Here is a 43,195-nt window from a genome sequence, read left to right on the forward strand (position 1 = left end):
CTGATACACCGCATTCGCGAGCAAGCCCGCTCCCACATTTTTGACCGCATTTTTATCGCAGGCTCTGTTCCAGCCAGGCTTTGAGGTCCTGTACCTCGGCTTCACTCACGGTATGCGGCATGCCCATATACCCGTGGAACTCGGGCTTCAAGCCCAACCCCAGCAATACATCATTGGCCCGCGTGGCCGCGGTGTATGGCAGCGCCTGATCCAACGTGCCATGGCCGATGAAAATGGCCAGCTTGTCCAATGCCGCATCGGGTTTCAGTTCAGCCTTGAGCACCGGTAATACGCTGCCACTCAAGGCCGCGATCCCCCGCACCAACGCAGGCTTTCGCAAGCCCACTTCGTAGGACATGATCGCGCCCTGGCTGAACCCCACCAGGAACACCCGATCGCTTTGCGTGTGATATTTGGCAGTGGCCTGGGTCACGAAGTCTTCGATCAGCCTGGCGCTGCGTTGCAAGTCAGCCGTCTCGCCATCGTAATCACCGTCGCCGGGTTTCCTGGCAAACCAGCGATAGCCACTGGGGTCGACCGGCATTGGTGCGCGTACCGACAAGTAGGTCCAGGTCGATGGCAGCGCGTCCTTGATGCCGAACAGATCTTCCTCGTTACTGCCGAACCCATGCAGGAAAATCACCAACGGCTGGTTGCGCGCCTCACCCTGGGTCTGCTCCAGGTACGACAGCGGCAAATCGGTGTGCAAGGTGACGTCGGCCTGGGCAGTGCCGGCCAGCAAAGCCAATGTCAGCGCGAAGAGTTTGAACATGGGCAACCTCAAGGTTTGCGCAGCAAATAGGTATCCATGATCCAGCCGTTGGCCAGGCGCGCGGCCTTGCGCACCCGTTCGATCTCCGGCGCCACCTCGGCGACTTTACCGCTGATCAGGATCTCGTCCGGCGTGCCCAGGTAAGCGCCCCAGTAAATATCCAGGTCCTGATCGGCCACGGTGCGGTAGGAATCCTCGGCATCAAGCATGACCACCAGGGTATCGGCATCACTGGCCTGCCCCGCCGCCAAACGCCGGCCGGTGGTGATCTCGATGGAGCGGCCGATACGGTTCAGTGGCACTTTGTGCCGGGCCGCCAGGGCCTGCACGCTGGTAATGCCGGGGATCACTTCGAATTCAAACGCACAGCGGCCACTGGCAAGGATCGCCTGCAGGATACGAATGGTGCTGTCGTACAAAGCCGGGTCGCCCCACGCCAGGAACGCACCCACTTCGCCGTCAGCCATTTGCTCAGTGATCATCCGCTCGAAGGTCGCTTGCTTATCGCGGTTAAGGTCCTGCACGGCGGTGGTGTAATCGATATCGCCACGCACACGCTCGGGGCAGTCGGCCTCGACAAAACGGTAGCCCGGGTCGGTGATGTAGGTCTCGCAGATTTCACGCCGCAGGTCGATCAGCTTGTCTTTGCTTTGGCCCTTGTCCATCAGGAAAAACACATCGGTACGGTTGAGCGCCTTCACGGCCTGCATCGTGATGTAGTCGGGGTTGCCGGCGCCAATGCCGATGATCAGGATGGTTTTCATGGGGTGCTCTCAGTGCGGGATGTGGATTTTGCCATGTTGTCGGCCTGCTGGGTCAAATCACTCCAGCCGCAGGCGCCATCGCCCATTGAACCTGAGCTCAGTCGACGACAACGGCTCGACATCAATCGCCCCGAACGCAGCCGGCGCGCACTGCATCACCTGCAGCAACGCGGCGCGAATCACGAACGGATGGGTTACCGCCAGTACATGGCCGGGGGTGTGTTCGAGGTCATGCAGCCATTGGCCGACGCGTTCGCAGAGTTGCGTCACGGATTCGCCACCGTGTGGCGCGGCAGTGCTGTCACCCAGCCAGTCCTGCAAGGCTTGGGGCTCGGACTGCTGGATGGTCTCCAGGGGCTGGCCCTGCCATCGACCAAAATCATACTCACGCAGGCACGGGTCGATTTGCGGCTGCTCGGCAAACATCCGCGCCGTCTGCCGTGTACGCAACTCAGGGCCACAGACCACGCGGGGTGCCCGCTTGAAGCGACCCGCCAGGGAGAGTGCCGCCTGTTGCCAATCCATATCCACGGGCTCATCCCGTGCAAAACGCCCACGTTTCAGGGCCTGGGTGCTGGCATGGCAGATAAGTGTCAAGCGGGTGGTTCGCATCACAGCTCACTTCGGTTCGGTGCGCGGTCATCGTCGACCGGCGAGGTCCTCCCGATGTTACAACGAACTACGATCAGAAGCCCCGCCTGTCGGTCTAGGCGCCAGGATGGGCCAGGTACAAGACCTGATAGCCGCTGCCAGGATGCTCCGCCTCCAGCGCGCCGGCTGACAGCGTAAACCGCACCAGCCGCCATGCCTGGACATCCAGGGCCAGGAACACGGCAAACGTATCGGTGCGCTCAGCCAGTTGCTGATTGTGGCGTTTCTGCTCGGCCAATACCTGCGCTCGGTCCGCACCGGGGGCCAGCGGCCATTCTTCCCGGTACAGACTCACCGCGCCCGACGCGGGGCCGCGCACCACGTCCACCGGCAACCAACTCTCGATATGCGGTCGACCAAAGCTGTCGAGTACTTTCTGGAAGCGCTCGCCCAGCAAAAAGTCGACCGCCTGCAACGGGTCGGCCCACAAGTACACCGACGCATAGACATTGCCCGCCGCCTGCCCACGCTCCTGGGCAATAAACGCCTTGAACAGCAACCCCTCGGTGTGATCCCACAAGGGCCCCAATTGTGCGGCGCGCTGGTGGATCACGCGCATGTCGTAGTCGGCGGGCAAGCGGTGTGAATACTGTTTGGCAAACATGGAGAGACTCCTGAGCAAGATGAGATGCCAGCTTGCGCAGCGCGGATAATTTCAACAAGATATCAATGGATATATGTGAAATAAGTATTTGATATGACTGATACGAGCAAACCGCTGGATATCGACACCGTGCAAGCCTTCGTCCTGGTGGCGGATTTCGCCAGTTTCACGCGTGCCGCCGAGGCCCTGGACACCTCCCAGGCCGCCATCAGCCTCAAGCTCAAGCGCCTGGAAGAACGCCTGGGTTATCGGCTGCTGGAGCGCACGCCCCGGCATGTGCGGCTGTCGCCACAGGGTGAGCGGTTCATCGGCGCCGCCCGTACCCTGCTCAACGCCCATGAACGCGCCCTCGGTGACCTGGGCGGCCACGCAACGCGGCGGTTGGTGATCGGTATCAGCGACCACGTGGCCGGGCCGGATTTGCCCACTTGGCTCAGCCGCCTTGCCGCCTACGATCCGCTGGTGATTCTTGAAGTGCGCATCGCCTCATCTCGCGACCTGGTCGCCGCGTTCGAGCGCAACGAGCTGGACGCGGTCATCGTGCGTAACGAAGGTGATCGCCAAGATGGCGAAGTATTGGCGGTGGAGCGCTTTGGCTGGTTTGCCGCGCCGACGTGGCAACACAGTCCGGATGCCCCACTGCGCATCGCAACCCTGGCTGCGCCCTGCGGTGTTCGCCAGCTGGCAACCCGAGCCCTGGATGACGCACGCATCGACTGGACCGAAGTGTTTGTCGGCGGCGGTGTGCTGGCCGTGGGAGCGGCGGTCAGCGCCGGCCTGGGGGTGGCCGCACTGGCACACCGCGTGGCACCGGCCGGCGCGGTGGAGGTCGGCGAGCAATACGGTTTGCCCGCCTTGCCCGTCAGTGAGGTCAAGCTGCACAGCCGGATCAACGACGAGCGATCCCGCGACACGCTGCGGGCCTTGAGCGCGACTTTTCGTGGGGTGCTGCAGCGCTAGAGTGGGCAACGGGTAACCTGTGGCGAGGGAGCTTGCTCCCGCTGGACTGCGTAGCAGGCCCAGTCTTTTCAAAGCAAAAGCTGGGGCCGCTTCGTGACCCAGCGGGAGCAAGCTCCCTCGCCACAGTGCCCCTTAACGGACCAACCCCCTCCCGTCAGGCAAGCGCCGCATTGGCCGGCACCGGCGCAGGACTACCGTTGGCCACAAAGTCCTCCCGGCGCAACACCACCAGCGCAATCAACGACACCACGCCGGTGGCCACATAGAAATACCAGGGCGAGGTGATGTCGCCAGTCACCTTGATCAACCAGGTCGAGATCAACGGCGCACTGCCACCAAACACCGCCACCGGCACGTTGTACGCCACCGCAATCCCGGTGGAGCGGATACGCGTCGGCAACAGCTCGCTCATCAGCGCATAGGTAGACGAGGCATACAGCCCAAACAGAATCGCCACCGCCATCAGCGGTGCAAAGAACGTTGCCGGCGTGGCGATCGGGGCCGACTTGAACAGCCAGAACATCGCCAGCGTCGCCAGTGTGCCGATCACCATCAGGAATGGCTTGCGCCCGTACTTATCGGTGAACGCACCGCCGAACGGCATCACGAAGGCCGCCGAAAAACTCGCGACAAACACATAGAGCAAGGTGGTGCCGCTGTCGAACTTGAGGATCTTGGCCATGTAGGTCGAGGCGAAGGTCAGCACCAGGTAAAAAATCGAGCTGTGCAAGGTGATGATAAAGAACACCAGGGCAATCGCCCGCTTCCACTGCCAGACTTCACGCAGCGGTGCGCGCGAGGTTTGCCCGGCGCGTTGCAGGGCCAGGAACTCAGGGCTGTCTTCAAGCTTCAAGCGGATGTACATCGAGATAAAGCCCAGCGGTGCGGCGATCAGGAATGGCACGCGCCAGGCCCATTCCTGCATCACATCGGCGCCCAGCACCCAGGTCATGCCATTGGCGACCGCGCCGCCCAGCAACAGGCCGAGTACCGCAGTCACCATCAGCCAGCACGTGGCGAAGCCACGACGGCCGGGGCCGGCGTATTCGGAGATAAAACTGGTGACGGTGCCGATCTCGCCGCCTGCCGAGAAGCCCTGGACGCAACGCACCAGGATCAGCAGGATCGGCGCGGCGATGCCCAGGGTCGCGTAGCTGGGCAGCAAGCCCAGCAACACGGTGGAGCCTGTCATCATCACCAGTGCCATGATCAGGGTTTTGCGGCGGCCGATCTTGTCCGCCAAGGGGCCGAAGAACAGCCCGCCCAAGGGCCGGATGAAGAAGCTCAGGGCGAACGCGGCAAAGCTGGCCAGCAGGCTGGTGGTGGGGTCATCGGAGACGAAAAACGCCTGGCCGATGTACACGGCAAGAAAGCCGTAGACGCCGTAGTCGTACCACTCGATCAAGTGGCCGGAGGTGGCGCCGAGAAACGCGCGGCGCCGCTTGCGCAGCGTGTCTTGCGGGTGAATGCCCATCGAAGGGACTCCTTGTCGGTTGTTCTATCCATGAAAAAATGCGGGCTAGCGAGTGGCGGCGATACTCGCGTCTTTCAACCACTGCCGCAAGTCGGTCTTGAGGATTTTGCCGTAACTGTTCTTGGGCAACTCATCGCGGAACAGGTATTTCCTGGGTTTCTTGAAAGACGCCATGCGTGCCAAAAACCAGGCGGTCAGCTCAGCCTCGTCGAGCGGCTGGCCGCTGCGGGTCACCACAAACGCGACCACCGACTCGCCCCATTGCGCATCCGCCTCGCCCACCACGCACACTTCAAACACCTCGGGGTGTTGGGCCAGCACTTCCTCGACCTCACGCGGGTACACGTTGCTGCCACCACTGATGATCACATCCTTGGAACGGTCCGTGAGCGTGAGGTAACCAGCCGCATCGACAAAGCCGATATCGCCGGTCAGCAGCCAACCGTCGACCAGGGTTTGTCGGGTGGCCTCAGGGTTGCGCCAATAGCCCTGCATGACCGTGGCACCCCGCACGGCAATTTCACCGCGCTCGCCGGTCGGCACCGGCTGGTGCTGCGCGTTGAGAATCTGGATCTCGACACAGGCTTGCGCATGCCCGACCGACGCCGCCAGGCTGTCCCAATCAGGACGTTGGCGGTCGGCAATCACCGCGCGGGGCAGCACGCTGATGGTCATCGGGCTCTCGCCCTGGCCGTAGATCTGCACCAGCCGCGGGCCAAAGCTGTCGACGGCTTCACGCAGGTCGGCCAGGTACATCGGCCCGCCGCCGTAGACGATCGTCTTGATGCCTTCGCCGTGGTACCCCTGACGCCGCGCCTGCTCGACCATGCGCTTGACCATGGTCGGCGCGGCGAACAGCGACACATTGCCCAACTGCGCCGCCAGGCCGAACAGCTCGGTCGCCTCGAAGCCGTGGGACGCCGGCACCACATGCCGTGCGCCGCAGCGCACATGAATGAAATTGTAGAGCCCGGCGCCATGGGACATCGGCGCCGCATATAGTGCCGCGTCATCGGCACTGACCGGGTCGACATCCGTGGCGTAGCACAGCGACATGGCGATCAGGTTGCCATGGGACAACATCACGCCCTTGGAACGCCCGGTGGTACCGGAGGTGTAGAACAGCCAGGCGAGATCCTGGTCCTGGCGCGATACCGGCTGCGCCAGGGTCGGCCAGCCACGGGTCGGGGGCAATACGTGACCGTCGAGTTCCTTGCAGCGCGCGGGCAAATCCCGCGACGAGAATACCCGACCGCCGTCGGTAAAGATCAGGCGCGCCTCGGCATCAGCGGCGATCCACGCCGCCTCCGCCGGATGCAACTTGGCATTGATCGGCACGGCCACCGCGCCCATCCACCAGATCGCGTAGAGCAGTTCCAGATAGTCGCAGCTGTTCTTCATCAGCACCGCGACGGTATCGCCCGGCACCAGGCCGTGCTGGTCCACCAGGCAGGCGGCACGCTGGCGCACATGGGCGGCGAAGGTGGCGTAGTCGGCCACTTGCCGGGCGCCCTCGAACAGCGCCGGGCGCTGCGGATGGCGGCGTTGGGTGTCGTGTAGCCAATGGGCGATGTTCATGGTTCAGCTGCGCCGCGCGTGCAGGACCGAGGCGTAGTTGGCCACCGCCATGCCGCCCATGTTGAACACCAGGCCGAACTCGGGGTTGGGCACCGCCAGACCAATCGGCTCACCGGTCAGTTGTCGAAACGCCAAGGCATGCATGGATACGCCGGTGGCCCCCACCGGATGCCCCTTGGCCTTGAGCCCGCCGGAAAGGTTCACCGGCAGCCGCCCGCCCGCACGCACTACGCCGCTGTCGAGCACACGGTGGCCCTCGCCTTTGGGCGCCAGGCCCATGGCTTCGTAGATCAGCAGTTCAGCGATGGTGAAGCAGTCGTGCACCTCGGCAAAGCTCAGGTCGGCCAGGGTGATGTTGGCCCCGCGCAACGCCGAGTGGATCGCCCGTTGCGGGCCTTCGAAGGCGAGGATGTCGCGCCGGGCGATGGGCAGTGTGTCGTTGACCTGGGTCAGCGCACGAATCTGTACATCGCGACGAAACGCCCGCGCACGCTTGGGCGACGCCAGAATAATCGCGGCGGCGCCGTCGCTGATCAGCGAGCAATCGGTCAGGCGCAGGGACTCGGCCACGAACGGGTTGCTTTGGGACACATTGTTGCAGTGCTCGAAATCCATCACCCGATGCATCTGCGCCAACGGGTTGGCCATGGCATTGGTGTGGTTCTTGGTGGCGATGGCCGCCATCGAGCCCAGCGGGCAATGGTAGCGCTCGGCGTATTGCCGGGCGGCGCGGCCGAACAATTGCGGGAAACTCAGGCCGGCTTCGGCCGGGTCGTTCTGATAACCGGCACCGGCCAGGGCCTGGGTGACGGCGGCCGTCGAGGTGTGGGTCATTTTCTCGGCGCCCACCACCAGTACCAGCTCGGCGCTGCCGGAGAGGATCGCATTGACCCCGGCCTGGATCGCCGCCGAACCGGATGCACAGGCATTTTCACAACGGGTCGCCGGTTTGAAGCGCAGCCCCGGGTCGGCCTGCAACAGCAACGAGGCGGCAAAGCCGTCGGGCACCAGCCCTGAATTGAAGTGGCCGAGAAACAGCGCGTCAATCTCTGCCGCATCAATGGCCGCGTCCATCAGGGCTTCGCGGGTGACCTCTACGATCAGGTCCTCAAGGGTGGTGCCATCCAGGCGACCAAAACGCGAATGACCAGCGGCAACTATGGAGACGCAATCAGCAGGCATATTCAATTTCTTCTGGTGTGGGTGTAAACATTCCCTACAATGAACCACCCTGGATCGCTCGCCAATTCGTGTAACTACTTACATGGATAAGTAGTAACCGCAGCGATATACAACGAGGCAGGACGCCCAATGACTGTGTTTGAACCGCTCTTCGAAGATATCGAGCGCCTGGCGTTCCAGCTGTCGCCTGCGCCACAGATCGTTACCCGCCATCGCGTGATGGTCGACTGCAACGAAGCATTCCTGAAGCTGTTCGGCTACACCCGCGATGCCTTGGTCAACCAGTTGACCCTGCTGATTTACCCGTCCCAGGCCGATTACCACGCCATCGGCAAGCGCAGCCATGACTGGTTGCTCGACAGTGAAAACGGCTTCTACTCCGATGAACGCTTCATGCAGCACAAAAGCGGCGAAGTGTTCTGGGCCCGGTCCCATGGCTACACCCTCACCCCCAAAGACCCGTTCAAGCTGATGATCTGGCACTTCGAACGCCTGGACCGCCCCCACACCGGCACCGGCGATCTCACGCCACGGGAGCGGGAAATCGCCATGCTGATCGTCAACGGCCTCAAGTCCAAGGAAATCGCCCTGCGCCTGGGGATTTCCCACCGCACGGTGGAGGTGCACCGGGCACGGCTGATGAAAAAACTGGAGGTGAAGAACATCGTGGAGCTGGTGTCGAAGATGATTTTCGTCGGTGGCCGCAGCTGGTTATAGCCAACCATTACAAACCCCGGTCCCGCGCTGGCTACGCTGAACACTGCTCAAGAGGAGCTTCCCCACGCAGCGATGTTTAAAGGACTAATACCATGGCGCACTCTGATCGTTCTTCACCTGCCACTCTCCCGCGTAAAACCCCACCGCCCGTCGAGGGCAGCGGCTCCAACCTGCTCACCCTGGACAACGCCGGCCCCGTGCAAATGGGCTTCTGGGTGCCCAACCGCGTATGGGCGACCGCCAATTACCTGGTGCCCCTGCGCAACTACATCGCCGCGATGAAAAAAGCCGGCACCCTGGCGCCCATGCAGCCGCAGCTGGTGGCCTTCAAGCAATGGGTGACCAGCCACAGCGTGTACCGCATGTGGGTGATGTCGATGATCGAGCAGGCCAATGCCTTCGTGATGACCCTGCCCCCCCACACCCGCGACCAGATCAAGACCGAGGATGGTGACGCGGTGTGGATCGAGGGCTACGACAGTTTCTTCGAGATCCTCAACGAGATCGTCAGCACCTCGTCGTCCTTCAACGACACCGCTCAGGTGGGCACGCCCATGAATGGCTTCCTGGCGATCTCCATGGCCACCGAAGCCGGCGTTGCGCTGTTTCATGACACCACCTTCAACCAGCAGTTCAAGCAGGTGCTCGACACCTGGAACGCCTACCTCAAGAGCCCGCAGTCGCTGGACAAACTTGACATCAACAACCCCGAGAAACCGGGCTCCTGGATCTCCAAGGCCGCCTGGAAAGCCGGGGTATGGGACCAGATGGAGTGCGACCCGAAAAAACCCGGCTACGGCTTCGATTCGTGGAACGCGTTTTTCATCCGCAAGTTCGTGCCCGGCGCGCGGCCGTTCCAGGGCGATGCCAAGACCCAAGTCAATATCGGCTGCGAGACCACGCCGTGGGAGTATCAGAACGATATCGCGCTTGAAAGCGACTTCTGGATCAAGGACGTCAACTACTCGCTGCTGGACCTGTTCGCCGGCCAATCCACGTTGGCGAAGCTGTTTGAAGGTGGCCAGCTTTACCAGGGCTTCCTGTCGGCCACCCACTACCATCGCTGGAACGCACCACTGGACGGCACTCTCGTGCGCTCATGGGTGCAGCCCGGGACTTACTTCGCCCAACGCCCGGCCCAGAAGGAAGGCCCGGGCACCTGGGAAGGCACCGAGTCACAACCCTACCTGGGCCACGTGGCGGCACGCGCGATCTTTATTTTCGAGCACCCCGCCTGCGGGTACGTGGCGTTGATCTGCATCGGCATGGTGGAGGTGTCGACCTGCATCATTGAACCGGCGTTTATCGTCGACGAAGGTGCCAGGCCGGTCACGATCAAGCGCGGTACGGAAATCGGTCACTTCGAGTTCGGCGGCTCGACCCACGTGATGGTGTTCCAACGTAATCGTGTGCGCCTGGAAGAATGGGCGGTCAAGGCCGTGGAGCACCGCCAGGCGCCCAAACCAACGCCTATGGGCAGTGTGATTGCGACGGCGCTGGTCCCGCGCAAACCCAAGGGGTCGGCGCCGAGCCACTAGGGGCGAGAAACAAGGGGCAGACCACGTTGGCGTTAAATGGGGTCTGACCCCGACCCACCCGACATCAGCCCGGCATCCTGATAGTTGCTGATCAACTCATCGAACACCGCAATATCGCCCTGGCTACGCGCAATCAACTGCGCACCGGCAACGGCGGCATAAATGGCGCGAGCGCGCGTTTTACAAAGGTCCTCACTCGCCGTTCCGGCAAGGGCCAGCACCTGTGCAAGCCACTCGATATTGACCTCTGCGAATGTCTTGAGCTGCTGTTTGACTTCATCCGGCAGGTCTTCGTACTCGGCGGCCATGAAGCTGAAGAGGCAAAGCCGATTACCGTTTTCCAATGAAGTACGAAAAATCGACGGATACAGCTCCAGGCACCGCTGAGGTTCGGGGTTGGACGCTCGGATGCCTTCCAGAACCTTGGCCGTGTCTTGCCAGTAGCGTTCGGCAACTGCTGCGCCAAGATCGGCTTTGCTCGCAAAGTGATAGTAGATGCTGGCGTTCCTAATCCCCACTATCTCGCCGATGCTGCGAAAGTTGATGCCGTTATAACCATGGGTCTGTGCTGCCGCTTTCGCAGCCTCCAGAATCGCTTCTCGTGCGTTTTCGCTCATATCTGCGTCCTCTGATCGATGACGGATTGTAACCGCGCAAACCTTACCTGCCAATTGGAAGGTAGGGCTTGACAAGGTTAATTTTCGGTCGCAATCTTCTACCTACCAACTGACAGGTAGCTGAATCATCATGACCACGAACGATACCCAAAACGGCACTTTCTCCGCTCCCGCATTGAAAATCTACGACTGGTATAACGGCCCCTACCCGGCCCGTGTACGGATCGCCTTGGCAGAAAAATCACTTTTGTCGCACACCGAATTCGTCTCGGTGAATCTGTGGAAAGGTGAACACAAGAAACCGGAATTCCTGAATATCAACTACTCCGGAACACTGCCGGTACTGAAGTTACAGGACGGCACGCTGATCGCCGAATGCACCGCTATCACTCAGTACCTGGACGTACTCGACGGTAACCCGACCCTCACCGGTCGCACTCCCGTGGAGAAAGGCCTGATACACATGATGACCAAGCGCGCAGAGATCGAATTTCTCGATGCGGTGAGTACGTATTTTCACCATGCGACACCGGGGCTTGGTCCAGAAGTGGAGCTGTACCAGAACGCCGAATGGGGCATTCGCATGCGTGACAAGGCAGTGCGGGGGATGCGCTATTTCGACAACCTGTTGCAGCATCAACCCTTTATCGCTGGCGATAGTTTTTCCATGGCTGACATCGCTGTGCTGGGCGGGATGATTTTCTCGGCCCTGGTTGAGCTGCCGGTGCCGGATGAATGCACTGCCCTGCGCGACTGGCATGCCCGTATGCAGGAGCGCCCAAGCGTGCAGCAATGGCGAGCGATGGTCGAGCGCGGCGAGCCGCTTAACTGATATGGAAAAGGCGCCTTGACCGGCTAATGCTAGTCAGTTAAGAGAACCTGCCGCGACCAAACTCTGTAGTGAGCGGGCTTGCCCTAATGCCGGTCAGGTAAGCGATTTAGAGCGAACCTGTGGGAGGGGGCTTGCTCCCGATAGACTGCGTAGCAGGCCCATTTTTGAGGCCGCTGCGCGGCCTATCGGGAGCAAGCCCCCTCCCACAGTGACCGCGTAAAGTCTTAACTGACCGGCATTAGGGCTTGCCCCGCGCCTTTTTCGTCGGCAGCAAACTTCGCACCCGCGACTTTGCAGGATCGCTGATTACATCGTCACGGCCACCGCCATTTGGGTTCCGACAAATGTTGGACAAAAAAATCCGACAGTGCCTTGACCTTCACCGGGCGCGTGCGCGCTGACGGGGTCACGAAATAGAGGCCGCCACGCGACATGTGCCACTGCGGCAACAACACGACCAGGCGCCCGTCCGCCAGGTATTCACTGGCAATGAATTCGGGCAGTTCGGCGATGGCCAGGCCATCCAACAAGGTTGGCAAAAGGGCATCGCCGTTGGTTACCCGCAACGGGCCGTTGGGGACGACGTCCTCTTCTGTGCCGTCGTCATGGGTAAAGCGCCATACCGGGCTGCGCGAGCGGTACGCATAGCTCAGGCATTGGCGGGTCGCCAGCTCGCGAGGGTGAGTGGGATGCCCGTGCTGCTCCAGGTAGCCAGGCGATGCCACCAGGTATTGGGTGACTGCGCATATCCGCCGAGCCACCAGCGATGAGTCCGGTAATACCGCGATACGCAACGCCGCGTCGAACCCCTCCGCGATCAAGTCGACGGCGGCATCCGACAGGTGCAGATCTATCGACAACTCAGGGTATTGGCGAATCAATTGCGGTATCAACGGCGCGACCCAGCGCAAGCCGAAAGACATCGGTATGGCCAGGCGCACCTGGCCACGGGGCTGCACGGCTAACTCCTGGGCTTCGCTCTCGACCTCTTCGGCTTGCCGATAGATCTCGCCGGCCCTGGCGGCCATGCTCGCGCCGAACTCGGTCAACGCCAATTGCCTGGAGGTGCGGTTGAACAACCGGCCACCCAGGCGCTCTTCGAGCCGTGCGACAGCTCGCGATACGGTCGGCACGGAGACCCCCATAACCCGCGAAGCCGCCGCAAACGAGCCCTCCTCCGCCACCTTGGCGAACATCGCCAACCCTTCAAAATCTGGAATTCTGCTCATTTCATTTCTGCAACGATGTCTTTCAGGCAATTCTATTTTGAAAAGATACTGCCGTCGATAAGCTTCTCCCACACCGCAACTCACTCAACGCAACATCTCAACCAGACACTGGGAGACACATCATGACCCGCAAACTTGAAGGCAAAATCGCACTGGTCACCGGCGGCACCTCCGGCATCGGTCTGGCCACCGCCAAACGCTTCGCCGCAGAAGGCGCCTATGTCTACATCACCGGCCGTCGCAAGGCCGAACTCGATGCCGCGGTAGCCGCGATCGGTAATGCCACCGGTGTTCAAGTCGACTCAACCAAGCTCGACCAGTTGGACACGCTGTACCGCCAGATCGGCGAGGCCCACGGTCGTATCGATGTGCTGTTCGCCAACGCCGGAGGCGGCTCGATGGTGCCACTGGGTGAAATCAGCGAACAACACTACGACGAGACCTTCGACCGCAATGTCAAAGGCGTGCTGTTCACCGTACAGAAAGCCCTCCCGCTGCTGGCCCAAAAGGCTTCGGTGATCCTCACGGGCTCGACCGCCGGTAGCGGCGGCACCGCCGCGTTCAGCGTGTATGCCGCATCGAAGGCTGCCGTGCGCTCGTTTGCTCGCAACTGGATTCTGGACCTGAAGGACCGCCATGTGCGGATCAACACCATCAGCCCCGGTGCCACACGCACCCCAGGCCTGGTCGACCTGGCCGGCCCCGATGCCGCCCAACAGCAAGGGTTGCTGGACTATCTGGCGTCGCTCATTCCTATGGGCCGCGTCGGCGAAGCCGAGGAAATCGCCAGCGCCGCGCTGTTCCTGGCATCGGATGACGCCAGTTTCGTGAACGGCATCGAGTTGTTCGTCGATGGCGGGCAGCAACAGGTTTGACGCCTCACCTGGGCGGCTCACGCCGCCCTGCTCAGCCGGTTTTACACGTCAACCAAGCGCTCCAGAACAGGCTGCTGAAAAAACGCGTCGCATCCCCGAACCCCGACTCATGCAACAGCTTTTGAACCGCCGCTTCAGAATGCGGAGGGTCAGCGCCTTGAAGAATTTTCCCAAGCTTGGCTTTCACTTCATCCGGGCCGGCGCCGTGCTGCCGCCAGCGTTGCCCCCAGGCAGCCAGGAGTAACGGCTGGCTGGCATAGGCATATTGATTGCCCGCCACAATCAACGGAGCCCCCGGTTTCAGACGCGCCCGAATGGCTCGCAGGATGTGTCCCTTGGCCTCGTCCCCATCGAGATGATGGAGTACACCGATCAAGGTGGCGGCGTCGTAAGACTCATCCGGCGCCAGTGCTTCAACGTGTCCAAGCACCAGTTCGGTTCTTTCGAGCAGGTCATTGGCGACCAACTGCTGCTTCGCGGTTTCAAGCATCGATTCGGAGGGGTCGACGGCGGTGAAGCGCCAACCTGGCTCAAGCCTGGCCATTGCGATAATCTCCTGCGCCGTACCGCCCGCACCGACTGCCAGGACTTTTGCCGAGTCCCGGCTGCCAAGGCTTGCCGCGAGCATGCACGCCGCCAGATCCTGACAGGCGTCATAACCGGCCAGTGCGATGCGGCTTTGACGTCCGTACTCGTTGGCACGGGTGTTATCGAACTTTTCAACTGAGTTGGGCGATGATGAGTTCAAGGGAGTTCTCCATGTCCTTGAATCAACATAGGTCATGTGTGGCGATAATAAAAATTCATTAATTTCATGGAATGCATTCCTGCAGAGAATAAAAGCCGCCCCATCAATGCCAGAGCTCAAGATTGTTCACTCAACATCACGAGCATCCGGAAAATATAAGCTTGGGCCTGCGCTTACATCCGGTGATGTTCCAGCAAGAAGTCCACGAACAATCGCACCCGCGCCGGCATTGCCGTCCCGCCGATGAACACCGCATGAATCGGTTCCTGGTCCCCCGGATTGCAGGCTTCCAACAGCGGAACCAGTTCGCCGCGCTGCAGATCCCCTCTCACGGTGAACTCACCGATACGTGCAATACCGGCACCTACTCGCGCGAGTTGTGCCAGCGCTTCACCACTGCTGCATTCGATGTTGCCGCTGACCTTCAGGGAAAACTCTTTTCCATCGCGGATAAACGGCCAGTTAGGTTCAGCGCGCCGGAAGTTGAAGCGCAGGCAGTTGTGCTGTAGCAGGTCCTCCGGTTCCTGGGGGATACCGTGGCGTTGCAGATACTCGGGCGATGCCACCACTACCTGGCCGGTGTCGCCGATCCTGCGCGCGGTCAGCGGGCTGTCGGGCAGATGGCCAAAGCGGACCGCGACGTCGGCCTGTCCGCCGAGAATATCGACCACTTCGTCGCCGAGGGTGAGGTCGACGACAATGTTAGGGTAACGGGCGCTGAATGCTGCGACCAAAGGAACGATGGCCAGCCGTCCATGGCCAAGAGCGGCACTGACTCGCAATCGCCCCCTGGGAACGCCTTGGTCGGCGATGGCTTCTTCGACCTCGTCCATGTCGGCCAGGATGCGCCGGGCACCGCGCAGGAACGCTTCGCCCTCGGCAGTGAAGGTGATCGCTCGGGTGGTGCGTAACAGCAGGCGGGTGCCAAGACGTTGCTCGGTACGCGCGATGATCCGACTGACTGCCGAGGGTGTCAGGCCCAGAGCACGTGCGGCGGCCGACAGGCTGCCTTCCTGCGCCACGGTGGTGAACACGCTCATTTCACCTGACCTACCGTTGAAGTCCACTTGTGCCTCCTGCGCAAAGGTGATTACCAAAAATGCCAACTACCGCCTAAAAAGACTGGATCGTAGCATTAGCGGCACAGATAAGGAGCCTTCCATGCATATCAATCCACCACTTGTCGCGCTCGCCATCGGTGCCTTCGGCATCGGCGTAACAGAATTCGCCCCCATGGGCATGTTGCCGGGTATCGCTGCGGATCTGGGCGTTTCCATTCCTGCCGCCGGTTTGCTGGTCAGTGCTTATGCGTTGGGCGTATTGCTCGGCGCACCTCTGATGACCCTGACCACCGGCAAGATTCCCCGGCGCTATCTGCTGATCGGGCTCATGGCAATTTTCACGCTGGGTAATCTGATGTCAGCGCTGGCCACCGATTACTACAGCCTCATGGTCGCCAGGGTGGTGACCTCACTGAACCATGGTGCATTTTTTGGCGTTGGCTCCATCGTCGCCGCCAGCGTGGTCACCCCGGAGAAACGTGCCGGGGCGGTTGCGGCGATGTTCATGGGCCTGACCCTGGCGACCATCGGTGGTGTGCCGATGGCCACCTGGTTTGGTGAACTGTTCGGTTGGCGCACCGCTTTCTGGGGAATTACCGGCCTCGGCGTGGTGACCATGGCCGCGTTGTGGTTCGCCCTGCCTAACCTGAAGACGTCGCAAAGCGGCGGTGTAATGGCCGAAATTCGGGTACTGGGGCGTGGTCCGGTGCTGGGCGCGTTGGCCCTGACCGTAGTCGGATCCAGCGCAATGTTTACCGTCTTCACCTACATCGCGCCGATCCTCAGCAGCGAGACCCATGGCTCCACCGCCTATATCACCGCCATGCTGATGCTTTTTGGCGTGGGGTTGACGCTGGGCAATCTGTGGGGCGGCAAGGCCGCGGACCGCTCGATAGATCGCACCTTGATCGTCTCGCTCAGCGTTCTGATTCTCGTCTTGCTGGCGTTTACCCTGCTGATGCGTTGGACGGTGCCGGCGGCTCTGGCCATCCTGGTATGGGGTATCGCCAGTTTCGCTCTGGTGCCGCCGCTACAGATGCGCGTCATGGAAGCAGCGAAGGACGCGCCCAACCTGGCCTCTGCGGTGAACATTGGCGCCTTCAATTTTGGCAACGCGATTGGCGCGGCGCTGGGCGGAGCGGTAATCAACGCGGGTCTGGGTTATCCGGCGATTTCCCTGGCCGGAGCGGCGATGGCTGCTCTGGGGTTGCTGATGGTGTTGGCGTATGCCTGGCGTTCCAGAACGATGGAAGCAGCAGTGGTGTGACGAAGATGAGAGGGAGTGGTTCGTGCTTTCTCTCAGGGGCCAAAAAGCGGACGAATTAATTTTTCCGCTTCAACGTTGAGCCTTGGCTCGACGACGCCAATGCCGCACTCCCGCCGTAAGGATAACGAGTGCCAACACCCCGAGAAAGATCGGCAGGCGATACGGCTTCAAATCACCCAGCAAATGCTGTAACGCCTCGCCGGCCCAATATCCGGCGCCGACGAACAGGGTTGCCCAGATCGCCGCACTCAGCACATTGATCAGCGCGAAACGCCAGGGGGCCAGACCGCTTGCGCCTATCACCATGGGGCCTACAAGGCGCATTCCGTAGAGAAAGCGTACGGCGAATACAGACGTCATGGGGTGGCGGTGGATCAGGCCCTCGACCCGTTCGATTGCAGAGCGATGTCGCTTGAGTTTCGGCAGCAAGCGCTCACCGGAATAACGCCCGGTCCAGAACAGCAACTGATCACCCAATAGGCCGCCCAGCGTGGCCCAACCGATCACATGCAGCGTTTGCAAGGTGCCCTGATGGGCAGCCATTCCACCGAGGATCAGAACGGTTTCGCCTTCCAGCAGGCAGCCGATAAAAATGACCCAGTAGCCGTAGACGGCTATCAGCGCATTGAGGTCTAGATGTTCGAGCATGCGATCTCTCTTGCGGAATGCGAGCGCGTCCGGTTGTTCATAGATATTTAGCTACGTTAGTTCGGCGGCAATCACAGCAAGTTCCCTTACCTACAGTTGAAACGATTTCTGCATCGCGCGCGCCCCAGGGATCTGGCTGGTGGTGCGCGCCGACGCCAGTCCCCGCTCCTGAGTAGGTTCGCACGAGGTTCGATGAGACTTCAGATTTGCGACAAACCACCGTCGACCATCAACTCCACGCCGTTCACGTATCTGGCGTCGTCGGAGGCCAAAAACAGTGCCGCACTGGCGATTTCTTCAGGTTGCGCCATGTAGCCCAATGGTGTGATTTGTTCGACGTACTGCCGCAATGCAGCGATGTCGATGTCGCTCATTTTCAGTCCGTTGTCCATCAGCGGTGTACGGGTAAAGCCGGGGCTCAACACATTCGCACGGATTTTGCGGTGCTTGAGTTCATTGGCCCATGTGCGTGCAAAGGATCGCACCGCGGCCTTGGAAGCGTTGTACAGGCTCAGCCCTTCCATGCCGTTGCTGGAACAGATCGAAGCGGTCAAGACGATGGACGAAGCGTCTTTCATTAACGGAAGAAGCGTTTGAACACTGAAAAAAACGCCTTTGACGTTCACGTCGAACAGTGCGTAGTAAGCGACCTCACTGGTCTCTCCGAGCGGATTTTTCTCACAGATCCCGGCATTTGCGAACACGGCGTCCAGCCGGTCATCCCGTGTTTCAATTGTCGTCTTGAGTGCATCCAGATCCGTCTGGCGCGAGACGTCGGAAACCACCGCGACAACTTTGCCGCCGAGTCTGGCAACCGCCGCCTCCAGCGTGTCCGCTGTCCGCCCAGTGATGTAAACGCGCTTGGCGCCCTCGGCGATCAAGGCTTGCGCAATGGAAAATCCGATCCCCGTGGACCCGCCGGTCACGACGGCAACCTGCTCTCTGAATTTACCTGACATGTCTGACTCCTGCGTCATTGATAACGAAGTCGCGTGAAACGACCTTGTCCATGGTGAGGCTCATCGCAGCAGAGCGGCACTGACACGAATGAACAATGGCCGTGCAGTTTTGTAAGGCGAAAGCCCCAGAGTGATCGCCTAAATTGGCATCCATCGGCTCGGCGCGAGCGGGCGAGAAACCTGCGCGCACCGAGCCCGGCGTTTTACTCATCGTCAAACCTGAGTTTCCACACAGGATGCCTGTCATGTCCCCAATCGAAATCCAAGTGCCCGAGCCGCGGCGCTGGTTGATGTTCGCTATCTTGCTCGTCGGTGCGTTTTTGCCACCGCTGGATTTTTTTATCGTTAACGTCGCACTGCCCTCGATACAGGAGGACCTGGGTACAGGGTCTTCCGCCGAGCAACTGGTGATCTCTTCCTATGCGACGCTCTATGCCGTGACGCTGATTACCGGCGGGCGGCTCGGCGACTTGTACGGTCGCGGGCGGATGTTCTTCCTCGGCCTGCTGGGCTTCGCCGCCGCGTCGCTGATGTGCGGCCTGGCAGCTTCGCCCTGGCTCCTGATCCTTGGGCGAGCCTTGCAGGGCGTGACCGCTGCCGTGATGGCGCCTCAGGCGCTCGCATCGGTGCAGGCGATTTTCCCGGCGTCACAAAGACCCTTGGCATTGAGTCTGTATGGGGCCGTGTTCGGTCTGGCGTCGGTCATCGGTCAGGCGCTGGGCGGCGTCTTGATTGCGGTCGACCTGTGGGGCATGGGGTGGCGTGCGATATTCCTGGTCAACCTGCCGATCGCGTTGCTGGTCATTGCATTCGGCATGCCGGTGCTCAAAGAAACCCGAGCGCTGCACGCGAGCAAGCTGGACCTGGTAGGCACGGCGTTGTCGATGCTGACCCTGACCGCCCTGGTCGTGCCCTTGATTGAAGGCCGCGAAGCGGGATGGCCGTTGTGGGCCTGGCTGTCGCTCGTCGCTTGCGCAGTGCTGGCGGTGTTGTTCTGGCGATACGAGACCCGCTTGCACCTCGCTGGCGGGAACCCCATCCTCGCCCCCGCCGCACTCAAGGCGCCGGGCCTGGGCCGCGCCTTACTGGTCGCGTTGTGCTTCTACTCAATCGGTGTATTTTTCCTGATGTTTTCGATGTACCTGCAAGGCGCATTGCAAATGAGCGCACTGCATGCCGGCCTGATCTTCCTTCCGTTCGGCGCGGGCTTCCTGCTCGGCCCCCTGTCGGTGCCGCTACTCAGGCGCGTACTCGGCGACTATGTGAACCCCGTCGGCATGGGCCTGGAAGTATTCGGATTGCTATGGCTGGGCTGGCTCATGTCAGTGACGCCGACCACCCTCGCCCCGCCCTTCACGTCCCTGGCGGCCATCCTGTTCTTGATCGGCCTGGGCCAAGGGCTGGCCCTGCCGACGTTGATGCGCATGGTCACCGGCCGGGTCGCGCCGGCGTATGCCGGGATGATTGCCGGCATCACCAGTGCCACGTTGCAAATCAGTACATCGCTGAGCGTCGCCCTGATCGGCGGCATTTTTTATACCTTGCTGGGGGAACCGGCAACGGCGGCCAGCATCACCCACGCCTTCACGGTCTCGGTACTGTGCATCGCCGCCTGCCTGGCCGTGGGGGCTGCGTTGAGCCTGACGTTGGCACGCCAGCCAGCGCAGGGCACGCAGGCGTCAGCTGTTGGTTCGAGCTGAGGCGCTTCGGCGCTAGCCCGCGCCGATCATGCTGGACGCCAGGTCGGCCAGCGCGCGTAGCCGGTCCATCTGGCGCATGTCCTGGTGATACCCCATCCAGATGTCCCGCCCTGGCGGTGGCTGGTCTTCGTCCAGCAGGCGCAGCCCCGGCACCGAATCGCCGAGCACGCGGGGCAATACGGCAACGCCAAGCCCCCTGGCGCACATCTGCGCCTGAACCGTGCGGCTGCTGCTGGTGAACACGGTGTGAGCCAGCGGATAGCGTTGCTGCAGCCATTGCACGTCCGGGTAATGGGCCTGGGCGAGGTTCATAAGGATCAGGCCCAGGCCCTCGCCGTCCGGATGCGGCGCCGGGGCCTGCAAGGCGGCGTAGAGCCCGTACGGCAGGGTTGTCAGCTTGCGATGGACGATGTCGGGTTCGGTGAAGGGCACGATCCGGAAAGCAATGTCGGCATCCCGGCGGGCAAGGTCGAACAGCCGATGCCCGGCGATCACTTCGGGAACGATCAAAGGATACCGCTGCACCAGTTCGCTCAGGACCGGCGACAACACATGGCAGGCAAACCAGTCGGCGGAGGATATGCGCAACAGACCTTCCGGTTGATCGTCCTGCCCCGCCAGCCGACGCTCGATCGCCAGGGCGCTGTGCTCCATGTCCTGGGCCAGACTGAGAATCTTCTCGCCACTGTCCGTCAGCACCAGCCCTTGGGCCGTGCGCAGGAAAAGCGCTTGCCCACAGGTTTGCTCAAGCACCTGCAAGCGCCGCCCGACCGTCGGGTGACTGACCCCCAACTGCCTGGCGGCGCCACCCAGCGAGCTGCTGCGGGCAATCGCCAGGAAGATCCGCAGGTCACTCCAGTCCATGTCTCACCCCCGCACCAAAATGAACGATGAGGTTGCAACAATGGCTATCTCGCGGCAATCCCCCGAGCCTCAAACCTTGAAGCCATTAACCGCAGCAGGGGCTTGAACATGAACTTCGGTTTTTTCAATCTTATGCAGAGGACCTGCGCTAACGCTCCAGCGCAATGGCATCGGCTCCAGCAGCGATGCGCATCGGTGAGGTGGGGTCGTTCGCTGCACGCCATATCGCTTCGGTGACGTCTTGGACCTCAGTGACGACAGTGGATTGCGACCACTCGGTAAACACCCGCTGCGCCAGATCGGAGTATGCCTCTGGGATGCTTCCTTGCATTCGCGGTTGCGCATTTTTACCGAAGTCTGTCGTGGGAGCCCGCCCCGGCAGCACCAGGCTCATCCGAACATTGAACGGTTCAAGCTCCAGCGCCAGAGACTCGGTGAAGGCATTCACCGCAGCCTTGCTGGCGGTATACACGCTTAGCAGGGGTAACGACTTCATTGTGACGCTTGAGGTGACATTGACCACAACCCCGGACTTACGTTGCCGAAACTGCGGTAGCACCGCTTGAGTCATCGCCATGGTGCCAAAGGTGTTGGTTTCAAAAATGCCACGAATCGCTTGCATCGAGATGCCTTCAAGGGCCCCGAGCAAACCGATACCGGCATTGTTGACCAGCACATCGATGGGGCCGGCAGCCTCTACGACCTGTTGAATGCTGCCGGGGTCTGTGACGTCCAGGGGCAGCACGCGCAAATGCTCGGAGGCCTCCAAGAGTTTTTCGTTCGGGTTGCGCATCGTCGCGATGACCTTCCAGTCACGCTCGAGAAAATATTGCGCAGTGGCCAGACCAAAGCCGGAGGAGCAGCCGGTAATCAGCACAGTCTTCATGAAAGTTTCCATTCGTTGATTGACAGAACTGCAACGATAGGCTGTCGTGGTCGGACTTAATATCATCGCCAGTCCGCGAATTTTTCGCAGGAGTCCGAGATGTTCGACCCGCTCACCGAAGTCGTCACCCTGCTGCAACCCGGTGCCTCGCTATCCAAGGTCGTCACCGGTGCCGGCGCTTGGCGAGTTCGACGCTCGGTGTACGGGCAACCCTTTTACTGCGCGATTCTCGAAGGGGGTTGCAGGCTTTCAGTGGCCGGGAATCCGGCCCTGAGTTTGCAAGCTGGCGACTTTGTGCTGATCCCAGCCGCCTACGATTTCACGATGATGAGTGTCGAGCCGCTGGCCGCCGAAGACGCCGATAGCGTGCCTGTAGAGTTGCGGCCGCGGCACATCCTGGTGGGTACACCCGATATTGCGGCCGACGTTCAATTACTGGTAGGCCACTGCACCTTCGGCTCGCCGGACGCTGAGTTACTGATAACCCTGCTGCCCCAACTGATCCACGTTCGCGGCGAACGCCGACTGACCGTGCTGGTGGAACTGCTCACCGAGGAAGCGCGTGGGCAGCGCCCGGGGCGGGATGTCATCCTGGCACACCTGCTTGAAGTGCTGTTCATCGAAGCCCTGCGTTCTACCACCACCGAAACCGCACCCGCCGGCCTGTTGCGCGGGCTCGCGGACGAACGTCTGGCGGTGGCAATACGCCGAATTCATGAGCGCCCGAACCAGCCATGGACAGTGGTGCAACTGGCCCGAGAAGCGGCCCTCTCCCGCTCCACCTTCTTTGAGCGCTTCAAACAAGCGATGGGCATGGCCCCCATGACCTATCTGCTGAAGTGGCGAATGGCCCTGGCCAAAAACCTGCTGCGTACACGAGACGACAGCATTGCCGAAATCGCGCAACGGGTCGGCTACAGCTCCGTGAGCGCCTTCAGTGTTGCCTTTACACGCTATACGGGCATTACGCCTGGACGCTATTGGCAAGCAGTCATCGCTGAATGATCCCCGTAAACAATAGTGGTCTGGCAGCTGTTTCTCGTCACGGCCAGGACACGGGGGATCGGCTTACGCAATTTCGGACTTTCACAAAAATTTTGCTCAACTACGCTGTGTTCATCTGAATCCGTTTTTCCCATGGATGGCCTCAATATGCACCTTGATAGGCCGATAGGATTGGTATCACTCAAGAGGCGGTTTCCCATGTTCAACAACAAGTTCAAGAAGCAGCTTGAAGCGCAGGCAAGCGAGCTGTCGGAGCTGCGCCAACTGCGCGATGGTTTGAACCGTGAAATGCTGAGGCTAAGTATCGATTCCACCTTCAAAATTACGGCCTGCAACGAAAACTTTGCCAATGCGTTGGGCTATACCCCGGACCGGCTGACAGGCCGTCCCATGGCCGAGATCGTGCCGCAGTACGTTTCCAAGCTGCCATGCTTTCATAACTTTCGAGCGGCGGTAGCCGCAGGCAAGTCCATCACCGACGAGTACCGGTACCTGCATGCAAATGGCTCGTTAGTGTGGATTCATGCCCACTGGCAGCCGATCACGGATGAGAGCGGCCAGTTGAGCCACATCACGTGCTACGCCACGAACATTACCTCCCGCGTAGAAAAAGCATCGGAAAACGCCTCTTTCATTGAGGCATTGCTTCGCTCGACGGCAGTGATCGAGTTCGATCTTTCCGGGCATGTGCTCACGGCCAATGAGCGGTTTCTACAGGCGATGGGCTACAGCCTGGCACAAGCAAAAGGCAGCCATCACCGTATTTTCTGTAAACCAGAGGAAACTTCGTCCCAGGCCTACAAGGATTTCTGGTCAACGTTGAACCGGGGTGAATTTGTGGCCGGCCGGTTTGAACGTTTAGACAGTCACGGCCAAACCGTATGGTTGGAAGCCACCTACAACCCGGTTTACGACACCGAAGGCAACCTTTGCAAAGTGGTGAAATTTGCCACGGTGGTGACCGATCAGGTCGCCCGTGAAGAGGAAGTCAGCGGAGCGGCCCAGACCGCATTTGAAATATCTCAGCAAACGGATGTCAGCGCTCAAAGGGGCGCAGTCGTGGTCAACGACACGATGCACACCATGCGTAAAATCGCCGTTGATATGCAGGCTGCGTCTGGGGGAGTCGAAGCGCTTGGCAAACAGTCACTGTTGATCAGCTCGATTATCCAGACGATCAGCAGCATCGCCCAGCAAACCAATCTTCTGGCGTTGAATGCTGCGATTGAAGCGGCTCGCGCAGGTGAGCAAGGGCGAGGTTTTGCGGTGGTGGCGGATGAAGTTCGCCAACTGGCTGGACGCACCAGCACGGCCACGGAAGAAATCGCCTCGGTCGTCTTGCAAAACCAGAAGCTGGTGGATGAGACCGTCGCGGAGATGGCAAACAGCAAGAACCAGGCTGAGCAAGGTCTTGAACTGGCCACACAGGCAGGCCAGGTGATTGTTGAAATTCAGGACGGAGCCAAGCAAGTGGTCGATGCGGTGGGCCGGTTTGCGACGCAGTTGGCTTAGCGAGCGAGGTGGGCCGCAGGCGACCTCGCTCAGGCAGGGACGGCCCTTGGCCCACGAGGCCGGGTCGTTTCAGTCGAAGTTGAGCAAGTCCTTGAAAATCAGCTGGCCCCAGCTATTTCCACGCGGCCCAACATGCGAACGCCGGTGCACACCCCGCCCAAGCATTTAAATGCTCCCGACTTTACTCACCTGATCCAGGGCCGTCGGTCAAAGCGTAGACACGGTCCCCCCGTCGATACGGTACTCAGCCCCCGAGATCGAGGCGGCAAGTGGTGACGCCAGGAAGCTGATCAGATCGGCCACCTCTTGAGGCTTGGCTGGCCTGCCGAGTGGAATTCCGCCGATCGATGTCATGACAATGCGCTTGCCGCCTTCATAGTCTGTTCCAGCCTGGGCCGCCAGCCGCTCTGCCAGCCTTACGGACGCTTCGGTTTCAATCCATCCTGGCGCGACGCTCAGCACACGAACGCCTTTGGGCATGACCTCTTTTGCAAGGGACTTACTGTACGTGGTGAGGGCCGCCTTTGCGGCAGCATAGGCGGTGGTGGCTTCGGGCAGAGGCATCAGGCGCTGGATCGAACTGACGTGAATGATCACACCTGAACCTTGGGCAAGCATGGCGGGCAAGAGGGCTCGATCAAGACGGACTGCGGGCATCAGATTCAAGTTCAGTTCCGCCAGCCAGTGTTCATCCGTGAGGGCAGCAAACCCGCCACCTGGAGTCTCTGAACCCCCGAGTACATTGATCACCACATCGACCCCGCCCCACTCCTTGAGAACGGCCTGTGCGAGGTGCGCCACGCCTGCGGACGTCGTCAGATCCGCCGGGATGTAAGTGACACCCTCCACCGCTTGTGCCGGCATGACGCGCGCTGATGTCGCCACGCGTGCACCGGCCTCCACCAGGCTTTGTACAACGGCGGCGCCAAGGCCCTTCGTGCCGCCGGTAACCACCGCCCGTAGCGCGTTAAGCCGAAGATCCAGGCTCATAGGGTAACCTCCAGGCTTGCAATCAGACCCTGTTCAAGACGGAACAAGAACTTGAGATCAATCGGGCTGCCTGAAAAATTGCCGGCCACGTGGCTGTGAACAGCAATCACATCACCCCTCTGTTCAATCAAGAAAGGCTCCGTGGTGCAGGTGTAAAGGGTTGATGCCTCGGCCTTCCATGCCGCGATGGCATCGCGGCCGGTGTGGGTCTGCCCCTTGTCTCTGACCACGCCCTGCAACGTGAAACAGCGAGCGACGGCATCGGGGCCTTGGCGATCCGCGGCGAAATACGCGGCGATGGGATCTGGAAGAGTAAGCACTGACATGAGGGACTCCTTGATTGGGATGGCTCATAGGATGTGCCCTGGTGATCCTTTCAAGAATCCTCCAAAATCAGCATTGGCTATTTAGAGAACAATGCATAATGCGCGGATCAGAATTTGCTGAGCTAAAGGCCTTTGTCGCCGTAGTGGAGCGTAAAAGCTTCGCAAGGGCCGCAGAGCACCTGGGCCTGTCGCCCTCTGCACTCAGCCAGACCATCCGACAGCTCGAAGACCGTATCGGCGCACGCCTGCTGAACCGCACGACTCGAAGCGTCGCGCCCTCGGCGAGTGGCGAGCAACTCTACTCGCGTATAGCCCCGATGTTCCGAGAGATCGCCGTGGCCGTGGCCCAAGCCAGCGAAACCACAGGTCAGATGAGTGGCACGTTGCGCATCAACACGCTGGGGATCGCAGCGAGGACCATCATTGCCCCCAGGCTGTCACGCTTCCAGCATGCGCACCCTGACGTAGTACTCGATATCGTGGTTGACGATACGCTGGCAGACATCGTCGCCGGCCGCTTTGACGCGGGCATCCGCGTCGGTGGGCAGCTTGAAAAAGACATGGTTGCCGTTCGGCTCACCCCCGACTTGAAGATGATGGCCGTGGCGTCTCCCGATTACCTCGCGCATCGAGGCACACCCCACTCCCCCGTCGACTTGCACGAACATGCGTGCATCAATTGGCGGCTTCAGTCAGACGGCAAACCTTATCGCTGGGAGTTCAAGAAACGGGGGCAGTCGTTCGAGATCGCGGTGGATGGCCCTGTCGTCACCAATCACCCTGATATCGGCGTTGCTGCGGCGGTACAAGGCCTCGGCATTGCCTACCATTTTGAGCAAGATGGCGTGGGTGAGCTGTTGGCCCAAGGAAAGCTGGTTCAGGTGCTTGCAGACTGGTCGATCACACGTCCGGGGCTGTTTCTCTACTACTCGAACAGGCGGCACAGACCGGCTGCCCTCGGTGCATTCATTGACTGCCTGCTGGATCGCGAGCCGTTCGATCGACAGCAGCCATAAAAGTGGCTGTCCGTTAAGCAACCCAACACATCTGCCGTCCCTAGCCATGACGCAAATTAGCTTGCGCCCATTGTTCTGCGTTGGTCACAGGTAATCCCTGGATTGCGTTGAATGCCCTCTTTACGTCCCACGCCACACCTCGGCCCATCGAGAAAACTGCCCGATATTTTCGTAGATTATCGTCAGGCTTTTCTGCAAGGTCTGCCAACAAGTGCTGCACGCTCAGCTCTCGGCGCTCGACTTTCCGTCCGATGACGCGTTCAACCAGATCAGCCAGAGCGCCGTAGCTAAGCGTGTCACCAGCGGTATATACGACTTGATTGATAAGGCGCGGGTTATGCAGAACGATGGCAGCGGTGAGCGTGCCGATGTCTTGCGGTGTTGTCACCGTAACCAGCGTGTCAAAGCTGCCCAACGCATTGACCTGTCCAGCGGTCAGGTCAACGACCCCGAAAGCGGGATCGAACAGGAAGCTGGTGAACATACCGGTGGAGATAATCACCCATTCAGTCCGGGCTTGAGCACGTAACAGGTCGCGTACATCCAGTTGCTCGTCGAACAGGTCTTGAGGGCTGCCACGACCAATCAAGTCGTAGTCAACGCCGAACTGCCATGGAATGTAGCGTTTCACACCCGACATGAGCGCGGCTTCAGTCAGTTTACGCTGAGTGCCACGGCCCGCCGCAAACCCGATACAACTGATCACCGTATCGAAGCGTCCCAGCACCGCAGCAAGTTCCTCCACGGAGGCATCGGTGATGTCGGCGGTCTCAACGGTGACCCCTAGCATCCCGATGGTGTGGATTTCCTGACGTTTCTCCACGGACGAGTTCTGCACGGTGGCTTGGCGCAGCAGCACACTGATGCTCGCCAATTCGGCTGATCGGGCGGCCAGTCCTTGCAGCACGGCAAGCCCCAGTTCGCCGGCCCCCAACACCAGAACACGTTGTTTGACGTTTGAAATAGCAGCCTGCATGGTAAACCTCTGTTTGGCATATTTGACTTGGAGCCAGGAATCTTGTCATGGACCTAGATGCGCAAAAAGTAGGTACATCGGTGATACCGAGTGGTCTGGACGCTCAGGAAATCGTGCGGCTTTCACAGGATGCCTGTCGCGCCCTCAGCGCGGACGAGGATGGTCTTAAGCGCGATATCCTCAGTCATTCCGGTAACCGATGGTCACTGGGAGTGGTGCATGCGCTAGGTGTGACCAGCCCCTTGCGCCACGCGGAGTTACGTCGCCGATTGGATGGCGTCACTCAACGCATGCTCACTCACACGTTGCGTCAACTGGAGCGCGATGGGCTGATCTCCCGTCACGACTTTGGCGAGAAACCCTTGCGGGTCGAGTACGCGCTGACCGAACTTGGAATGGGGTTATTGGTGCAGATGATTCCACTCTGGACGTGGGTCATTGAACAGTCGGAAGGTTTTAACGAGGCGCGCAAACGCTATGACGAACAGTCAAGGTCGGATAACGCAACACGTTCTGATAGGAGCGATGGTAAGTGACTTTTCCGGACGCTTACCGGGTATCACAGCAAACACCGATCTGACTCGCGCAACGGCGAACTTAGCGTTATGCAACGCTGACGGAGGCTCGGGTTCGATGCAAACGCCCTATCCTGCCGACGTAACCCTGGCTGCCGGCGCAGGCTGACGCGACGTCATCAGGCCGATAAAAGAAATCGCCAGAGCCAAGCCAATGGTAGTGGTGACTTCGGTACGGTGCTCCGGGGTGAGCATCATCACCGCCAGCGCTGCGCAGATGAACACGATGACCAGCCACGTCAGCCATGGAAACAGCCACATGCGGAACGTCAGCTCGACATTGCGCTGACGTAATAGACGGCGCATACGCAACTGCGAGACTGCAATCGCCAGGTACACCAGCAAGGCAATCGCGCCGGAACTGGCCAGCAGGAACTCGAATAGCCCGGCAGGCATGAAATAGCTCCACACGGTGATCGACGCACCGAGCACGGTACTGGCAATCACCGCTGCACGCGGCACGCCTGCCGCAGAAGTCGCCTTCAGGGCTTTGGGCGCATCGCCACGACGCCCCAGCGAATACAACATGCGCGAGGCGATGTAGATCGAGGAGTTCATGCAACTGGCCACGGCAATCAGCACGACGACGTCGACCATGAACTTGGCATGGGGGATGTTCATGATTTCCAGGGCGCGCTGATAAGAACCTACCGAGGCCAGCAGCGGGTCATTCCAGGGCACTACGGAGATGACCACGAAGATTGAGAGCAGGTAAAACACGCCGATACGCCAGATCACCGAGCGCGTGGCCTTGGCGATATTCTGCGCCGGGTTATTCGATTCGGCTGCCGCAATGGTCACCGCTTCGGTACCGATAAAGCTGAACATGATAGTGATGAAAGCGCCGACCACTGCCGACAGGCCGTTGGGCGCAAACCCGCCGTGCTCGGCCATCAGGCCGCTCAGCCCACTGACCTCGTGATCGGGCACCCAGCCCATCAACACCGCAAAGCCGACACCGATAAACCCGATGATCGCCACCACCTTGGCCATGGCGAACCAGAACTCGAACTCACCATACTTGGACACGCTGAACAGGTTGGTCACCACCAGCGCAATGATCGACCCCAACGCGAACAGCCAGGCATCTACCTGTGCAAACCATTGGTTCAACACATGCCCTGCCGCCAGCGCTTCGATAGGAATCACCAGAACCCAGAACCACCAGTAAAGCCAGCCAATGGTGAAACCGGCCCAGCGCCCGATGGCTTGGTCGGCATAGGTGGAGAACGAACCGGTGTCCGGATTGGCCACCGCCATTTCGCCGAGCATGCGCATGACCAGCACCACGAGCAGCCCCGAGAAGAGATAAGCCAGCAGCACCGCCGGGCCCGCCGCCGCAATGGCATGGCCGGAGCCCACGAACAACCCGGCGCCGATGATTCCGGCGATGGACAACATGGTGACATGACGAGGCTTGAAGCCCTGCGCCAATTGGCTACTCGAATCCATTGAGTTCGGGCTGATCATTGGTTTTTTTATTCTCTGCTGATCGACATTTGGCGAGTGGAGTCAGTTAACGATGACTATCGCTGCCTGATGAGCTTCCCGAAAGAGGCCCGTACAACCGCCGCAGTTCTTATCGGACCCATCGTCATGATGTGGTCGGTTTGGTGGAAAGACACTTCACAGTACTTGGCCCGTGCGCTGACTGAGTAGCCTGATTGCGTCGTGGTCATGTCTGATATCGACACGTCAGGGGGTTTTGTTCACGGTGGGAACCAGTTGGTCATAAGAGAATGGCGATAATTATGCTGGGTTGTTGAGTGCTCTTTTAACGAGGGGGATTGCTGAGAGCGCGAGATTTAGCGATTTCGACCTTCTGATGGTTGGGAGGAAATGGTTAAAAACGGATGCTAATGAATGGCTACTTTCGGCCAAGAGCAGACGCTTGAAAGTATTAACCTAATCAGAGTCGATTCAATCATGTTGCCATGAACGGTCAGGCAAGCTGCTTGTAAAATTTTTTAGCGATACAGATCGTGCACGTGGTTCTCCATGACGCTTCTCCGCAGTGAAAGCATCAACAGATCGCTTGTTTCAGAAGCCCATTGGTCTTGGCAAAGTTCTCCAATCCGTGGTTTGCTTGTGGCTTGGGCGCATCCCTCGAAGTCAGAGGTACAGACATCAGTGCTTTGAGATAAGGCGAGGGTAAGCCGTGTAGCTGCCTTTCGTACTTTATGGAAATAAAGTTGTGGTTTAAGGAGGATTCATGAGTAGCCGGCAATCAATTACGTCCCTGCTAACTATGTGGCATTTAGGAAATGTCAAGGCTGAGTTGTTTACGAACATGTATTTGGCTTCAGTTGGCTATGGAAGCTTTAAAAATAGGTCTCCGCTAGGCGGGCCTGATGGCGGAAGAGACCTTGAAAATGAAAGTGACAGGCATTTTGTCGCCTGCTATTTTCCGACCATGGAACAGAAAAGCTTTTCTTCCATTCGGAAAAAATATAATTCAGATTTTGACAAAGCTCTAGCTAAAGGCGCCAAGCATTTTACATTCGTTACTGGTCAAATTCTTCAGGCTAAGCAAAAAAAGACCTTGGAGTCATATAGCTCAGGGATTAAGTCTAAGGTCATCAGCGGTGATGACATTGCAGCTCATGTGTGCAAGCCCGAAAATTCGCACTTAAGAGAGGAATTAGGGATTTTTACTGACCAGCAATTTTCGAATGACAAAAACTTTTGCAAAAATCTTTATAAGGAAATTGACTTTCGCGCTTTAGTTGAAGCAGCTAACTCTTGCATACCGCCAATATCTTTCTCTGGCTACTTCGTTCAGTTTTTTGATGATTTAGCTCGTTTCCAAGAAACTGCGGAGCCCTCATTGCTCTCAGATACGCTTAAAGGCTTTTATTATAGTTGGTTAGAAGCGATTATCGTAATTGATGAGGAGATCTTCGATTCATATGATTACTTTTACGCGACTCCGACCCAAACATTCAACCTTCATCGGCTGGGTGACAGAGTGAAGGGGTTGCCAACAAGCGAGTTTGAGAAAATTAGCAATGTTAAAAAAGCAGGGTTCAAGAACTTTACTGATGCCACTTTAGCTTTAATTCATCACATCCGGGATGAGCACAGGCTGATGATCCAGCGATAGCTCCCAAGTCCTATAGAAAGCCGCTGAAATAGAGTTAGATTAAAAATTCGATAGTACAAGGAATAATCTTTCTATACAGACATTTGGGTTTCTGTACCGGCTCGGAAGATTAGGGTTTCTGTACAGAAGAGTAACACCGGATTATGGTGATGCTCTAGGCAGTCAGTTTTCGTCCTAGGGTGCGCTTATCCAAAGGGCACCCTGGGACGAAAGCGAGCATTCGCATGATACGATTCGCCATAGCCCTTCGGCTTGGAAGAAGATAAATTAATGCTGCCTCCGCTGGCCCGCTTACAACACAGTAGAGAGGAGTGGGCTACGCGTTGAGACATTATAAAAGCGCTTTAGTCCTCGCCCATTTCATATCGGATGTGAGGTTTCGTGGTAAATATCTATAAATACGTAGTTTCTAATCTTGTCTTTCAAAGCAGTCAATGCAAGATTTAATAACGTATTTTCACATTCGATATTTTTGGCGTAAAATAAACTTCCTTCAATATAGACTCCAAGTCGATTAAACTCTCCGCCTGTCGCCTGAATGCTGTCTGCAAGCTCTGCTATTTCATTAATTTTAGCACGCGCAATAGTTTTCTTGAATATGTTGTGAGCAAAGCTGTTTCGCTCACGATTTACAGTATCAAGTGCTTTGAATATTTCTTTGGGCAGCCCGATATTTTTCGCAATATACAGCTTATTATTAAATCCTATTTTTTCTATTCCAGAAAACAATGACACCCCTTTGTTTAGCTTGAAATTTATCCATTGCTCAATAAGAAACTCAAATATCAGATGAAAGTTCATAACCTGCAAAGATTGAGGCGATTTCCTATCTATTTCTTTCAAAGGCTCGCTTTCTGCTAGTTTTTTTAGCTGATCATTAAAAGCCACAAAGCGGTCATGCTCATCCGTTGTACTGCCTCTCATAATTCCTCTCCTTCCTGAAAGTATTTTCCAATGCGGGCACATATACGCTAACCTGACGCAGACCACGGGTCATTGCCTAGATGTCGCGCCGCTTATGTACTGGTGTTAACGCACGTATGGCCTCTAGCTCTTTCTCTTCTGTAATGCAGTGTCGAACTGCCATGTTCAGCAGGGTAAAAAGCGCTAGCGCGACCTCTGGACTGTCATTCAAATTGACGATTCCTGGATGTACCGACTCGTTTCCGAAGATACGGATTGTATCGAACGCCTTCAACAGCCGGCTAGGCAATCCCAACTCGACAAGCTCACCAATTTGATTGTGGATTTTGCCTGGTTTACCTAGAAGCTCCTCACAAAGTTTTTGCACACACAATCGCAACAGAGCAGCCGCAGCGCGAGGAGAGTGGCTGAAAACTAATCTGGCTTCTTCATAATCTGCTTTGATGCCCTCAGGCATATCCTCTTCCGCTCTGGGTGCTGTGCACTCCGAAGGGAATATCAATTTTATCCTGCTTCCTAGGTGCCCTTCCATTGGCATTCCAGGCGTGAGGCCATGCCTGCCGCCACCTTCATCAGTAATCCAAATACTTGGATCTCTGCAAGCGGAACAGATCGAGAATGATACAGATGCGTACTCATTGCTATTCAACAGTAAGTTGGTCCATTTCATACCAGCAAATGCACCACAGCGCGGGCAATTGAAGCTTTCCTTTTTATAGCCGGGCGTACCATCGACTTTGCTCATTTTACGAACCCATCATCCTGTTGTTTTGGCATGTATTGCCCATTCCCAGCGCCCAGCATCACTACCATCGGCACATCTTGCGAGGCGCTCGAAAGCGCGACGTCGACCAGGCAATCCGCATAATTCTACCCCTAGGGTAGCGATGCTGACCGGCCTGAGTACCGCTGCAAATTGAAGAATACCGCACCTGATGCGCGAAGCCTTCGCCACCATTTCTCCACCGCAGAAAGCGTGTTTCGGTCCTCCAGGTGCAACTCAGCATTGAGGTCTAGACATGTCACTGTCCTTTGATTTTCAATCGCACCGCGCAGAGTTTTCAGTGCTCCTTCCAGCCTTCCTCAAGGCTCAAGCAGTACAGAAATCATTTACCATTGACGATTTTCTGCGATTGAATCGCCCCTAATTTAGAAAACCAGTATGCGTAAGATCTGAGCTAAAACTGGCCTATGAGAGATCGCTTCTGGCCGATAGCAGTCGGTTGCGACTTACCGCTACCGGCCAAAAGCGACCTGCCGTAACCGGCAGTTATAAGCAAATTGCTGCCTTTTACAAGGAGTAGCAATCGGCCTCAGCAGACCATTACCGACGCATCCATCTGCGATATTAGACCGCCACCACACTTTGGCTAGCTGTAGAAGTTGGGGGTGCGGCAGTATTTTCATAGTTGTTGCGAATCAGCGAAATAATACTGACAACATTATTTTTTTCAGTTTCTGCCGAATCAAAGGTTCGCGTATTATAGATCCAACTCTTATGTGCGACCGCCCCCCGTTTTTTCCCAAAAGTATTCAGCTCCTCAACTAAGACCTCATCAATTTCATGCTGATATAACCCTATAATTGCAGATAAAGTATAGATTGAGTTTTCTTTAATTCCGTTATTTTCCTTAATAAAGTTTCGCCCAAACCCAAGAGCATCTTGAGCTAGACTCTTAAAATCCGAATCATATTTTTCGGTGCCATTCCAACTGCAAGGCAGCTGCCTTCTCCATAAATAAAGCGTGATAAGCGAAGCAATTTTGCTATTAATGTATTTACTTCCTAAAAACTCTTTAGCTAATTGGTCGATCTCACTTTTAGCTTTATCCTCAAAGTAACCTTCTAGTTCTGCGTGCACCAGTAATCGGAAGGAGGCAATACTATCGTAGTCGGGCATTGGAAGTGCCTCGCTCGCAGCTAGGGCGGAGGCTTCTGCATCAATAATAGGTTGCACGTATTTCCTGATTAACTCATTACACCGCCGCTCAAGATGCATAAAATACGTAGAGCAAGACATTTAAACGATCCTCATGTCTTGCACGTCTAGAGTTTTATCTAGAATCTTGGCTACAGCCTCCCCCCACACCATGTGCCGAACTCTAACAGCTGTAGGTGTTTTTGTGGTGCGTTCGATAGAGTTCCTAAATTGCTCATTCTCAGCACATTCCGCCTTAAAAGCCTCCTCAAGGGACGAACGCTGAGTATCTGAAAGTGGTTGCATCACATGAGAGAAAAATCTGCTCATAATATCAATAACAGCACGGTTAGCACGACGCTCGTACTTTTCTCCGTTCCATTTCTTAAATGCATTCTCTCCAAATATCTCGAACGTCCGTATAAGCGCATTATCAAATCGCTGCAAGCTCTCTGTTGCCAAGCGCTCTTGCTGGCCCCAGTCGGCATCAAAACTGGTAACGGTGTTATCAAGAAAGCGTTTTAGGTTGCCATCATACTTTTCATAAAAAAGGTCGAAAGCAACAAAACGCAGGACTATCTCTACATCCCGCATACGTGGGTCAGGTTTGGCCCCAAAAATAGTCTTAAATGGCATACTATTGTTTATGTAATCATCAATCACCTCCAACAGTTTTCCGCCATGTAATGCCTTGCGTAATTCTTGAGGAGAAAGAGGAAGGCTACCACTGTTGAGGCGATAGAAGACCGAGTAAAGATAGTCTTCGTCAAGCCAGTTTCTTATGATGATCGTACGAATTGGATAGTTTTCTAATGTGCTTACATCATCGCCATTGAGATTTTGTAAATCCTCAAACTTTACACCATTCAAATCTGAGCGAACTGAAAGCTTCTCAAGCGTATTTTCATTACCAAAAAAACCAAAAATAGCGGTAAGACGCTGCTTGCCATCAATTACTATGTACTTACCTTTGCGTTGCTTGTCTTCTGCTAGGACTACGTTGGGAATTGGATAGTTGCACAATATTGATTCAATTAGTTTGCTTTTTCTTTCATTGCTCCACGCTTCTCTACGCTGGAACTTAGGATCTAAATTTATATTGCCCTTCTCGATCTGCCTGAATATCGTCTCTACTGTCCAGTCAGTATTGAATAACACTGCATCACTGACAGAGGCGGAACTTAAAGCCAGGTCGCTTTCCGACTCTTGCTGCTCATCTAGACCTATATCAAACTCTTCTTCAAATGCCACAGTCGACTCCTTTCGTGCGTAAGATTATAAATACTACGGCTCAATTGCAAACTAAAACCTCTGAACCATACACTCTCTCTGGACTTATGGCAACAGTTGTTTAGAGACAAGCAGAGGCGCAATAACTGGCATCTCAATTGTGTAACTCTCTAAGTAAAATATTGCCACACTTCCGGAGTGCGCCCCCTAAAATTATCAGATTAACTATCAATGCCAACCATTTTCTCTCAGTTAATTGTATAGAAGTTAATAAGGTCGTAGATGTTGATATTGACGAATTCAATTATTTATAGGTTTTTGAGTGGTGTATTTTTACCATCTACAGCCAGCGTAGCTCCAACAGTTAGGGTGCCGATGGTGTGTGGTAGCACTTCACTCGACCGGCCGCTTATGGCGGAAAGCAGCCTATCGCAACCTGCTACTGCTTCCCACCTCCCCCAGCTCACACCGTGCTCGAATGATCCATACCAAGCAGCAAATATGAGGGTTGACCGCGTTTATGGGCAAACTGCCATCAAAAGATATGCATAATACCCCCATTGCTTAGCCCCCCGGATTGGTCGGTGCCCGATGATTGCCCTGTTCGTCCTGCTCGCCGCCCTACCCTCCCTGACCCTACTGTGGGTACTCCACCGCCAACGCCAGGAACACTGTGCGCTGCTAGCGGATTTGGACGTGGGCGTATTGCAACTGGCCCGCAATGGCCGAGTGCGTTGGCATAACCCGGCCGCCGCCGAATTGCTCGGTTGTGCCCGTACTCCACTGCTGGGTCTGCACCTGCGAGAACGCTTGCCTCCGTTGACCGCGCCCGCCGGCACGGTGCAGGTCACGGGTGACGATGGCCAACCACGCGCGTTGCACATCAGCCAGCACAGCCAGCAAAGCACGACCCATGCAACGCAATGGCTGTTGATCCGTCCGGTGCTGGTCGAGGCCGAACGCTTTCAGCGCAGCCAGTATTTCGCCCGAATCGGCACCTGGGACTGGGACATCGACACCAACCGCCTGTACTGGTCCGACGCCATTTTCGGCATGTTCGGCTATTCGGTCGATGAAGTGACACCCAGCTACGAGCTGTTCTGCAATGCGGTTCATCCGGACGATCGGGCCGGTGTGCGCGCCGGCGAATTACGCTGCATCGAAACCGGCGAGAACCACGACGAAGAATATCGGGTGGTCTGGCCGGACGGTACGCTGCGCTGGCTGCGCGAGACCGGAAACGTGATCAAGGATGCACTTGGCACGCCCATCAAGATGATGGGCGTGGTGCGTGATATCACCGAGGAGAAAGCATGGGCTCATCAATTGCACCGGCTAGCCCACCATGACCCGCTGACCGGCCTCCCCAACCGTTTAACGTTCGAGGAACGCCTGGAAAGTGCCCTGGCTTTGGCCCGGCACAACCACAACCGGGTTGCACTGGTATTCATCGACCTCAACGGTTTCAAGGCGATCAACGACAACCTTGGCCACGCGGCCGGCGATCAGGTCTTGAAGACCACCGCGACCCGCCTGTACGAAACGCTGCGCAACTCGGACAGTGTGGCGCGGCTGGGCGGCGACGAGTTTGTCACCGTGTTCGAAGGTCTATCGGCCGAACGTTCCCCCGAAGACGAGGCCGGGATGATCGCGCAGAGATTGCTGGCCTCGCTGGACGCTCCCATCAGTCTGGGTAACACGCAGCAGGTAGTCGGGGTCAGCCTGGGCATCGCCCTCTTCCCCGATCACGCGCAGACGCGCGACCAACTGATCCATGTCGCCGATCTGGCGATGTACGAGGCCAAGCGCAGCGGCGACAACCAGTACCGCCTGGGCCAGGCGCAGACTCAGGTACTGCGCGCCCGCAACAGCTGAATGCAAACTACGTTGGGGCATCCCTGGCCGAACGACCCTTTAGCATCAACCCCTCGCAACGACCGGTGCATGTTCGGCCATCAATTCTATGACCCAATCGATAAACACCCGCACCTTGGTGCTGACATGACGGTTGGGCGGGAATGCCAGATACATCGGCATCGGTTCCATCTGCCATTCCTCGAACAGCGGCAGCAGCTCGCCGCTGGCAAGGTGCGGTTTGGCCATGTACTGCGGTAGCCAAAGCACGCCCAGGCCCGCCAGCCCTGCGGCAAGGTAGGCATTGCCATCGTCGGTGATCAACAACGGGCGGCCTTGGACCTCGATGATCTCTTCGCCGCGCTGCAGGGTGTAGGGCAAGGCTTTGCCTGTACGCGACCACAGAAAGCCGACCGTACTGTGCCGGCCATCTTCCAGCTCACGCGGATGCGCCGGCTTGCCGAAGCGCTGCAGGTAGCCTGGCGTGGCATAGATGCCGAGCTTGAGGTCCCCCACATGCCGTGCCACCAGGGACTGATCGGTGATCTCGCCGCCACGGACTACGCAGTCGATGTTCTCGCCAATGATGTCGATGATGCGATCGCTCACGCCCATGGTCAGCTGGATTTCCGGGTAGCGCGCATAGAAGCCTGGCAAGGCGGGTATCAGTACCATGCGCGCCAGCGGGCTGGGCACGTCCACTCGCAATCGGCCGCGGGGTGCGGTCGATGCGCTGGACAAGCTGGTCTCGGCATCGTCCATATCGGCCAGCAGCCGGATCACGCGTTCATAGTAGGCCGCGCCATCGGCGGTGATGTTGACCTTGCGTGTGGTGCGATTGAGCAGGCGCACGCGCAGCCTTGCTTCCAGTTGCTGGACGAGCTGCGTCACGCTGGTCTTGCTCATGTGCAGGGTGGCTGCCGCCTTGGTGAAACTGCCGGTTTCCACCACTCGGACGAAGGCCTGCATCGCATCGAAACGGTCCATTTCACGCCTCAATAGGTCGGGATAGTTTGGATTCTACAAACAATCATGACCAGAGTTGCTGGTTTATCCAGGCCGGCGGCCTTTCTACAGTGGCTCCCTCTTGAACAACGGGCCGCGATGGCCCTGAAGGAGCTAGGCCATGACCCCTAAACGTGATGTCGTTTTCCCGCCTGACCGCCATGCACTGTACGAACTGCACCGCTACTCGCCGGCGATTCGTTCCAATGGCTTTCTGTTCGTATCCGGCCAGGTCGGCAGCCGCAAGGATGGTTCGGCCGAACCGGACCTCGCGGCACAGGTGCGCCTGGCCTTCACCAACCTCAACGCGATCCTGGCAGAGGCCGGCAGCAGTTTCGACGATGTGGTCGACACGACCATCTTCATGCTCGACCCCGACTCGAAGTTCGAAACGATCTGGGAAGTAGCGGCTGAGTACTGGGGCGAAGCGCCCTACTCCACAGCGACCGCCATCGGCGTGACCTGGCTGGCCGGCTTCGACTTCGAGATCAAGGTGATCGCCAAACTACCGGAGGTTCGCTAGCACGAGCGTTTCCATCAGCAAGAGGGCGTCAGCAAGAGGCTCTGGGCTCGGTTGCAAAATGCCCACTTGATCATGAGCGCGACTAATACATTATTGAAATCAATTCGTTTTTGTTCATGCAGCCCCCTCCATAAAATACCGGCAGCTCTTCACTGAGGCGCCCTGAAGGCTGCCACGGGAGAAAACAGACTATTGGCCAGAACTGAAAGGCAATCAGCCCATTCAGTTCTGGCAGGTAAAAACGGGGTGCAAGGCACGATGAACGAAGAACTCACATTTTCTATCAAAAGCGTCTGCTTTGATGAGCATTACACGCCTTCAGACAACACCCGAATCACGACCAACTTCGCCAATCTGGCCAGGGGTGAGAGCCGTGAAGAGAATTTGCGCAACACGTTGAAGATGATTGACAACCGCTTCAATGCGCTGGCGCACTGGGATAACCCCACGGGTGATCGTTACAAGGTCGAGCTGGAGATCATCTCCGCCGCAATGAGTATCGACGCGCAAAGCCGAGACAATGCGGTCCCGTTGATTGAAGTGTTGAAAACTACGATTGTCGATCGACAAACCGGTGAGCGCATCAACGGCATCGTGGGTAACAACTTCTCCTCCTACGTACGCGACTATGATTTCAGTGTGCGGTTGTTGGAGCACAACAAAAACCAGTCCGGTTTCAGTACGCCAGAAGACTTTGGTGATTTGCATGGCAAGCTGTTCAAGGGCTTCGTCAATTCAACGACGTACAAGCAGCACTTTGACAAACCGCCGGTTATTTGCCTGAGCATTTCCAGCGCCAGAACCTACCATCGAACCGAGAATCAGCACCCAGTGCTGGGCTTTGAGTACGTGCAGGATGAGTACTCATTGACGGATGAGTATTTCAAGAAGATGGGCTTGAAGGTTCGCTATTTCATGCCGCCGAACAGCGCTGCGCCGCTGGCGTTTTATTTCTCGGGCGATCTGCTGGGCGATTACACCAACCTTGAGTTGATTGGCACCATCAGCACGATGGATACCTTCCAGAAGATCTATCGGCCGGAGATCTATAACGCTAACTCGGCGGCCGGAAAATCCTATCAGCCGAGCCTGAAGAACCAGGACTACTCCTTGACTCGGATCGTGTACGACCGAGAAGAACGCAGTCGGCTGGCGATCGAGCAAGGAAAGTTTGCCCAAGAACAATTTATCAAGCCCTATCAAGCCGTACTTGAGCAGTGGTCTGTCAGTTGCGCTCTTTGATTAATTGAAAGCCAAGGTCATTTTTCATGAAAAAACTCTTACCCACTTCTACCGCCGGCAGCTTGCCCAAGCCCTCCTGGCTTGCTCAACCCGAGACGCTCTGGTCACCGTGGAAATTACAAGGTGATGAACTGGTTGAGGGCAAGCACGATGCCCTGCGCCTGTCGCTGCATGAACAACAGTTGGCCGGAATCGATATCGTCAGCGATGGTGAGCAGACGCGTCAGCATTTCGTGACGACCTTCATCGAGCACCTCGACGGCGTTGATTTCGAAAACCGCGAAACGGTCAGGATTCGTGATCGTTACGATGCGAGTGTGCCGACAGTCGTGGGCGCCGTCGCTCGGAAAAAGCCGGTCTTTGTTGAAGACGCCAAGTTTTTGCGCCAGCAGACCGGGCAGCCTATCAAGTGGGCCCTGCCGGGCCCGATGACGATGATCGATACCCTCTACGATGCTCATTACAAGAGCCGTGAAAAGCTGGCCTGGGAATTCGCCAAGATTCTCAACCAGGAGGCCAAGGAGCTGGAAGCTGCCGGGGTCGACATCATTCAATTCGACGAGCCGGCATTCAACGTGTTTTTCGATGAAGTCAACGACTGGGGTGTCGCCACACTGGAAAGGGCGATTGAAGGGCTTAAATGCGAAACCGCCGTGCATATCTGCTACGGCTATGGCATCAAAGCCAACACCGACTGGAAGAAGACACTGGGCTCGGAGTGGCGACAGTACGAGGAAGCCTTTCCCAAGCTGCAAAAATCCAGCATCGATATCGTTTCGCTGGAGTGTCACAACTCCCATGTCCCCATGGAGCTGATCGAACTTATTCGAGGCAAGAAAGTCATGGTCGGCGCCATTGACGTGGCCAACCATGCCATTGAAACGCCCGAAGAAGTGGCCAATACCCTGCGCAAAGCACTTCAATTCGTCGATGCCGACAAGCTCTACCCCTGCACCAACTGTGGTATGGCGCCCCTGCCGCGTCGCGTCGCCAGGGGCAAATTGAACGCGTTGAGTGCTGGCGCAGAGATCGTTCGCAGAGAGCTTCTGAACGCACGCTGAGCTACGTTCCGAGGTGGCGTACGCCGCTTGCACAATTGGAGAAGGCTGGAGCCAGCCGGATTTTCGGGCGGCTTCAAGCCTTGCTTAACCACGTCAGTTGCACTCTATTTAGGAGCTGTCATGTCACTGATGGGTAATGCCATTGATTCATTGCGCTTTCGCGAGGCGCTGGCGCACTACGCTTCGGGTATCACGGTCATCTCGTCACACGTCGATGGCGAACCGATTGGTTTCACCTGCCAGTCGTTTTATAGCGTGTCGATGAGCCCGCCACTGGTGTCATTCAGCGTCATGGCCAGCTCGGCGAGCTATCCAAAAATTCGTCGGGCAGGTCGATTTGCGGTCAATATCCTCTCGGGCGAGCAGGTCGAAATTTCCAACCAGTTCGCTCGGCGAGGCACGGACAAATGGCACGGCGTCCACTGGCAGGAATCACCCTTGGGTAATCCGATCATAGTCGGCAGCCTGCATTGGCTGGATTGCGAGATTCACGCCGAGCATGCGGCAGGTGACCACCTGATTGTGATCGGGGAAGTGAAGGCGTTAAATTTGCAGGAAGTCGTTGCCACGCAACCCTTGCTGTATTTCAAAGGGCAGTACCGCAACCTCGCCGCGCATGGTGCGTGATGAGGGGCAAACCATAGACCTTGAACTCCATCATAAGCCTGGCTCTTCGCTTTGATATCGTCCTGCGCGCTCTGGCGTTGCGATGGCGGCGCATATCAACGTCGCGCTGTTTGCGCACGGCATCAACATTCATCTGCAAACCCGTCTATATTTCGACGACGAACCTGAGGCCAATGCACTGGACCCGGTACTGAACCTGATCGAGCAGCCCCATCGTCGCGCCCCCTTGATCGCCAAGCGCTGTACCGTGGATGGCCAGTTGGCCTACTGCTTCGATATTCATGTCCAAGGCGCAGCAGAAACCGTGTTTTTCGATTTCTGACGCCCAAGCAACACCTTGGTGCCTGAACCGTTCAACCGAGCACAGGCATACAAGACCTCGGGTCCGGTTTCACACGATAGTGCGCCGAGCCACTTGCCCCCATCCGAGGAGTTTTACATGAGTACATTCGTAGCCAAAGACGGTACACAGATCTATTTCAAAGATTGGGGCAGCGGTAAGCCCGTGTTGTTCAGCCACGGCTGGCCGCTGGATGCCGACATGTGGGAATACCAGATGGAATACCTGAGCAGCCGCGGCTTTCGCACCATCGCGTTTGACCGCCGGGGTTTCGGCCGTTCGGATCAACCGTGGACCGGTAACGACTACGACACCTTCGCCGATGATATTGCCCAGTTGATCAACCATCTGGACCTCAAGGAGGTGACCCTGGTGGGCTTCTCCATGGGCGGCGGCGATGTATCACGCTACATCGCACGCCATGGCACCGCCCGCGTAGCCGGCCTGGTGCTGCTGGGCGCCGTGACACCGCTGTTCGGCCAGAAACCGGATTACCCGCAGGGCGTGCCGACCGAGGTGTTCGATGGCATCAAAGTCGGTCTGCTCAAGGATCGTGCGCAGTTCATCGCCGACTTCAATGCGCCGTTCTTCGGCCTCAACAAGGGCCAGAAAGTCTCGGACGGCGTCCTCACCCAGACCCTGCAGATCGCCCTGCAAGCTTCGCTCAAGTCCACCGTGGATTGCGTCACCGCCTTCTCGCAAACCGACTTCCGCCCGGACATGGCCAAGATCGACGTACCGACTCTGGTGATCCACGGCGACGGTGACCAGATCGTACCGTTCGAGACCACTGGCAAGGTCGCCGCCCAGATGATCAAAGGGGCCGAGCTCAAGGTGTACAAGGACGCACCCCACGGGTTTGCCGTTACGCATGCCCAGGCATTGAATGAAGATCTGCTGGCGTTCCTGAACCGCTGAAACACCGTCTGCTTATTTGGCCGGGCTTGCCCTGATGCCAGTCAGTCAAGCGATAGAACGGACGATGAATAACTTGTGGGAGGGGGCTTGCTCCCGATGAGGGTGTGCCAGCCAGCAGTTTATC

The 43,195-nt window shown here is 57.7% G+C and carries 41 protein-coding genes and 3 pseudogenes; 20 read left to right on the top strand and 24 right to left on the bottom strand.

Translation table 11 applies throughout. The features are described 5' to 3' along the window. Nucleotides 1-52 precede the first annotated feature (52 nt). The 4 genes from ACQRBT_RS25170 to ACQRBT_RS25185 all read right to left on the bottom strand — a co-directional run bounded on the left by ACQRBT_RS25170 (nucleotide 53) and on the right by ACQRBT_RS25185 (nucleotide 2,791). The gene (locus ACQRBT_RS25170) at nucleotides 53-772 is read right to left on the bottom strand and encodes an alpha/beta hydrolase (RefSeq protein ID WP_412046865.1); all 720 of its coding nucleotides are present in this window, start codon (nucleotides 770-772) and stop codon (nucleotides 53-55) included. Nucleotides 773-780: 8 nt separating this feature from the next. Next, nucleotides 781-1,536 (bottom strand): precorrin-6A synthase (deacetylating), encoded by a 756-nt coding sequence (gene cobF, locus ACQRBT_RS25175; RefSeq protein ID WP_060755369.1) that lies wholly within the window; start codon nucleotides 1,534-1,536, stop codon nucleotides 781-783. A gap of 57 nt (nucleotides 1,537-1,593) precedes the next feature. Then, the gene (locus ACQRBT_RS25180; RefSeq protein WP_412046866.1) at nucleotides 1,594-2,148 is read right to left on the bottom strand and encodes a histidine phosphatase family protein; all 555 of its coding nucleotides are present in this window, start codon (nucleotides 2,146-2,148) and stop codon (nucleotides 1,594-1,596) included. Nucleotides 2,149-2,242: 94 nt separating this feature from the next. Further along, nucleotides 2,243-2,791, bottom strand: coding sequence for a DUF4865 family protein (locus ACQRBT_RS25185; RefSeq protein ID WP_412046867.1), 549 nt, complete (start codon nucleotides 2,789-2,791; stop codon nucleotides 2,243-2,245). Nucleotides 2,792-2,884: 93 nt separating this feature from the next. On the opposite strand from ACQRBT_RS25185, the gene ACQRBT_RS25190 reads away from it, so the two are divergent. After that, entirely contained in the window at nucleotides 2,885-3,751 is an 867-nt protein-coding gene (locus tag ACQRBT_RS25190; protein WP_412046868.1) for a LysR family transcriptional regulator, read from the top strand. Between the two features lie 154 nt (nucleotides 3,752-3,905). On the opposite strand, the gene ACQRBT_RS25195 is transcribed toward ACQRBT_RS25190, so the two are convergent. Genes ACQRBT_RS25195 through ACQRBT_RS25205 form a run of 3 tightly spaced genes read right to left on the bottom strand, consistent with a single transcriptional unit; the run spans nucleotide 3,906 to nucleotide 7,985 of the window. Then, on the bottom strand, nucleotides 3,906-5,225 hold the full coding sequence (locus ACQRBT_RS25195; RefSeq protein WP_412046869.1) for an MFS transporter: 1,320 nt from the start codon (nucleotides 5,223-5,225) through the stop codon (nucleotides 3,906-3,908). Between the two features lie 45 nt (nucleotides 5,226-5,270). Next, on the bottom strand, nucleotides 5,271-6,803 hold the full coding sequence (locus ACQRBT_RS25200) for a class I adenylate-forming enzyme family protein (protein WP_412046870.1): 1,533 nt from the start codon (nucleotides 6,801-6,803) through the stop codon (nucleotides 5,271-5,273). Nucleotides 6,804-6,806: 3 nt separating this feature from the next. Then, nucleotides 6,807-7,985 carry an acetyl-CoA acetyltransferase gene (locus ACQRBT_RS25205; protein ID WP_060755375.1) on the bottom strand — a complete coding sequence of 393 codons (1,179 nt, stop codon included), beginning with the start codon at nucleotides 7,983-7,985 and terminating at the stop codon, nucleotides 6,807-6,809. A gap of 129 nt (nucleotides 7,986-8,114) precedes the next feature. Here ACQRBT_RS25205 and ACQRBT_RS25210 point away from each other — a divergent pair, with 129 nt between their 5' ends. Both ACQRBT_RS25210 and ACQRBT_RS25215 read left to right on the top strand, forming a co-directional pair. Beyond that, on the top strand, nucleotides 8,115-8,702 hold the full coding sequence (locus ACQRBT_RS25210) for a LuxR C-terminal-related transcriptional regulator (protein WP_090371786.1): 588 nt from the start codon (nucleotides 8,115-8,117) through the stop codon (nucleotides 8,700-8,702). 92 nt (nucleotides 8,703-8,794) lie between these two features. Next, the gene (locus ACQRBT_RS25215; protein ID WP_412046871.1) at nucleotides 8,795-10,240 is read left to right on the top strand and encodes a phophatidylserine decarboxylase associated domain-containing protein; all 1,446 of its coding nucleotides are present in this window, start codon (nucleotides 8,795-8,797) and stop codon (nucleotides 10,238-10,240) included. 32 nt (nucleotides 10,241-10,272) lie between these two features. Here ACQRBT_RS25215 and ACQRBT_RS25220 read toward each other — a convergent pair whose 3' ends face one another. Next, entirely contained in the window at nucleotides 10,273-10,857 is a 585-nt protein-coding gene (locus ACQRBT_RS25220) for a TetR/AcrR family transcriptional regulator (protein ID WP_412046872.1), read from the bottom strand. Nucleotides 10,858-10,987: 130 nt separating this feature from the next. Between ACQRBT_RS25220 and ACQRBT_RS25225 the strand changes: the two genes are divergently transcribed. Continuing rightward, nucleotides 10,988-11,689, top strand: a complete 702-nt coding sequence (locus ACQRBT_RS25225) for a glutathione S-transferase (RefSeq protein ID WP_412046873.1) — start codon at nucleotides 10,988-10,990, stop codon at nucleotides 11,687-11,689. A 314-nt stretch (nucleotides 11,690-12,003) separates the two neighbouring features. Here ACQRBT_RS25225 and ACQRBT_RS25230 read toward each other — a convergent pair whose 3' ends face one another. Next, nucleotides 12,004-12,918: a LysR family transcriptional regulator gene (locus tag ACQRBT_RS25230; protein ID WP_412046874.1), complete on the bottom strand. Its 915-nt coding sequence runs from the start codon at nucleotides 12,916-12,918 to the stop codon at nucleotides 12,004-12,006. Nucleotides 12,919-13,040: 122 nt separating this feature from the next. Here ACQRBT_RS25230 and ACQRBT_RS25235 point away from each other — a divergent pair, with 122 nt between their 5' ends. Next, nucleotides 13,041-13,793, top strand: a complete 753-nt coding sequence (locus tag ACQRBT_RS25235; protein WP_161550095.1) for an SDR family NAD(P)-dependent oxidoreductase — start codon at nucleotides 13,041-13,043, stop codon at nucleotides 13,791-13,793. Between the two features lie 31 nt (nucleotides 13,794-13,824). On the opposite strand, the gene ACQRBT_RS25240 is transcribed toward ACQRBT_RS25235, so the two are convergent. Together ACQRBT_RS25240 and ACQRBT_RS25245 are read right to left on the bottom strand one after the other, a co-directional pair. After that, entirely contained in the window at nucleotides 13,825-14,541 is a 717-nt protein-coding gene (locus tag ACQRBT_RS25240) for a class I SAM-dependent methyltransferase (protein WP_412046958.1), read from the bottom strand. 173 nt (nucleotides 14,542-14,714) lie between these two features. Next, nucleotides 14,715-15,608, bottom strand: coding sequence for a LysR family transcriptional regulator (locus ACQRBT_RS25245; protein WP_090371793.1), 894 nt, complete (start codon nucleotides 15,606-15,608; stop codon nucleotides 14,715-14,717). Nucleotides 15,609-15,702: 94 nt separating this feature from the next. Here ACQRBT_RS25245 and ACQRBT_RS25250 point away from each other — a divergent pair, with 94 nt between their 5' ends. Beyond that, nucleotides 15,703-16,869: an MFS transporter gene (locus ACQRBT_RS25250; protein WP_412046875.1), complete on the top strand. Its 1,167-nt coding sequence runs from the start codon at nucleotides 15,703-15,705 to the stop codon at nucleotides 16,867-16,869. Nucleotides 16,870-16,938: 69 nt separating this feature from the next. Here ACQRBT_RS25250 and ACQRBT_RS25255 read toward each other — a convergent pair whose 3' ends face one another. Next, on the bottom strand, nucleotides 16,939-17,517 hold the full coding sequence (locus ACQRBT_RS25255) for a DedA family protein (protein WP_412046876.1): 579 nt from the start codon (nucleotides 17,515-17,517) through the stop codon (nucleotides 16,939-16,941). Nucleotides 17,518-17,717: 200 nt separating this feature from the next. Continuing rightward, nucleotides 17,718-18,476 (bottom strand): SDR family NAD(P)-dependent oxidoreductase, encoded by a 759-nt coding sequence (locus tag ACQRBT_RS25260; protein WP_412046877.1) that lies wholly within the window; start codon nucleotides 18,474-18,476, stop codon nucleotides 17,718-17,720. Nucleotides 18,477-18,721: 245 nt separating this feature from the next. Here ACQRBT_RS25260 and ACQRBT_RS25265 point away from each other — a divergent pair, with 245 nt between their 5' ends. Further along, nucleotides 18,722-20,176, top strand: a complete 1,455-nt coding sequence (locus tag ACQRBT_RS25265; protein WP_412046878.1) for an MFS transporter — start codon at nucleotides 18,722-18,724, stop codon at nucleotides 20,174-20,176. A gap of 12 nt (nucleotides 20,177-20,188) precedes the next feature. Here ACQRBT_RS25265 and ACQRBT_RS25270 read toward each other — a convergent pair whose 3' ends face one another. Together ACQRBT_RS25270 and ACQRBT_RS25275 are read right to left on the bottom strand one after the other, a co-directional pair. Then, on the bottom strand, nucleotides 20,189-21,040 hold the full coding sequence (locus ACQRBT_RS25270; protein WP_412046879.1) for a LysR family transcriptional regulator: 852 nt from the start codon (nucleotides 21,038-21,040) through the stop codon (nucleotides 20,189-20,191). A gap of 148 nt (nucleotides 21,041-21,188) precedes the next feature. Continuing rightward, nucleotides 21,189-21,926, bottom strand: coding sequence for an SDR family oxidoreductase (locus tag ACQRBT_RS25275; protein ID WP_412046880.1), 738 nt, complete (start codon nucleotides 21,924-21,926; stop codon nucleotides 21,189-21,191). 99 nt (nucleotides 21,927-22,025) lie between these two features. On the opposite strand from ACQRBT_RS25275, the gene ACQRBT_RS25280 reads away from it, so the two are divergent. The 3 genes and pseudogenes from ACQRBT_RS25280 to ACQRBT_RS25290 all read left to right on the top strand — a co-directional run. Beyond that, nucleotides 22,026-22,931: an AraC family transcriptional regulator gene (locus ACQRBT_RS25280; RefSeq protein WP_412046881.1), complete on the top strand. Its 906-nt coding sequence runs from the start codon at nucleotides 22,026-22,028 to the stop codon at nucleotides 22,929-22,931. Between the two features lie 288 nt (nucleotides 22,932-23,219). Further along, nucleotides 23,220-23,906 (top strand): annotated as a pseudogene (locus tag ACQRBT_RS25285) (PAS domain-containing protein); the annotation flags it as partial. A 102-nt stretch (nucleotides 23,907-24,008) separates the two neighbouring features. Beyond that, nucleotides 24,009-24,443, top strand: a pseudogene (locus ACQRBT_RS25290) (methyl-accepting chemotaxis protein); the annotation flags it as partial. Nucleotides 24,444-24,650: 207 nt separating this feature from the next. Here the strand turns inward: ACQRBT_RS25290 and ACQRBT_RS25295 are convergent. Next, complete coding sequence (locus tag ACQRBT_RS25295; RefSeq protein ID WP_412046882.1) at nucleotides 24,651-25,433, bottom strand: SDR family oxidoreductase; 783 nt, start codon at nucleotides 25,431-25,433, stop codon at nucleotides 24,651-24,653. After that, nucleotides 25,430-25,759: a nuclear transport factor 2 family protein gene (locus ACQRBT_RS25300; RefSeq protein WP_412046883.1), complete on the bottom strand. Its 330-nt coding sequence runs from the start codon at nucleotides 25,757-25,759 to the stop codon at nucleotides 25,430-25,432. The genes ACQRBT_RS25295 and ACQRBT_RS25300 overlap by 4 nt, the downstream gene beginning before the upstream one ends. Before the next feature lie 98 nt (nucleotides 25,760-25,857). Here ACQRBT_RS25300 and ACQRBT_RS25305 point away from each other — a divergent pair, with 98 nt between their 5' ends. Continuing rightward, on the top strand, nucleotides 25,858-26,775 hold the full coding sequence (locus tag ACQRBT_RS25305; RefSeq protein ID WP_412046884.1) for a LysR substrate-binding domain-containing protein: 918 nt from the start codon (nucleotides 25,858-25,860) through the stop codon (nucleotides 26,773-26,775). Between the two features lie 40 nt (nucleotides 26,776-26,815). Here ACQRBT_RS25305 and ACQRBT_RS25310 read toward each other — a convergent pair whose 3' ends face one another. Further along, a complete protein-coding gene (locus tag ACQRBT_RS25310) occupies nucleotides 26,816-27,751 on the bottom strand; it encodes an aromatic alcohol reductase (RefSeq protein ID WP_412046885.1) in 936 nt (311 codons plus the stop codon). A 47-nt stretch (nucleotides 27,752-27,798) separates the two neighbouring features. Here ACQRBT_RS25310 and ACQRBT_RS25315 point away from each other — a divergent pair, with 47 nt between their 5' ends. After that, nucleotides 27,799-28,287 (top strand): winged helix-turn-helix transcriptional regulator, encoded by a 489-nt coding sequence (locus ACQRBT_RS25315; protein ID WP_412046886.1) that lies wholly within the window; start codon nucleotides 27,799-27,801, stop codon nucleotides 28,285-28,287. A gap of 108 nt (nucleotides 28,288-28,395) precedes the next feature. On the opposite strand, the gene gabP is transcribed toward ACQRBT_RS25315, so the two are convergent. Then, on the bottom strand, nucleotides 28,396-29,796 hold the full coding sequence (gabP, locus tag ACQRBT_RS25320; RefSeq protein WP_412046887.1) for a GABA permease: 1,401 nt from the start codon (nucleotides 29,794-29,796) through the stop codon (nucleotides 28,396-28,398). A 742-nt stretch (nucleotides 29,797-30,538) separates the two neighbouring features. Between gabP and ACQRBT_RS25325 the strand changes: the two genes are divergently transcribed. Continuing rightward, nucleotides 30,539-31,429, top strand: coding sequence for a hypothetical protein (locus ACQRBT_RS25325; RefSeq protein ID WP_060755389.1), 891 nt, complete (start codon nucleotides 30,539-30,541; stop codon nucleotides 31,427-31,429). A 360-nt stretch (nucleotides 31,430-31,789) separates the two neighbouring features. On the opposite strand, the gene ACQRBT_RS25330 is transcribed toward ACQRBT_RS25325, so the two are convergent. From ACQRBT_RS25330 to ACQRBT_RS25345, 4 genes are all read right to left on the bottom strand, one after another. Then, nucleotides 31,790-32,353: a hypothetical protein gene (locus ACQRBT_RS25330; RefSeq protein WP_060755390.1), complete on the bottom strand. Its 564-nt coding sequence runs from the start codon at nucleotides 32,351-32,353 to the stop codon at nucleotides 31,790-31,792. A 76-nt stretch (nucleotides 32,354-32,429) separates the two neighbouring features. Next, nucleotides 32,430-33,098, bottom strand: coding sequence for a DUF4145 domain-containing protein (locus ACQRBT_RS25335; RefSeq protein ID WP_081087033.1), 669 nt, complete (start codon nucleotides 33,096-33,098; stop codon nucleotides 32,430-32,432). Nucleotides 33,099-33,701: 603 nt separating this feature from the next. Further along, entirely contained in the window at nucleotides 33,702-34,310 is a 609-nt protein-coding gene (locus ACQRBT_RS25340; RefSeq protein ID WP_145977752.1) for a HEPN domain-containing protein, read from the bottom strand. Nucleotides 34,311-34,373: 63 nt separating this feature from the next. Then, nucleotides 34,374-35,522: a DUF262 domain-containing protein gene (locus ACQRBT_RS25345; protein WP_060755392.1), complete on the bottom strand. Its 1,149-nt coding sequence runs from the start codon at nucleotides 35,520-35,522 to the stop codon at nucleotides 34,374-34,376. A gap of 570 nt (nucleotides 35,523-36,092) precedes the next feature. On the opposite strand from ACQRBT_RS25345, the gene ACQRBT_RS25350 reads away from it, so the two are divergent. After that, nucleotides 36,093-37,376 carry a diguanylate cyclase domain-containing protein gene (locus ACQRBT_RS25350; RefSeq protein ID WP_412046888.1) on the top strand — a complete coding sequence of 428 codons (1,284 nt, stop codon included), beginning with the start codon at nucleotides 36,093-36,095 and terminating at the stop codon, nucleotides 37,374-37,376. A 45-nt stretch (nucleotides 37,377-37,421) separates the two neighbouring features. On the opposite strand, the gene ACQRBT_RS25355 is transcribed toward ACQRBT_RS25350, so the two are convergent. Beyond that, nucleotides 37,422-38,342, bottom strand: coding sequence for a LysR family transcriptional regulator (locus ACQRBT_RS25355; RefSeq protein ID WP_412046889.1), 921 nt, complete (start codon nucleotides 38,340-38,342; stop codon nucleotides 37,422-37,424). A gap of 139 nt (nucleotides 38,343-38,481) precedes the next feature. Here ACQRBT_RS25355 and ACQRBT_RS25360 point away from each other — a divergent pair, with 139 nt between their 5' ends. The 6 genes and pseudogenes from ACQRBT_RS25360 to ACQRBT_RS25385 all read left to right on the top strand — a co-directional run bounded on the left by ACQRBT_RS25360 (nucleotide 38,482) and on the right by ACQRBT_RS25385 (nucleotide 43,071). After that, a complete protein-coding gene (locus ACQRBT_RS25360; protein WP_244383813.1) occupies nucleotides 38,482-38,883 on the top strand; it encodes a RidA family protein in 402 nt (133 codons plus the stop codon). Between the two features lie 258 nt (nucleotides 38,884-39,141). Continuing rightward, complete coding sequence (locus ACQRBT_RS25365) at nucleotides 39,142-40,125, top strand: DUF1852 domain-containing protein (protein WP_198763512.1); 984 nt, start codon at nucleotides 39,142-39,144, stop codon at nucleotides 40,123-40,125. Nucleotides 40,126-40,151: 26 nt separating this feature from the next. Then, nucleotides 40,152-41,186: a methionine synthase gene (locus ACQRBT_RS25370; RefSeq protein ID WP_244383815.1), complete on the top strand. Its 1,035-nt coding sequence runs from the start codon at nucleotides 40,152-40,154 to the stop codon at nucleotides 41,184-41,186. 120 nt (nucleotides 41,187-41,306) lie between these two features. Then, a complete protein-coding gene (locus ACQRBT_RS25375) occupies nucleotides 41,307-41,813 on the top strand; it encodes a flavin reductase family protein (RefSeq protein ID WP_412046890.1) in 507 nt (168 codons plus the stop codon). 73 nt (nucleotides 41,814-41,886) lie between these two features. Continuing rightward, nucleotides 41,887-42,135: pseudogene (locus ACQRBT_RS25380) on the top strand (protocatechuate 3,4-dioxygenase subunit alpha); the annotation flags it as partial. A 117-nt stretch (nucleotides 42,136-42,252) separates the two neighbouring features. Next, the gene (locus ACQRBT_RS25385) at nucleotides 42,253-43,071 is read left to right on the top strand and encodes an alpha/beta fold hydrolase (protein ID WP_090371827.1); all 819 of its coding nucleotides are present in this window, start codon (nucleotides 42,253-42,255) and stop codon (nucleotides 43,069-43,071) included. Nucleotides 43,072-43,195 lie beyond the last annotated feature (124 nt).

This window comes from Pseudomonas sp. R19M (assembly GCF_050312585.1).
Classification (GTDB): Bacteria; Pseudomonadota; Gammaproteobacteria; order Pseudomonadales; family Pseudomonadaceae; genus Aquipseudomonas; species Aquipseudomonas palleroniana.

Excerpts from the sequence above, each read along its gene's own strand:
- ACQRBT_RS25170 (WP_412046865.1), bottom strand. The coding sequence starts at position 772 with ATGTTCAAACTCTTCGCGCTGACATTGGCTTTGCTGGCCGGCACTGCC.
- cobF (WP_060755369.1), bottom strand. The coding sequence starts at position 1,536 with ATGAAAACCATCCTGATCATCGGCATTGGCGCCGGCAACCCCGACTAC.
- ACQRBT_RS25180 (WP_412046866.1), bottom strand. The coding sequence starts at position 2,148 with ATGCGAACCACCCGCTTGACACTTATCTGCCATGCCAGCACCCAGGCC.
- ACQRBT_RS25185 (WP_412046867.1), bottom strand. The coding sequence starts at position 2,791 with ATGTTTGCCAAACAGTATTCACACCGCTTGCCCGCCGACTACGACATG.
- ACQRBT_RS25190 (WP_412046868.1), top strand. The coding sequence starts at position 2,885 with ATGACTGATACGAGCAAACCGCTGGATATCGACACCGTGCAAGCCTTC.
- ACQRBT_RS25195 (WP_412046869.1), bottom strand. The coding sequence starts at position 5,225 with ATGGGCATTCACCCGCAAGACACGCTGCGCAAGCGGCGCCGCGCGTTT.
- ACQRBT_RS25200 (WP_412046870.1), bottom strand. The coding sequence starts at position 6,803 with ATGAACATCGCCCATTGGCTACACGACACCCAACGCCGCCATCCGCAG.
- ACQRBT_RS25205 (WP_060755375.1), bottom strand. The coding sequence starts at position 7,985 with ATGCCTGCTGATTGCGTCTCCATAGTTGCCGCTGGTCATTCGCGTTTT.
- ACQRBT_RS25210 (WP_090371786.1), top strand. The coding sequence starts at position 8,115 with ATGACTGTGTTTGAACCGCTCTTCGAAGATATCGAGCGCCTGGCGTTC.
- ACQRBT_RS25215 (WP_412046871.1), top strand. The coding sequence starts at position 8,795 with ATGGCGCACTCTGATCGTTCTTCACCTGCCACTCTCCCGCGTAAAACC.
- ACQRBT_RS25220 (WP_412046872.1), bottom strand. The coding sequence starts at position 10,857 with ATGAGCGAAAACGCACGAGAAGCGATTCTGGAGGCTGCGAAAGCGGCA.
- ACQRBT_RS25225 (WP_412046873.1), top strand. The coding sequence starts at position 10,988 with ATGACCACGAACGATACCCAAAACGGCACTTTCTCCGCTCCCGCATTG.
- ACQRBT_RS25230 (WP_412046874.1), bottom strand. The coding sequence starts at position 12,918 with ATGAGCAGAATTCCAGATTTTGAAGGGTTGGCGATGTTCGCCAAGGTG.
- ACQRBT_RS25235 (WP_161550095.1), top strand. The coding sequence starts at position 13,041 with ATGACCCGCAAACTTGAAGGCAAAATCGCACTGGTCACCGGCGGCACC.
- ACQRBT_RS25250 (WP_412046875.1), top strand. The coding sequence starts at position 15,703 with ATGCATATCAATCCACCACTTGTCGCGCTCGCCATCGGTGCCTTCGGC.
- ACQRBT_RS25255 (WP_412046876.1), bottom strand. The coding sequence starts at position 17,517 with ATGCTCGAACATCTAGACCTCAATGCGCTGATAGCCGTCTACGGCTAC.
- ACQRBT_RS25260 (WP_412046877.1), bottom strand. The coding sequence starts at position 18,476 with ATGTCAGGTAAATTCAGAGAGCAGGTTGCCGTCGTGACCGGCGGGTCC.
- ACQRBT_RS25265 (WP_412046878.1), top strand. The coding sequence starts at position 18,722 with ATGTCCCCAATCGAAATCCAAGTGCCCGAGCCGCGGCGCTGGTTGATG.
- ACQRBT_RS25270 (WP_412046879.1), bottom strand. The coding sequence starts at position 21,040 with ATGGACTGGAGTGACCTGCGGATCTTCCTGGCGATTGCCCGCAGCAGC.
- ACQRBT_RS25275 (WP_412046880.1), bottom strand. The coding sequence starts at position 21,926 with ATGAAGACTGTGCTGATTACCGGCTGCTCCTCCGGCTTTGGTCTGGCC.
- ACQRBT_RS25280 (WP_412046881.1), top strand. The coding sequence starts at position 22,026 with ATGTTCGACCCGCTCACCGAAGTCGTCACCCTGCTGCAACCCGGTGCC.
- ACQRBT_RS25295 (WP_412046882.1), bottom strand. The coding sequence starts at position 25,433 with ATGAGCCTGGATCTTCGGCTTAACGCGCTACGGGCGGTGGTTACCGGC.
- ACQRBT_RS25300 (WP_412046883.1), bottom strand. The coding sequence starts at position 25,759 with ATGTCAGTGCTTACTCTTCCAGATCCCATCGCCGCGTATTTCGCCGCG.
- ACQRBT_RS25305 (WP_412046884.1), top strand. The coding sequence starts at position 25,858 with ATGCGCGGATCAGAATTTGCTGAGCTAAAGGCCTTTGTCGCCGTAGTG.
- ACQRBT_RS25310 (WP_412046885.1), bottom strand. The coding sequence starts at position 27,751 with ATGCAGGCTGCTATTTCAAACGTCAAACAACGTGTTCTGGTGTTGGGG.
- ACQRBT_RS25315 (WP_412046886.1), top strand. The coding sequence starts at position 27,799 with ATGGACCTAGATGCGCAAAAAGTAGGTACATCGGTGATACCGAGTGGT.
- gabP (WP_412046887.1), bottom strand. The coding sequence starts at position 29,796 with ATGATCAGCCCGAACTCAATGGATTCGAGTAGCCAATTGGCGCAGGGC.
- ACQRBT_RS25325 (WP_060755389.1), top strand. The coding sequence starts at position 30,539 with ATGAGTAGCCGGCAATCAATTACGTCCCTGCTAACTATGTGGCATTTA.
- ACQRBT_RS25330 (WP_060755390.1), bottom strand. The coding sequence starts at position 32,353 with ATGAGAGGCAGTACAACGGATGAGCATGACCGCTTTGTGGCTTTTAAT.
- ACQRBT_RS25335 (WP_081087033.1), bottom strand. The coding sequence starts at position 33,098 with ATGAGCAAAGTCGATGGTACGCCCGGCTATAAAAAGGAAAGCTTCAAT.
- ACQRBT_RS25350 (WP_412046888.1), top strand. The coding sequence starts at position 36,093 with ATGATTGCCCTGTTCGTCCTGCTCGCCGCCCTACCCTCCCTGACCCTA.
- ACQRBT_RS25355 (WP_412046889.1), bottom strand. The coding sequence starts at position 38,342 with ATGGACCGTTTCGATGCGATGCAGGCCTTCGTCCGAGTGGTGGAAACC.
- ACQRBT_RS25360 (WP_244383813.1), top strand. The coding sequence starts at position 38,482 with ATGACCCCTAAACGTGATGTCGTTTTCCCGCCTGACCGCCATGCACTG.
- ACQRBT_RS25365 (WP_198763512.1), top strand. The coding sequence starts at position 39,142 with ATGAACGAAGAACTCACATTTTCTATCAAAAGCGTCTGCTTTGATGAG.
- ACQRBT_RS25370 (WP_244383815.1), top strand. The coding sequence starts at position 40,152 with ATGAAAAAACTCTTACCCACTTCTACCGCCGGCAGCTTGCCCAAGCCC.
- ACQRBT_RS25375 (WP_412046890.1), top strand. The coding sequence starts at position 41,307 with ATGTCACTGATGGGTAATGCCATTGATTCATTGCGCTTTCGCGAGGCG.
- ACQRBT_RS25385 (WP_090371827.1), top strand. The coding sequence starts at position 42,253 with ATGAGTACATTCGTAGCCAAAGACGGTACACAGATCTATTTCAAAGAT.